This window comes from Mycobacterium aquaticum (genome assembly GCF_002086485.1).
GTDB lineage: Bacteria > Actinomycetota > Actinomycetes > Mycobacteriales > Mycobacteriaceae > Mycobacterium > Mycobacterium aquaticum.
In genome coordinates this window covers 1-54,084 of sequence record NZ_MVHF01000044.1, presented here as the reverse complement: position 1 = coordinate 54,084, position 54,084 = coordinate 1, and the positions used below count along the sequence as shown (strand labels likewise).

Below are 54,084 nucleotides of genomic sequence, written 5' to 3'. Positions count from 1 at the left end.
CCGGAGTTCGGCGGCGCCGTCGAGCCACAGCTGCATGGATGCCGGGGAATTGCAGATGGACAGCGAGGCCAGGCCTGCCGGTTCTCGCACGGCGATCTCGGCGCCGAGCATGCCGCCCCACGACTGTCCGAGCACGTGATAGCGGTCGACGCCCAAAGCCGTCCGCACCGTGTGGAACTCGTCGACGAAGAGCTCCGGCGTCCAGAAGTCGGTGGGTGCGTCCGGGAGGTGGGTGCTGTTGCCGCACCCGAGTTGGTCGTAGTGGATGACGGTGCGCCCGGTCTCGTCTGCGAGCGCGGCGATGTTGGAGACGTAGTTGTGCGCCATACCCGGCCCGCCGTGCAGGACGAACAAGGGCAGGGCGTCGGGGTGGGCGGTTTCGGGCGTAGTGACCTGAATCCAGGTCTCGTGTCCGCGGAACGGGATGGTGCGGGTCGTACATGGCATGGAGGCCAGCATGGGACATTAATGGTCTCGCAGCAAGACCATTAATCGTGTTTTAACAATTGGTGCCGATACTGTAGGGGCGGTTGGGAGAGGGGAGACGCGATGACGCAGCCAGCCGGCGCCGGAGTGCCTGGCTTGCTGGAATGCGAGCTCGAATCGCCGTCGCGGATCGACGAGATCACCGACCGGCTCGTCACCGCGATCGCGCTCGGTGAGTACCTGCCTGGCGCGCGATTGCCCGCCGAGCGGGAGCTGGCCGCCGCGCTGAAGGTCGGGCGCATGACGGTGCGCGCGGCATTGGCCAGACTCGTGGACCGTGGATTGGTGGAAACCCGGCGAGGCCGCGGCGGCGGGTCCTACGTACTGCAGCAATGGCCCGAGTCGTCGACGGAGTCGGTGTGTCGGACACTGACCATGCGTCTCGACGAGCTCCGGGATCGTTGCGACGCGATCTGCCGGCTGCACGGGGCAATCTGCCGGGCCGCCGCCGAGTCTCGGTCGGACCGTGACGTCGCGGTGCTGCGCGAGCGGCTCGAGGCATATCGGCGCGCCGAGAGCGGATTGTCAGCCCAGCAGGCCGACAGCGCATTGCACCTCGCGATCATCGATGCTGCCCACAACGACGTCCTCAAGCAAGTGCTGCTGGACCTTGAAGCATCGGTGAGCATCGGTGCGCCTGCGCACCTTTGGGGTGAGCCCGCGACCATGCATCAGATGGAGATGCGCGCGCTGGCCGAGCATGAACAGTTGATCGGTGCGATCGCCGACGGTCGCGGCGACGACGCGGACGCGCTCGCCCGCGCCCACGTCGCCATCGACTTCGAACTCATCTCCGCTGCGATGCGCCGGGCCGGGGCGCTCAGCGACTAATCATGAGCTCCCGTGCTCACCACCAAGCGGCCCGTGGTCTCCCGCGCGGCCATCCGCCGAAGTGCTTGCGGCAGTTGCTCCCAGGCCACGTTTTCGCCGACCACGGTCTGTAGCCGGCCGGTACGCATCAGCTCCAGAATCTTGACGTGCGCATCGAGGCCCTCGGAGCGGGCCGGCCAGTTGAACCCGAGCGTGCGGCGCACGGCGAGCGGATCGGTGACGTAGACCAGGCACACCCCGCACACGTCGAAGTTGCCGTAGGCGATCGGCCGCGGCGAGATGTAGTCGCCGTCCTCCAGAGCGATGTCCTCGGCGAACCCGGCCATCAGATGCCGGCCGTTGAATCCCATGCAGCGGAACGTATCTGTCGTGACGCTGCCGCCCACCGCGTCGAACGCGACGTCCACGCCGCGCCCGTAGGTGAGCTCCATGACCTCGTCAACCCAGCCGCTGTTGCGGTAGTTGACGGCATGGTCGGCGCCCAGCTTGCGGCAGAACTCCAGCTTCTCGTCACTGCCCGCAGTGGCGATCACTCTGGCGCCCAAGGCCTTTCCGAGCACCAGCGCGCCCGAGCCGGTGCCGCCCGCAGCAGCGTGCACCAGCAGCGTCTCACCGGGCTTCAGGCGGCCGCGTTCGCGCAGTGCGAACCAGCCCAGGTGAAACGGGTAATGCAGGGCGGCGCCGTCGATGTCGCTGACCCACTCCGGCAGATCGAGCACCGTCGCCGCGTCGACTATGGCGTAGGACGCGTAGCCGCCGAAGGCCATCACAGGGATTCCCACCACGCGTCGGCCGACCAGATGCTCGGCGCCCAAGCCCGCGCTCTCGACGATCCCGACCGCTTCCATACCTGGCACGAACGGGGGCTGCAGGGGCAGGGTGGTGTAGCGGCCCTTGATGATGTCGATGTCGTTGAAGTTCAGGCAGAACGCGCGGACCGCGACCCGGACTTCTCCTGCGCCCGGGGCCCGCACCTCCACCGTCTGCCGCTCCAGCACCTCTGTGGGCTCACCGAGCGCGGTCGCCACCCACGCGTCCGCCGAGATGGGCTGTGGTGCAGTCTGATTCATCTGTCCTCCGTCGTGGTGAGAAAGCGATCGCGGTAGTCGCGGAATCTCTCGGCGAGGGCCGCGACGTCGAGCTGCAGATCTGCCGGGTCGTAGATGACACCTCCGTACCGTCCGCGGGGGTGTTCGGTGAGGAAGTTGGCCATTGCTGTGCGCACGTCGTCGTCGAAGGGTTGGTCGGCGACGCGGTAGATGTCGCGCAAAGTGGCTTCTTCGTCGGCCATGAAGTCGTCGAATCGCACGTCGATCGCTTGCCCGGCGGGAAGCTTGTCGCGATCACGGATACAGCCGGTCAGCAGATCGTCGATGCGCTCCAGCCAATATCCGGTCAGCTTGCCGACATCCGGCCGGGCGACCGCCATTCGCGTCGCGTAGCAGATCATGGTCATCATCGAGAGCGTCACCTCGACCGGGTCGCGGTGCGTGACAATGAAAGTCCCGTCCGGGAAGGTCGCGGCAAGAGTGGGGAACTGCTCCAGATGCTGCGGTGACTTGAGCACCCAACGGGTTCCTCCCCGCAACCACTGCATGGCCTGCAGGCTGCGCTTGACGTAGCTGTACGACGCCGCCTGATCGTGCGCCTTGTAGTGAGCGGCGAAACTCGGCACGTAGTACATCGTTTCCCACAGCATGCCCGAGATGTCATTGGCGAGAAGCTGGATCTCCTCGTGCGCGTGCTCGACGGTCATGTCGTGCATGCGGCGAAACTCCGGCATCGAGGAGTTGATCAGCTCAAGGCCCGCCGCGCAGCGATCCCGCCGCGGTCCGGGTGTCTCGTCGCCTGCGGCGGGTACCGGTTCGAGGCTCTCCCAATACGGCAGATGGCGCAGGGCCGGGTCCGCCGCGAGCAGATTGTGCAGATGCGTTGTGCCGGTGCGGGGGAGACCGCAGATGACGATCGGCCGCTCGATCTCGATGTTCTCGATCTCGGGATGCTCGGTGATCAGGGCTTCCAACCGCAACCGATTGACCAGGTTGCCCACCAGTTGCTCGAACGTGATCGCCACGCCGGTGTCGGACAGGTCCGCCTCATCACGCAGCGCCATACACAGCACGTCGAGACGTTCCCGAAACGCCGGGTCGCCGAAATCGGTCAAACCGGACCGTTCGGTCGCTGCGGCCAGCAGGGTCGCCGGGCTCAACTCGAGAGTCGCGCCGTAGGCGGCCAGGCCATCGCGAATCGGTTGGGCTGCCGGGGGATACACCGGATTGGCAAGGTCGTCGAACCGGATCGGTGCCGGACGCTGCACGCCCGTGGTCACAGCGCGGCCACCTCGGCCAGGTCGACGACCCGGCACTGCGGGTGGGCCGGGGTCTGCTCGGGCAGGAACCACCGCAGCCAGATCAAGCCCTTGGGTCGGCCGGCCGTCGAGACCCAGTTCGGGTGTCCCGGGTCTTTCTCGCTGATGACGATCCGCCAGGAGCCGTCGGGTTCATAACTGACGTGCGCGCCGTTGATTGTGACCCGCTCGTGGGTGTAGTCGTAGGTGTGCAGGAACGGGTTCCACAGGCAGAGGTTCCAGAACACACAGTCTGGCGACGTGCCCTCGATGATCAGGGCTTGGTCCGGCTCGAGGTCATAGGCCCCCATCGAGTAAGCCGCGTCGGCGGCCGACCACCCGTAGGCGTTCTGTGGCACCGGGAACGGCGGGTGCAGCGCGTTGGCGGGTTCCACCTTGGTGGGCAGGAACGAAACCTGTTCGTGCAGCCAATTTTTGGCGTAACGGAAGCGGCGGGTCAGTTCGGCGGCGCTGTCGGTGCGCCGGGCAGGCGGGTCGAGTGATTCGATCCGCCAGACGGGCCGGCGCCCGGTGCCCGGATCGTTCAGATAGTCGCGGGTCAAGGCGAATTCGGTGTCCGGGTCGAGTTTGAGCCACGCGCCCGGATGCGGATCGGGGCTCATGATGAGCTCGAAGTTGCCGTCCTCGTCGAATTCCAGGCCGCGATCGTTCATGGTGCCGACGATGCGATCGCTGTAACGACCTTCGCCCGGCCCGCCGTAGACGGTCATCGAGAGATACACCGCGTCGCCGCGGTTGCCGGTCACGCGGTAGGTACGGGCCGGGTCCAGCGGGGCGAGTTGGTAGTAGGCGTCCGAATTGTCGCCTCCCCATTTGAGATACGGGCTGATGACGTCGACCAGGATCGGCTTGTCGCGGTCGCCCCAGACGTAGGCGTCGACGCCGACCCGCAGCAGGCTGAACGGCAGGCGGTACCCGTCGAGCAGGTCGGCCTCGCTCAGTGGAGGGTCTGCGGCGAGCAGCTTCTGCTCGATGCCACGCACCTCGTCGAGCAGGGCGTTGAACGCCTCGGACAGTTCTTCTCGGTCGGTCATGCGGTGTCCTTCTTTCGTGGTTGGGTGCGCCCTGCCCCGTGGATCAGCAACGAGCACAGTCGATCTGCGGCGTCTTCGGCGTTGACGTCCGGTTCCATGTGAGCGATGTAGAACGCGGTCCCGATCAAGGTCTGGTAGACCATGTCGACGTCGACATCCGGACGGACGCGGCCCTGCTCGACTCCGCTGTCGACCAGAGCGCGGAATGCCCCCCGGGTCCGTTCGTCGAGCAGCTGCTGGGTCCGGATGTGTAGTTCGGGGTCGCGGCGGCGTTCGGTGAGGATGCCCAGCGCGGCCGCTTCGACCACGGGGTCGCCCCAGAACGTGAGCACCGCGTGGGTGAAGGCGCGGAGGTCGGTCTCGAAATCGCCTGACAAGGAAAGGAGTTCGCCGTCCGGCCGCTGGCCGAATGCGGCGTCGAAGGCCAGGTGGGCCTTGGACGGCCAGCGCCGGTAGATGGTGGGCCGGCTGACACCGGCCTCACGGGCGACTGCCTCTATCGAAAGCTGGTCGTAGCCATCCCGCGCCAGCAGCCGACGGGTCGCACTCATGATGTCGTGCTGGGTTTGCGGATCACGCGGCCGTCCGGGGCCTGTGAGCGAGGACACATGATTACGTTACGACACGTAACGTAATCGGGGCAAGGGTTGGTCGTGCGGCAGCTACAACGGACTGCCTTGCGCCATGTGTCCTCAGGCCCTGGCAACACGAGCAACGAGAAACACCGATTGGTGCAAAGTCAAGCTTGCCGGGGCCCCATCGACGGGGACACCGCGACACCATTTGGGTGCAGCGACGCGGCGAGTATGTCCGCAGTCACAGATCGTGCCGCATCATCGCCGGATGAGCTCGTCGGTGGTAGCAACCAGATGTGCCAACATGCGGTTGGCCGCGTCGGCGGGTTCACGGGCGCGAATGGCGTCGGCGATCCCTTGGTGATCGGCCAACGAACGCATCGGCTGGCCCGGCCGGGTCAGGGACGTCTCCGACGTGCGGTCGAGTGCCCGGCCGAGGCCTTTGAGGAGTTTGATGAGGAGCGGGTTGTGCGCGGCAGTTGCGACACCGAGATGAAAACGGCGATCACCGTTGAGGCCGGGAAGGCCCGCTTCGATCTCGCCCCGCATCTCTGCCAACGCCGCGTCGAGTTCGGCGAGATCCTCGTCGGTGGCGTGCACGGCTGCCAACCTCGCACACTGGGCTTCCAGAGCCTGCCGGGTCTCCCAGATGTACGGATGGTCGACGTGGGTCTCCACTAGCTCGGCCGCCAGCGACGAGATGACATCTTCAGGGCGCTGCAACAGATAGATGCCGTCACCGTGGCGAACCTCGACGATGCCCTGCGCGCGCAACGCGGTGATGGCCTCCCGGATCGACGATCGCCCGACCTGAAGCTCTGTCGCAAGGTCGCGCACGTTGGACAGCTTGTCGCCAGGTTGCATGCCGCTCGTGTCGATGAACTCCCGAAGGCGCTCGCTGACCTGTTCGTAGAGCGGCCTGCGATCGACCTGCCCAATCCGACCTGCCATCGCGTCTCCCATCAACTGCTCACCTGGTCGTCTGATCTCTAGTCTGGCAGATGGTGCGCGTAGCGAGAGGCAGAGCAGCATCGACGGGCGGTCATGCGGCTGACGTGCGGTCTGGCCGGGGAAACGTAGAGAAAATCAGGTAGTGACGGACATCTGATCGGCTGCTACGGTTCAGGTGATCTGATCACCAGCACACCGGTCGGTACTCGCATAGAAGATCAGATCACCAGATCACCGAGAGGACGTTCGACATGGGTTCATCGTTTATCGCCGCTAACGGGTTGTGGTCACAGCGCCAAGCGGAGGCTGGTGCCAAGCTGGTCTCTCGGCTCAACGAGCTCGATCTGCGCCAGGTCCGCATCAGTTGGGGAGATCAGCACGGCATCCTGCGTGGCAAGACCTTGGAAGTCGATGCATTTCTGTCCGCTCTGGCCGACGGCAAAGATTTCCAGACCGCCACGCTGATTTTCGATACCACGAACAACCCCGCTGTCCCGCCGTTCGAGGCCCACGGGTTTGGCGACGACCGATTGACGGGGCTGCCGGACTGCGTCTTGGTCCCCGACCCGACCACATTTCGTGTGCTGCCTTGGACTAACAGGACCGGCTGGGTGTTGGCCGATATGTACTACCGCAACGGCGAGCGCGTCCCGTTCGACACCCGAGGCGTGCTGCAGGCACAACTGTCAAAGCTGGAGCAGGAAGGGTTCAGCTTCACCACTGGAGCCGAGCTTGAGTTCTACATCACCCGTCTCGTGGACCCGAAGCTGAGTTTCGCCGATTCCGGGTGGCCACCGGCCGCCCCGGAAGTGACGGCGCTGTCACACGGCTATCAGTATCTGACCGAAAATCGCGGCGATGAGGCCGACGCAATCCTGAGCATTCTTCGTGACGAGATCGTCGGTTTGGGTATGCCGCTGGCGACTGTCGAGGATGAATGGGGTCCGGGACAGGTCGAGATGTCTTTCGATCCGCTGCCCGGCATCGAAACGGCCGACAATGTGCTGCTTATCCGCAGCGCGATCAAGCAGATCTGTCGTCGGCACGGATATCACGCCACGTTCATGGCGCGACCGGCCTTCCCCAACATCGTCTCCAGCGGATGGCATCTTCACCAATCGCTCGGTAGCCCCGACAAGGCCAACATTTTTCCTGGCGAGAATGGAACCCTTCTCTCTGGCACAGCGGTGCATTACATGGGAGGTCTCCTCGAGCACGCGCGCGCCAGTTCGGTACTCACTACGCCGACCATCAACGGCTACAAGCGATACATCGCCAATTCGTTCGCGCCCGACAGGATCGCCTGGGCGGAAGAGAACCGCGGCGCGATGATCCGTATCTCCGGAGCACGCGGGGATGGTTCCACGCATCTGGAGAATCGGATCGGCGAACCGGCGGCCAACCCGTATTTGTATATGGCGTCACAGCTGATCAGCGGTCGCGACGGCATCGCCCGCAAACTCGATCCCGGACCGTCGGCGGACGAGGCCTATACCGCAGATGTGCCGTTGGTGCCGGCAACACTCGAGGAGGCGCTCGGCCATTTCGAGAGCAGCGCCTTGATGCGCCGCGAACTGGGTGACGCCTTCGTCAACTACTTGACCGTTGTGAAGAGGAAAGAGATTTCCCGCTTCAACGCGGCGGTCACCGACTGGGAACACCGTGAGTACTTCGAAGTCTTCTGACCTTTTCACGCCGGAACATCTGAAAGTCGAAACCGAATGACACTGAAAGTCATTGCCGAACACCGCGAGCCGAAGCTGGGGCCGAACGCCATCACCGTGGCGGCGGCACAGCTCGGCGGTCCCTGGCTCAAACCGTCGGCCCGCTTGGCTCAGATAGCCGACGCCGCGCATGTCGCGGCCACTTCCGGAGCCACGCTGATCGCCTACCCGGAGACCTATCTATCTGGATACCCATTCTGGCCATCGCGCACGGAAGGTGCGCTCTTCGACCACCCAGATCAAAAAGACTGCTACGCCTACTATCTCGACGCAGCCATTGAGGTCGACGGTCCTGAGCAACGCGAGATGGAAACGATCGCAGCTGATTTGGGGATCACGATGGTCGTCGGAGTCACCGAACGGGGCCGAGAACTGGGCCGGGGCACGGTCTGGTGCACCGTCCTCACCATCGATCATCGACGCGGCCTAGTGGGGCATCACCGAAAACTCGTTCCCACCTATGACGAACGAATGGTGTGGGGCCAAGGTGACGGTGCGGGATTGGTGACCCACCAAGTCGGGCGAGCCACGGTGGGAAGCCTGAACTGCTGGGAAAACTGGATGCCCCAAGCCCGCACCGCGCTGTACGCGCAAGGTGAAACCGTGCACGTCGGCGTGTGGCCCGGGTCGAGCGCATTGACTAGTGACATCACCCGTTTCGTCGCCGTAGAAGGTCGCGTCTACGCCATCGCGGCATCCGGCATCATCACCGCCGATTCGATTCCGAGCGACTTTCCACTCGCCGAGCGTCTCCGTGAGGCATCCGACACAGTCGTCTTCGATGGCGGCAGCGCCATTGCCGGTCCCGACGGCCGCTGGTTGGTCGCGCCAGTCGTAGCAGCAGAGGGGGTGATCATCGCCGACCTCGATCTCGACCACGTCACCCGCGAGCGGCTGAACTTCGATCCCACCGGCCATTACACCCGACCGGATGTCTTTCGCACCATCGTCAACCGGACACGCAACGAGTCGGTCCAATTCGCAGACCACACACTGGAACAGGAGCTCAGACCCTTCCCATGACCACAGACCCCAGCACGACGACTCTGATCCTGCAACATCAGGATGACGACGGTCCTGGCAACCTTCAGACGTGGTTGCACGACCGAGCGATGCCTTACGAGATTGTCGACGTCACCGCCGGAGCGCTGCCCGCATCGGGGCACTACCGCGCGCTGGCCATACTCGGAAGCAGTCGGTCGGCGTACGACACCGATGAGCCGTGGATCCAGGCCGAGCACGACTTCGTGCGCGCCTGCATCGCAGCCGGCACGCCGGTGCTCGGCATCTGCTTCGGCGCACAACTGCTCGCCATGGTCCTTGGTGGGCACGTCGGCCGAATGCCCAACCCTGAACTCGGGTGGTACGACATTGCCGGTGAGCAGCCTTACGGCGGAACGTGGTTCGTCTGGCATGGTGACGAGATAATCGCTCCCCCCGGTAGCACGGTCCTGGCGAGAACCGACAGGTGCACCCACGCGTTCGCGCACGGGCACCATCTCGGCGTCCAGTACCATCCCGAACTCACCTCTGCCCACATCGACTTCTGGTTGGCGACGCCGCGGCGCCGGCGGTCCATCACCGACTCCGGTGGCGATATCGACAATATCCGTTCTGCAACATCACAATTCGAACCCAACGCCGTCGCTAATGCAGCTCAGCTCTACGGCCAGTTCTTCTGCTGCCACGAGCCCAACGCACACCAAGGAGAATCGTCATGCCCGCCCGTATCGCTAGTACAGTAAGCATCGGACTGCTCGCGGGGCTGTCCTGTCTGCTCACCGGCTTCGCCGTGAAGGTCCCCATTTGGGCGGTTTTCATCGCCTGGGCTGCATTCTTCGCTGCCGGCGGTGGACTCGACGGAGCCAAGCGCTCGCTGGTAATGAATTTCCTGGGCGTCGCGAGCGCCACTGTCACGATGCTCGCAATCGATGCGCTCGGCGGAAGCACATGGGCTGTCGCGGGATGCGTCGTGGTGGGTGCCGGGATCCTTGTGCTGATCAGTAGCGACGGAATCCTCAGCTTCACCCCTGCAGGGTTTTTCGGGTTCGCCTCGCTGGTCGGAACGATCGCTGCGACCAAATCAACTATCACTGCGCCGGTCAACTTCTCCCATCCCGTCGCACTCGTGCTGGTCGCCATCGTGCTCGGCACAGCATTTGGCCTGGCCTCTGAACGGCTCGGGACTGCGTTGACCAACAAGGTATCCACCGCGGCCTCCTAGTGGCCCCTGGCGAATAGTCCGCAGCCCGGCCCTGCGCGTCCATCATGCGCAGGGCCGGGCTCACGCCGGCCCCGCGAGCCTGTGCCATGTGGGTCATCTCCTCAATCACGCTGTCGAAGCGCCTATTTCAGGACATGATCGCGCGGCCGCAACACCGCATGCACGTGCGGCAGCGACAACCCCAACGCCTGAGCAGCCTCACGCGCGGACACACTCGCATCAATCAGCCTTGCTAGCCGCTCATCCCACCGAGCACGGTCGTCTGAAAACGACACGATCGTCGCAACCTCTCATATCGCGAGCGTTGCGACGACCGCGTGAACCCGAGCGTGGATCAGCAACCTTTTCGTTGAATTGGACGGCTCAGATCATGCTCAGCGCCTCGAGATGGACCGCCGTCGAGGCGAACTCGTCGGCCGGAGTGGTGCGCTGGTGCCATTTTCCGTCTTGGCGCTTCTCCGTCTGGACGATCCGGCCGTCGACGTTGAACGTGATCTCCAACTCGAGTGGCTCGCCGGCTCCCTCCGGGCAGCGTTGCTCCCAGACGATGGTGCGCCAGTCGCCGTTCGGGCCACTGTCGAAGATCAGTTCCCAGTCCCGCTCGTTGGCGCGCTCACACACCAGATCCATGACGTGGTAGCTCATTTGGTTCCTCTCTGTCGATGCCAGTGCTCGATGGCGTCAAGCCTCGCGCATCAACAGCCCGGAGTCTGTCCGCCGATCGGACGGCTCCGAGATGAACCGGGCGTCCACCGATCGGGGGAGGAAGCTAGCCGGCCGCCCGCTCGTACTCCGCCGCGCCGAAGATCGCGACTGCGACGGCACCGATGATGGCCGCGGCGAAGGCCAGCGCGACGAGCCAGCCGTAGCCGGGTCGGGCGGAGTCGCCGAGCAGGACCACGCCCACGATGCCCGGCACCACGGTCTCGCCCACCACAAGGGCAGCGGCGACACCGTTGACCGAACCGACTTGCAGCGCAACGGTGAACAAGTAGAAGCCACCGAGACCGGCGACGACGATCGCCCACAAGGCGGGGTCGGCCAGCAGCACCCGGAGCTGGAAGGGCTCCAGCCCGTGGACCACCCGTACCGCGACGGCCATCGCGCCATAGAGCACACCGGCGATGAGGCCGGCGGGTACGGCCGCGTTGCGACCGAGCAGCCGGACCAGGACGGCTCCTGCGGCAAGGATGACGGCAGATACAGCGAGCACGCCCCAGTGCATGGCGACGCCCGGGTCGCCGTCGCCAAGGCGCCCGGCGGTCGCGCCCAGGATGCACAGGGCGACAAGCACTATGGCGATGGCGATCCAGTCGCGCCGGTGCAGCCGTACGTGTAGCACGAAGATGCTGAGTATCGCGGTGACGACGAGGTTGGCGCTGATGATGGTCTGCGACAAGAACAGTGGGATAAGCCGGGCCGAGACCAGGCTGCCGACGAAGCCCAGCAGATCTAGCGCCATTCCCGCGATGAAGATCGGCGCGAGCATGGCCGTGATGGTCGACCGCAGCGTGGGTCCGCCCTCCGGGGTCGCTGCGTGGCCTGATCCCGCGCTGCCCGCGGCATACGACTGCAGCACCGAGGCGGTCCCGTAACCCACGCAGGCCAGCAGTGCTGCCGCGACACCGATCAGCACGATCGGCGGTCTTGCTCGGTGAACTCGGCTCCAGGCATCCGCCAATTGTAGGAAGGGCTCACATGCCGGCCGCCACCGCGGCAAACGCCGCGTCGACCAACGCGATCAGGTCGCGATCCTCGTCGTGGGCCCAGGCAGTCAAGGCGGGTGCCACCGCGGCGAGAGCCGCGGAGGCCTGCACGACACACGGCAGGTCGGGTTCGGACAGGCCCGCCCGCCGAGCCAAGGCTCGGGCGAACAGCTCGCGGGTCTCGTCCTGCGCGATCAGATTTCGAGCGCGCAGCGCTGGATTGTCCAGGATCAGCCGTGTGCGGATCAGCAACGCGTCGTGGTCGGTGGCCAGTACGGTCTCCAGGCCGGCCCGCAGCGCCTGATGAATCGCGGCGATGGGCGACAGCTCGGCTGGTTGTTCGGCGATGAGCTGTTCGATCATCGGGTCGTACTCGTCGTACTCGACGACCTCCTCCTTGCGGGGGAAATACCGGAAGAAGGTCATGTGTGAGACCCCGGAGGCCGCCGCGATCTCCTCGACCGTGGTTGCGTCATAACCTTTTTCGACGAACAGCCGCAAGGCGTGCTCTTGGATGGACTGCCGGGTGGCAGCCTTCTTGCGGGCCCGCCAGTCGACGCTCACGCCGAGGGTTCCAAGGCTGGACGGCCCAGCGTGCTGTCCAACCAGGTGTGCAGGCTCGCCGCTGACGAGCCTTTCCATGCCAGGTGGCCGTCGGGGCGCACAAGCATCGAGTCGCCCGACCCGTGCAGCGCCATCACGTCGCCGAGGCGATCGCGCGCGATGGCGGCCAGCCCCGGCGACCCGATCACCGCCCACTGCGGTCCGAGCGCGTCGTAGAGCCGCGTCACCGTCTCATCGGCGCTCAACAGCTCGCGGTCGGGCACCCGGTCACCAGGCTGTAAACCGGGAAGCCAACGCTGGGCGAGCGAGTCGGAGCGGTAGGACACCTCGAGCTGGGAGGCCTTGTCGGTGATGCGGCGCTGCATCCACGGATTGTTCAGCATGGGGATGGCGAGCTTGTCACGGATCAGCCGGGAAGCCCGACCCTGCCCGACGAGGATCTGTGTCAGTCCGCTGGTGCTCTGCAGCACACCGCTTGCCACGGGCCGTCGTTCGCGTTCATAGCTGTCCAGCAGCCGGGTGTCGGCCCTCCCGGAGATCACCAGCGCCAGCTTGAACGCCACGTTCTCGGCGTCGCCCATGCCGGTGTTCATGCCCTGTCCGCCGAACGGGCTGTGGATGTGTGCAGCATCCCCGGCCAACAGCACGCGACCGCGTCGATAGGTGTCGGCAAGGCGGCGCTGGATGCGGAACACCGAGGTCCACACCACCGACTTGATGCTGCCGCCCGTGTCCTCGGCCAGCCTGCTGCCGAGATGGCCGACGATCTCATCTGGGCCGGGGTTGTCGGGAAGATCGTCCGGCGCGGGCGCCATCACTCGCCACAGATCGGCACCGGGCAGCGGAAACGCGGCCAGCAGCTTCCTGCCGCGCAGCCACGAGGTGGCACCCTCGCGGCTGTAGTCGAGCTCGGCGTGAACATCTGCAAGAAGGAACCGCTCGATCAGCGGTACGCCGGGGAAGCCGATGCCCATCGCCTTACGGATCGCGCTGTGCGCGCCGTCGGCGCCGATCACCCAACCGGTGCGGATCTGCTCGCCACCCGTTGTCACTGTCACGCCATCCGGGTCGGCTCCCACATCGGTGACCGGCTTGCCCCATTCGACCGATCCACCGAGCTCTGCCAGTCGCTTCCGCAGATTCCCCTCGATTTCGGCCTGTGAGATCAGCAGTGCGGCCGGACCGTGCAGCCTCGTCAGCTGACCGACCGGGAAGCTCGCCAGGGGCCGGCCGTCGACGTTGACGTCGACGCGTCGCACGGCTAGTCCACGTTGCGGCAGATCACCCAGCGCGCCCAGCCGGTCGAGCACCTCGACGCCGCGCGGCTGCAGGCCGAGCGCCCGCGACGTGACCGCGGGGCCGTCGGCCTTGTCGAGCACCCGGACGCTCACGCCGGCCGAACGCAGGCTGCACGCCGCCGTCAACCCCGTCGGTCCCGCGCCAACCACCACGACCTCTGGATCCATGGCTCCTCCTTCGATGTTAGCCACTAACATGTTAGCCACTAACATTTAGGTGGGCAATGCGCGAATCGTGGGTTCACGAGCGCGGTGAGTTGGCGACAGTAGGGTGATCGCGTGGCCGAAACCGCCCCGCTGCGCGTACAACTGATCGCCAAGACCGAGTTCCTGGCGCCGCCCGACGTGCCGTGGCAGACCGAAGCCGAGGGTGGTCAGGCGCTCACCGAGTTCGCCGGCCGGGCCTGCTATCAGAGCTGGTCGAAACCCAATCCGAAGACCGCTACCAATGAGGCCTACATCGGCCACATCATCGACGTCGGTCACTTCTCGGTGCTGGAGCATGCGTCGGTGTCCTTCTACATCACCGGGATCTCCCGATCCTGCACCCATGAGCTGGTCCGGCATCGGCACTTCTCCTACTCGCAGCTCTCGCAGCGGTACGTGCCCGAACATGACGCCGAGGTGGTGATCCCGCCCGGCGTGGAGGACGACCCGGAACTGATGGACATCTTCACGGCGGCCGCCGATGCCAGCCGGGCCGCGTACGCAGAACTGCTGAACCGGTTGGAAGCCAAGTTCGCCGACCAGCCCAACGCGGTCCTGCGTCGCAAGCAGGCCCGGCAGGCCGCGCGCGCGGTGCTGCCCAACGCCACCGAAACCCGCATCGTGGTCACCGGAAACTACCGGGCCTGGCGGCATTTCATCGCGATGCGGGCCAGCGAGCACGCCGATGTGGAGATCCGCCGACTGGCCATCGCCTGCCTGCGTGAACTCGTCGATGCGGCCCCCGCGGTGTTCGCCGATTTCGAGATCTCGACGCTCGCGGACGGCACGGAGGTGGCAACGTCCCCGCTCGCGACGGAAGCGTGAACCCGAGCGGGTAATCTTGGCGCGTGAGCACCAGCGGAGTTGACGTTACCGCCCAGATGGGCACCTTGCTGACCGCAATGGTGACGCCGTTCAAGCCCGACGGCTCGGTCGACTTCGATACCGCAACCAAGCTGGCCACGCACCTGGTAGACGCCGGATGCGACGGTCTGGTGCTGTCGGGCACCACCGGCGAATCGCCGACGACCACCGACGACGAGAAGCTGGCCCTGCTGCGTGCCGTGCTCGACGCCGTGGGCGACCGGGCCCGCATCATCGCGGGGGCAGGCAGCTATGACACCGCGCACTCCGTGCACCTGGCCAAGGCCAGCGCCGAAGCCGGCGCGCACGGACTGCTCGTCGTCACGCCGTACTACTCGCGGCCACCTCAGGCGGGGCTGGTCGCGCACTTCACGGCGGTCGCCGATGCCACCGATCTGCCGATCCTGCTCTACGACATTCCCCCGCGGTCATCGATTCCGATCGAGTGGGACACCATCCGCGAGCTCGCCGAACACCCCAACATCGTGGGCGTCAAAGACGCCAAGGGTGACCTGCCCGGCGGAGCACAGATCATCGCCGAGACGGGCCTGGCGTACTACTCGGGCGACGACGCGCTCAACCTCCCGTGGCTGGCCATGGGTGCGGTGGGCTTCGTCAGCGTCTGGGGTCATCTGGCCGCGGGGCAGTTGCGGGACATGTTGACCGCGTTCAATTCCGGTGACGTCGCCACGGCTCGCAAGATCAACGTCGCGCTGGGCCCGTTGGGCGCAGCGCAGGCCCGACTGGGAGGCGTGACGATGTCCAAAGCTGGGTTGCGACTGCAGGGCATCGACTGTGGTGAACCCCGGCTGCCGCAGATTCCGGCCGCGCCGGACGAGATCGAGGCGCTGGCCGCCGATATGCGCGCCGCAGCGGTGCTCAGGTAGGGCGGGCCGTTGAGCACCGATCTCGCGCCGCCCGAGCCGCTGGCCCCTGGAGGGCTGCGCGTCACCGCGCTGGGCGGCATCAGCGAAATCGGGCGCAACATGACTGTTTTCGAGCATCTGGGCCGGCTGCTCATCGTCGACTGCGGCGTGTTGTTCCCGGGGCATGACGAGCCGGGTGTCGACCTGATCCTGCCCGATCTGCGGCACATCGAGCATCGCCTCGACGATGTCGAGGCACTCGTCGTCACTCATGCGCACGAGGACCACATCGGCGCCATCCCGTTCCTGCTCAAGCTGCGGCCCGACATCCCGGTGGTGGGTTCGAAGTTCACCATCGCGTTGGTCCGCGAGAAATGCCGCGAACACCGGATCAAACCCGTGTTCGTGGAGGTTGCCGAACGGCAGAGCAGCACCCACGGCGTCTTCGAATGCGAGTACTTCGCCGTCAACCACTCGATTCCCGGGTGCCTGGCGGTCGCCATCCACACCGGTGCGGGCACGGTGCTGCACACCGGCGACATCAAGCTCGACCAGATGCCTCTCGACGGTCGTCCGACCGACCTGCCCGGAATGTCGCGCCTCGGGGACTCCGGTGTGGACCTGTTCCTCTGTGATTCCACGAATTCCGAACACCCCGGCGTCAGCCCGTCGGAAAGTGAAGTGGGCCCGACGCTGCACCGGCTGATCCGCGGCGCCGAGGGCCGCGTGATCGTGGCGTGCTTCGCGTCGAACGTCGATCGGGTGCAACAGATCATCGACGCCGCCGTGGCCCTGGGCCGCAAGGTGTCGTTCGTCGGGCGATCGATGGTGCGCAACATGGGCATCGCTCGGGAGCTCGGGTATCTGCGAGTCGAAGACTCCGACATCCTCGACATCGCCGCGGCCGAGATGATGCCTGCGCACAAGGTGGTGCTGATCACCACCGGGACCCAGGGTGAGCCGATGGCGGCGCTGTCGCGGATGTCGCGCGGTGAGCACCGCAGCATCACGTTGACCTCCGGCGACCTGATCATCCTGTCGTCGTCGCTGATCCCGGGCAATGAGGAGGCCGTCTACGGCGTGATCGACGCGCTGGCCAAGATCGGTGCCAGGGTGGTCACCAACGCCCAAGCGCGCGTTCACGTTTCCGGTCACGCCTACTCGGGCGAGTTGCTGTTCCTCTACAACGGTGTGCGGCCGCGTAACGTCATGCCGGTGCACGGCACCTGGCGGCATCTGCGTGCCAATGCAGCGCTGGCCGCGCGCACCGGGGTGCCACCGGAGAACATCGTGATCGCCGAGAACGGTGTCAGCGTGGATCTGGTAGCAGGCAGGGCATCGATATCCGGGGCCGTGACGGTCGGCAAGATGTTCGTCGACGGGTTGATCACCGGTGACGTCGGCGATGCCACGCTCGGTGAACGGCTCATTCTCTCATCGGGTTTCGTGGCGGTGACCGTTGTCGTGCACCGGGGGACCGGACGTCCCGCGGGGCCGGCGCATCTGCATTCCCGTGGCTTCTCGGAGGACCCCAAGGCGCTGGAATCAGTTGCGCAGAAGGTCGAGCGCGAACTGGAAAGCCTTGCCGCGGAGAACATCACCGATCCCACCAGGATTGCGCAGGCGGTGCGGCGCACGGTCGGCAAGTGGGTGGGCGAGACCTATCGTCGCCAGCCGATGATCGTGCCCACCGTGATCGAGATCTAGCCTGCCAGCAGCAGGATCCCGCCGGTGAGCAGGCCGACGATCTTGACGGCCTCCAACGCGACGTAGACGTAGTGCACGCGCGACCGCCCGATCGGCGTCTGACCCGGGTTGGCCGCCAGCACGGCATCGGAGCGCTGCGTCAGCTTGGGCCGCACGGCCAGCAACTGCACGCCCAGGGCGGCGATGGCGATCACGAACGCGGCAGTGGTCGCAGCCGACGGCCGACTGACCACGAGCGTGGCGACGACGATTGCCGCGAAAGCTGTTTCGGTGGCATTGAGGGCGCGGAACACCAGCCGACCGATGCCCAGCCCGATCTGCAGCGTGACGCCCGGCGCGCGAAACTTCAGCGGGGCCTCCAGGAACGAGATCGCCAGCACCATGCCGATCCAGCAGTAGGTGACGGCGACGGCCACGGCCGCGGCGGTGTTCATCGGGTATCTCCTTCGGTGGTGAGGTGCCGGCCAAGGCGGGCTGAGCGGGGCCGGTTACCGTCGCACCGCGTAGGCCGTCCACTCCACTTGGGACGCACCGAGTTTGCGGCCGGCCGGCGTGACGTAGTGTTCGATCAGATAATCAGGGCCGGCCTGCTCGATCAATTCCCATCCGTAGGGCTCGATGAACGACGCGATGTCGTCGGGGTTGAGCCCGAATTTCCAGATCCGATTGCGAACGCAGAATCTGCGGTACAACGATTCAGCGCCGTAGCGGTGGGTGCCGTCGATGAAGTCGGCACGGACATAGGTGAATACCAGCCGGCTGCCCGGTGCGGCCGTGCCCAGGTAGTCGAACGTGGCCCGCACACCGGCCTCGGTGAGGTACTGCGTCACGCCCTCCCAGACGAAGAACGTGCGGTCCGAGGTGCGGTGCCCGTGCCTGGCGAGTTCGGCTGCCAGGTCGTCGTGTTCGAAGTCGACGGGTATCAACCGAACCGAATCCGGAACCGCGCCGAGCGCCCGACGGACCACGGCACGTTTACGGTCGATGTTGACCGGCAGGTCCACCTCGAACACCGGGATGGCGCTGTGTCGCGCCAAGCGGTAGGCCCGGGTATCCATCCCGGCGCCGAGGATCACCACGGCGTCGATGTCGGGCAGTGCGGCGTCGAGCGCCTCGTCGATGAATCGCTTGCGGCAGGACAGGTTTGCCCACAGGCCCGGCTGTGACCGTTCCGCGGCGCGGATGGACCATTCGCGGGGTAAGCGCCAGCGCATCAGCCGGGTCATGGCGCGCAGGGAGGCAGGCAGAAAGGACTCCGCCAGGTCGTCGTCGACCAGCCGCCGCGGGCCCTCGTACTGCTCAGTGGCGGCCAACACCATTGGGCCGAAGGCAGTTTGAGCGACCGGGTCTGTGCGGCTCATCGCTTGTTGACGATACCTGCGTCCACCGGCAGTGTCACGCCTGTCACGTAGCGGGCCTGATCGGACACGAGCCACGCCACCGCGTTGGCGATGTCTTCGACCTGCACCACCTGAACCGGTAGGGCGTTGGCGAAATCGGTTGGTGCGTGCAGCTCCTCGGCGATGTGCTTGAGCCACCCGCGGGTGAACTCGTTGTTGATCATCGGGGTGTCCACGCCGGTGGGGTGCACGGAGTTGACGCGAATGCTGTGCGGAGCAAGGTAATTGGCGTACGCCCGCATCAGGCCGACGACCCCGTGTTTGGCTGCGGTGTAGCCGATCGAGCCGCGATCGCCGCCACCCACGCCGATCAGCCCCGCCGCCGAGCTGATCAGGACGATCGAACCGCCGTCGCCCTGCTCCACCATCGTCGGGAACGCCACCTCGACGGTGTTGTGTACTCCGGTCAGGTTGACGTCGATGACGTCGCGCCAGCCATCGGGACCGGACTGCATGGGCGCGATGCCGGCATTGGCGACGACGATGTCGAGGCGACCCAGTTCGGCAACCCCGGCCTGCAGCGCGGCGCGCAGCGCGTCTTCGTCGCGCACGTCCGCCTGCCGTGCGACGATGCGGGCGCCGGTCTCCTCGACGAGTTCGACCGTCGCGGCGAGATCATCGGGTGTGGCCATGGGGTAGGGGACCGATGCGATTTGATCGCACAGGTCGACGGCGATGATGTCGGCGCCGTCGGATGCCAGCCGCACCGCCTCGGCGCGGCCCTGGCCCCGCGCCGCGCCGGTGATGAACGCGACCTTTCGGGCCAGGGGACCGGTGGCCCGCATTATGGCCGCAGCTGGCCCTTGGCCGGGTCGCCGGCCACGACGGGTTGCAGCATCTTGATGTCGGGTGCGCCGTCGAGCAGTTCACCGATCGTGCCGAACAGGGTCCCGATCGCGGGCGCGGTGCTGTGTGTCTTCAGCGCGTCGGCGTCGGCCCACTGCTCGACGAAGACGAAGGTGCCGTCGGCCTCGTGCAGCGAGTACAGCTCACATCCCGGCTCGTCGTGCACCGCCTCGATGGCCTTCTTGCACGCGTCTCGCACCGTATCGACGGACTCGGGCTTGGCTTTCATGGTGGCGACGACGACAACTGGCATGGGTGCAGACTCCTCGGGTCAGTATGGCCGGACAGGTGTCCAGCGTACTCATATCGCGTCGACCCAGATCACGAAGGCGATGGTGAGCACGCTCAACACCGCCAATATGGTCGCGTCGACGGCGCTCAGCCGCGTCGTCTCGGATGGACCGACCCGCAATTGACGCGCGATCAGGAACAGCGGGAAGGTGACGCTGATGGCGACGAGGGCTCCACCGAGCAGGTAGGCCCACACGTACGGGATGGCGTGTTTGCGCCCCTCGAGGACCATGAAGATCGCGGCGGCGAGGAAGAACAGCACGATGTCGACGGTGATGGAGCGCGAGGCGGGATTGACCTTGGTGTCGCTCCAGAAGGTCAACAGGCCGGTCGGGCTGTGGAAGTAGGCGACGTTCTGGCTCCAGGTGGCGGCCAGGGCTACGGCCGCGATGACCGCGTAGACGATGCACAGAAGCCTGGTTTGGGTGGGGCGGGCGGTCGGATGACTCATGGCGGGACGGTAGACCGCCATTACGGCGGAAATGCAACCTTTCTGTGACCTGTGTGGCAGATGGTGAATATGAGGCCACTGCGACTAGGCTGACGGACATGGCTAACAAGACCGCTGCGCGATCTGGAGCCCGTTCGAGCAGGTCAAAGCCCAGCTCACGCTCCGGCCGACAGGCGCCTGCCCGCCCTGCGCCAGCCAGGCGCAAGCCGGCGCGCCGGTCCCAGGGCTCACCGGTGGCCGTCGCCGGACAGAAACTCGGCCGCGGCGCACGCGCGGGGTGGCTGATGCTGGCCAAGGGCGCGGGTTCGACGGCGCGCTCGGTCGGCCGGGCTCGCGAGATCGAACCGGGGCACCGCCGCGACGGGCTTGCGCTGGCACTCCTGGGTATCGCCGTGGTGGTCGCGGCCAGTTCCTGGTTCGACGCTGCCCGTCCGGTCGGCGCCTGGATAGACACCGCCTTGCGGACCGTCGTCGGTGGGCCAGTCGTGCTCGTTCCGATCGTGTTGGCCGTCGTCGCCATAGTGCTGATGCGTACCGAACCCGACCCGGATTCACGCCCGCGGATGATCCTCGGCGTCTCCATGGTCACGCTGCCCGCGCTGGGGCTGTGGCACCTGTGGGCGGGCTCGCCGGAGGATCCCGCCGGGCGCCGGCTGGCAGCCGGATTCGTCGGATTCGCCATCGGCGGACCGCTCTCCGACGGGCTGACCGCGTGGATCGCTGCGCCGTTGCTCTTCATCGGCGTGCTGTTCGGCGTGCTGCTGATCACCGGCACGACCATCCGTGAAGTGCCCGCGACATTGCGCGCGATGTTCCGTACCCGTGCGTTCGACGATGACGACGAGTACTACGACGACGACTATGACGACGAGTACGCCGACGCGGAACCCGCCGACGACTTCTCCGATGGCTACTACGACGACCCGGCGTACACACCGGACCAGGCCAAGAACTGGCCCACGGCTGCCATCGAGGCGCCCAAGGCGCTGACCGGCACGCCGATGGAGAACTACCCGCTGGCCGAAGATGCCGAAGCGCCAACGGTTCCCGAGCCGGCGGTCAAACCCCGCCGCAAGAAGGTCGCCGAGCCCAAGCCTGCCAAGAAAGCCGACGACACCATCGTCGTCGATCGGGTGGTCGAAGGCCCGTACACGCTGCCGGCCATGGATCTGCTCATCGCCGGTGACCCGCCGAAGCTGCGCACGGCGGCCAATGACCAGATGACCGACGCCATCTCGTCGGTGCTCGAACAGTTCAAGGTCGACGCGGCCGTGACCGGCTGCACCCGCGGCCCGACCGTCACCCGCTACGAGGTGGAACTCGGGCCGGGCGTCAAGGTCGAGAAAATCACTGCGCTGCACCGCAATATCGCCTACGCGGTCGCCACCGAGAGCGTCCGCATGCTCGCGCCCATCCCGGGCAAATCGGCCGTCGGCATCGAGGTGCCCAACACCGACCGCGAGATGGTGCGGCTCTCCGACGTGCTCACCGCACCGTCGACGCGACGCGATCACCACCCGTTGGTGATCGGTCTCGGCAAGGACATCGAGGGCGACTTCGTCTCGGCCAACCTGGCCAAGATGCCGCACCTGCTGGTGGCAGGCTCGACCGGTTCCGGTAAGTCCAGCTTCGTCAACTCGATGCTGGTCTCGCTGCTGGCACGGGCCACCCCCGACGAGGTCAGGATGATCCTGATCGACCCGAAGATGGTGGAACTCACGCCCTACGAAGGCATTCCGCATCTCATCACGCCGATCATCACCGAACCCAAGAAGGCCGCGGCGGCACTGGCCTGGCTGGTCGAGGAGATGGAACAGCGCTACCAGGACATGAAGGCGTCGCGGGTGCGGCACATCGACGTGTTCAACGAGAAGGTGCGCAGCGGCGAGATCAGCACACCGCTGGGTAGCGAGCGGGTCTACAAGCCCTACCCGTACATCCTCGCGATCGTCGACGAACTCGCCGACCTGATGATGACCGCCCCGCGGGACGTCGAGGACGCCATCGTGCGCATCACCCAGAAAGCCCGTGCTGCCGGTATTCATCTGGTGCTGGCCACGCAGCGACCGTCGGTGGACGTCGTCACCGGTCTGATCAAGACCAACGTGCCGTCCCGGCTGGCCTTCGCGACCTCGTCGCTGACCGACAGCCGCGTCATCCTCGACCAGCCCGGCGCCGAGAAGCTGATCGGTATGGGCGACGGCCTGTTCCTGCCGATGGGCGCCAACAAGCCGTTGCGTATGCAGGGCGCGTTCATCACCGACGAGGAGATCCACGCCGTCGTCGAGGCCACCAAGGCGCAGGCCGAACCGGAGTTCGTCGACGGCGTCACCGCGGTCAAGGCCGGTGAGAAGAAGGACGTCGACCCCGACATCGGCGACGACCTGGATGTCTTCCTGCAAGCCGTCGAGCTGGTGGTGTCCTCGCAGTTCGGGTCCACCTCGATGCTGCAGCGCAAGCTGCGCGTCGGCTTCGCCAAGGCGGGCCGCCTGATGGACCTCATGGAGACGCGTCAGATCGTCGGGCCGTCCGAGGGCTCCAAGGCCCGCGAGGTGCTGGTCAAGCCCGACGAGCTGGCAGGCACGCTGGCACTGATCCGCGGCGGTGCCGACGCCAACGGCGCCGACGCCGACGATGACGCCGACGAGTTCTGAGTCCGTGATTTGTCGTGTCTCACCCGTCAGCGAGTGCGGGTGAGACTCCACACATCGCTCAGAGGGTCAGCAGCATCCGGGTGTTACCGAGCGTGTTCGGTTTGACGTAGGAAAGGTCGAGGAACTCGGCCACACCGGTGTCGTATGAGCGGCACATCTCCTCATACACCTCGGCAGTCACCGGGGTGCCGTCGATTTCCTTGAAGCCGTGGCGGCCGAAGAAGTCGATCTCGAAGGTCAACACGAAGATCCGGCTCAGATGAAGGTCGCGGGCGGCCCGGAGCAACTGCTCGAGCAGAACGTGGCCCACGCCGGTACCCCGGACCTTGGGGTGTACCGCCACTGTGCGCACTTCGCCGAGGTCTGCCCACAGCACGTGCAGGGCGCCGCAGCCGACCACTTCGCCGTCGAGCTCGACCACCCAGAATTCCTGGACCGCCTCGTACAGCGTCACCAGGTTCTTCTCCAGCAGGATCTTGCCTGCATAGATGTCCACCAGCTCTTTGATCCGGGGGACATCGGAGGTGCGGGCCCGGCGCACCAAGGGGCTGGTCGCCGGTGGCGCGCTGCCTTCGTTCACAGCTGGAAGAGTATCGGTTTCGGCAACCGATATTCTGTTGCGGTGCCGGGCCAACCTTCTACTGATCCGTTGGTGCCGCATGCCTTCATCGCCAGCTTGCCCAACATTCTCACTGGAGTCCGGCTGGTGCTCGTACCGGTCTTCCTGGTGTTGCTGTTCGTCGGCGACGGCCATGAAACATTCTGGCGGATAGTCGCTTTCGCGGTGTTCTCGGTCGCGGTGATCACCGACCGGTTCGACGGCGCCCTGGCACGCAGCTACGGCGTGGTGTCGGAGTTCGGCGCACTGGCCGACCCGATTGCCGACAAGGCGCTCATCGGGTCGGCATTGATCGGCCTGTCCATGCTGGGGGACCTGCCCTGGTGGATCACCGGGGTGATTCTGCTGCGCGAGATCGGGATCACGATCCTGCGCTTCATGGTGTTGCGTCACGGCGTCATCCCGGCCAGCCGTGGCGGCAAACTCAAGACGCTGGTGCAAGCGGTGGCGATCGGCTTGTTCGTGCTGCCGCTGCACAACTGGCCGGGGATCTGGCTGACTGTGGCGTGGGTGATCATGTGGGCGGCCGTCGTGCTGACCATCGTCACCGGCGCCGACTATGTGGTTTCGGCGATCAGGAATTCACGTGGACGATCCGCTGGTAACTGACGATGCAAAGGCGCTGGTCGCCGATCTGACGGTGAACGGCCAGAGCGTGGCCACCGCAGAGTCGCTGACGGGAGGGCTGCTGGCGGCCACGCTGGCCGGTGTGCCCGGTGCCAGCGCCGTGTTGCACGGTGGGCTGGTCACCTACACCGAGGACACCAAGATCTGGCTGGCAGGCGTGGCGCCGCAGGTGCTCGACGCGGTCGGCCCGGTCGCGGCGCCCACGGCGCGGGCCTTGGCCGTCGGCGCGCGGCAGCGGTGTGCCGCCACCTGGGGCGTGAGCCTCACCGGGGTGGCCGGCCCTGAGCCGCACGGCGGGCATGCGCCGGGAACGGTGTTTCTCGGGCTGGCCGGACCGGTGGACACCGAGGTGGTCGAGCTGGCGCTGTCCGGTTCCCGCTGGGACATCCGGGTGGCCGCGGTCAATGAGGCGATCGCCCGGTTGCGTCGTCTGGTCGAGCAACAATGAGATTCTTGCCGTCGGGAACCATCGCGGTGGGTCACAGCGTTTGGCAAGTAACAACCGTCGAGTAGGTACCCGAAGGAGGGCACGATGACGGAATTGCTGCGTGAAGTGATCGGTGATGTGCTGCGCACCGCCCGCACCGAGCAGGGTCGCACCCTGCGTGAGGTGTCTGATGCCGCCAGGGTGAGCCTCGGGTATCTGTCGGAGGTGGAACGTGGTCGCAAAGAGGCGTCCAGCGAACTGCTCAGCTCCATCTGCGATGCCCTCGACGTGCGGCTCTCGCGCGTGCTGACCGATGCCGGAGAGCGGATGGCGCGCCGCGAGCAGGCCAACGTGGCCCACATCGACGCTGCGACCAAGGTGGTCATTCCGCAGCCGGTCTCCATGGCTGTCGCCTGAGGCGTACCCAGACCCGGCGAAACGCCCATCGGGGGCTGTGGCGGTCTGCCCGAACCCGATAAGTTGGCACTTGAGCACGACAACTTGACCGACCAGGCGACCATAGGCCCGATCACCGGGCCCAAATATCAGCGAAGGCGGAAACGTTCCCATGGCCAATCCGTTCACCAAGGCATGGAAGTACCTGATGGCGCTGTTCAGCTCCAAGGTCGATGAGTACGCCGACCCCAAGGTGCAGATCCAGCAGGCCATCGAGGACGCGCAGCGTCAGCACCAGGCGCTGACCCAGCAGGCCGCTCAGGTGATCGGCAACCAGCGTCAGCTGGAGATGCGGCTCAACCGCCAGCTCGCCGACATCGAGAAGCTCCAGGTCAACGTGCGCCAGGCCCTGACCCTCGCCGACCAGGCAAACGCCGCGGGCGACGTCGCCAAGGCCACCGAGTACAACAACGCCGCCGAGGCGTTCGCCGCCCAGCTGGTGACCGCCGAGCAGGGTGTCGAGGACCTCAAGACCCTGCACGACCAGGCTCTGCAGGCCGCCGGTCAGGCGAAGAAGGCCGTCGAGCAGAACGCGATGATGCTGCAGCAGAAGATCGCCGAGCGCACCAAGCTGCTGTCGCAGCTCGAGCAGGCCAAGATGCAGGAGCAGGTCAGTTCCTCGCTGCGGTCGATGACCGACCTTGCCGCACCGGGCAACACCCCAAGCCTCGACGAGGTCCGCGACAAGATCGAGCGGCGCTACGCCAACGCCATCGGCTCGGCGGAGCTCGCCCAGAATTCGGTGCAGGGTCGCATGCTCGAGGTGCAGCAGGCCAGCGTGCAGATGGCCGGGCACTCCCGGCTGGAGCAGATTCGCGCGTCGATGCGCGGCGACACGCTGCCCGCGGGTGGCAGCACCGCGACGCCTGCCGCGCCTGCCGCCAACCCGGCCCAGGCCCCCGAAAACCCGCTCGGCCAATAGTGTTTCGGTGATGTGATCATGGTTACCAAGACCGGTCGAGGAGAGGCCTGGCGGTCGGTGCTGCAGCGGAGCGTCGATACCGCCGCCGACCTGTCCGGCGCTCTGGCCGAAAAGCTCAGTGCCGCTGCCGATCCGCGCGCGAAGCTGCTCCGCAAGCGGCGGTGGGCTGCGCGTCTCGCGGTGTTCTTCACGCTCGCGTGCGGGTTCTGGGTGTTGGTGACGGCGGTGCTCGCATCATGGAGCACCCCGGTCTGGGCCCTGATCATCACCGGTGCCATCGCCGCGGGCGCCGCGTTCCCCGCGACGCTGCTGTGGCTGCGCTACCGCTGGCTGCGGTCCGAACCCTTGCCGGCCGAACGTCCCGTCGCCGGCCGCCGGCTTCCGCCGTGGGGTTCGGCCGCACGTCAGCCGATGTCGGCGCTGATCGCATCCGAGCGCGGCATGTTCTCGCTGCTCGGAGTCATGGAACGCGGCCACATGCTGCCCGCCGACGAACTGCGCGAGCTGACCGCGGTGGCCAACCAGACCGCGCGCACCATGGCCGCCACCGCGACCGAGGTGGTCTCGATGGAACGCGCGATCAGCAATGCGCCGCAGTCGCGGCAGTACCTGGTGCCCACCATCAATGCGTTCACCGCGCAGCTCGGCCAAGGTGTTCGCCAGTACAACGAAATGGTCACCGCCGCAGCGCAACTGGTGTCCGCCGCAAACAGCGGGCCGGTGTCGGCCGCCCCGCTGTCGCAGCAGCGCTACCGCAGCGAGTTGACCAACGCCACCGACCGGCTCAACGGCTGGGCCCAGGCATTCGACGAGCTCGGCCGGCTGCGTCAGGCCTGACCGATCAGACCGCGCTGCTGCTCGGCGGGCCCGACCGCGGGCCGTACTTGTCGATGTAGGCCTGATGGATGTGGGCGTTCTTCTCGCGGGCGATCTTGTCGACCAGGTTGGGATCGAGGCCGTGCACCCGCAGCATGTGCCGCCGCCAGATCTTGTTCAGCGCGTGCGAGAAATAGACGAACGGGATCAGGATCGGCACCGTCATGCTCAGGTGCACGTACAAGGTGGTGTCGATCAGCCAGAACGGGGCCAGGATCAGCACGGCGGGAACCAGGACCCGCAGCATCATCCGGCGGGTGGCGCCCTTGCCGGTGAGGTCTTCACGCACCCAGTCGAGCATCGAATCCGGCAGCCTGCGCCCGCAGCAGTAGCCCAGGAACTGAATCGGATTCGGCTTGGTGCGCACGCTGTTGCTCGTCATCGGTCAGCCGCTACAGCGACGCGCGCAGCGAGGGAATCACGATCCCGACCAGGCCGCGGATCGTCGCCTTGGTCATGTCGAGAAAGTCGAAGTAGTCCCGCCACAGCGTGATTCGCCCGTCGTGCACCTCGAACACCCCGCACACCCAGAACTGCAGCCGCAGCGGTCCGATGATGAGGGCATCGGTGCGTTCGGTCAGCACCGAGGCGCCGTCCGCGGCGATCCGGTGAATCTTCACCTCGAATCCGACCCGGCCCTGCATGGAACGGAACAGTTTCACGGTGCGGTTGCGCCCGTAGATGGTCGGCAACCCGACGTTCTGATACACCAGGTTCTGCGCCAGCGCGTTCTCGGCGGTTTCGAAGTCCTGGTCCTGAAGCGCATTGAGGAAGATCTCGACCGTACCCGCGGGACTGTTCACCTCGGTAGTTGATTGGTCAGCCATGGCCGAAGCCTAGTTCTCCTCGGCTGTGGCAGGGTAATCCGAATGCGCGTAGCGGTGGTTGCCGGACCCGATCCTGGGCATGCCTTCCCGGCTCTGGCGCTGTGTCTGAAATTCCTGGCGGCGGGGGACACACCGACCCTGTTGACCGGGGTGGAATGGCTGGAAACCGCCCGCGCCGCCGGGGTCGGCGCGGCCGAACTGGCCGGGCTGGATCCCACCGACGAGGACAACGACGCCGACGCTGGGGCGAAGATTCATCGACGGGCGGCCCGGATGGCTGTGCTCAACGTCCCGCAGCTCCGGGAAATGGATCCTGACCTGGTGGTCTCCGATGTGATCACGGCGTGCGGTGGGCTGGCGGCCGAGCTGCTCGGGGTGCCGTGGGTGGAACTCAACCCGCATCCGCTCTACCTGCCGTCGAAGGGACTGCCGCCGGTGGGCAGCGGTTTGGCGCCGGGTGTCGGGTTGCGCGGCCGGTTGCGCGACTCCGTGATGCGTGCCCTGACGGCGCGGTCCGTGCGGTCGGGTCTGGCACAGCGCGCCGAGGCCAGGGTCGGTATCGGCCTGCCGGCGACCGATCCCGGGCCGCTGCGCCGACTGATCGCGACCGTGCCCGCACTCGAAGTGCCGCGTCCGGATTGGCCGGCGGAGGCCGTCGTGGTGGGGCCGCTGCACTTCGAGCCGACGGACGCGGTGCTGCCCGTGCCGGCAGGCGCGGGCCCGGTCGTGGTGGTCGCGCCGTCGACTGCGACCACCGGGACCCAGGGCATGGCCGAGCTCGCGTTGGCGTCGCTGCGGCCCGGGGAGACGCTGCCGGAGGGGGCTCGCCTGGTGGTGTCGCGGTTGGGTGGAGCCGACGTCGAGGTCCCACCGTGGGCGGTGGTCGGGCTGGGACGCCAGGACGAACTGCTCACCCACGCCGATCTGGTGATCTGCGGGGGCGGCCACGGCATGGTGTCCAAGACGCTGCTGGCCGGCGTACCGATGGTGGTGGTTCCCGGCGGTGGGGATCAGTGGGAGATCGCCAATCGTCTGGTGCGACAAGGCAGTGCGCAGCTGGTGCGCCCGCTGACTGCCGCCGCGTTGACCACCGCTGTCGGTGAGGTGCTGGGCTCGCCGAAGTACCGACTGGCTGCACAGCAGGGCGGGGCATCGGTGGCCGACGTGGCAGATCCGGTACGGGTGTGCCATGACGCGTTGGCGCCCGCTCGGTAGGTTGGGCTCGTGCGCTTGACGGAATTCCACGAGCTGGTCGATGGCCGGTTCGGCTCGATGCGGGGCCGGTCCATGCTCGTCGACCATGTGCTGAGCAGCATGGGGCGGACCGCCGCGCAGGCCATCGAGGCAGGCGTGGAGCCGCGTGATGTGTGGCGGGCCCTGTGCGCTGATTTCGATGTCCCCCGCGAAGAGTGGTAGCCAGGTGTGACTTAGCTCACGGGGGCGCGTATACCGGAGTTATGCGACTAGGTGAGCATCCTCAACGGACGCCGCTATACGGTGTGTTGCTGGTCATCGCCGCGGTTCTGTTGTGCTGGCTGGTCGCGTCGACGTTGGGTGGATGGCAGTCCGCGGTCGGGTACTTCCTGGCCATTGCCGTCGGCGCGGTCGGGTTTGTCATGACACTGCGGGATCTCGACAACTTCCCGAACTGGCGTCGCTGAGTCATCGCTGAATCAGCAGCTGCGCGGTCTCGCGGTGCAGCCGGCCGAAGTTGTAGTACGCCGCGCATGCGCCCTCGGGGGACACCATGCAGGTGCCGATCGGCGTCTCGGGCGTACACGCGGTCCCGAACACCTTGCACTCCCATGGCTTGATGACGCCCTTGAGCACTTCACCGCACTGGCAGGCTTTCGGGTCGGCCACTCGCACACCCGGCATGTCGAACACCAGCTCGGCGTCGTACTCGGCGTAGTCGTGGTGAACTTTCAGGGCGCTCTGGGAGATGAACCCGAGGCCGCGCCATTCGAAATGGGGTCGCAGCTCGAATGTCTCGGCCATCAGCTTCAGGGCCTGGATGTTGCCCTCGGGTCGGACCACGCGGGTGTACTGATTCTCCACTTCGCAGCGGCCCTCGCGGATCTGCTGCAACAACATGTGCACCGACGCCAGGATGTCCAGCGGCTCGAACCCCGCGACCACCATGGGCTTGCCGTAGACGGCGGGGACAAAGCGGTACGGCCGCAGCCCCACCACGGTGGAAACGTGCCCGGGCCCAAGGAACCCGGACAGCCGCAGGTCGGGGGATTCGAGGATGGCCTTGATGGGCGGCACGATCGTGACGTGGTTGCAGAACACGCTGAAGTTGTGCACGCCCAGTGTGCGTGCTCGAACCAGGGTGACGGCCGTCGACGGTGCGGTGGTCTCGAAGCCGACCGCGAAGAACACGACATGCCGGTCGGGATTGTCGCGGGCGATCTTGAGTGCGTCCAGGGGGGAGTAGACGAAACGCACGTCGGCGCCTCTGGCCTTGGCCTCGATGAGGTTTCCGTGGGAGCCGGGCACCCGCATCATGTCGCCGAACGTGGTGAAGATGATGCCGCGCTGCTCGGCGAGCCACATCGCGTCGTCCACCCGGCCCATCGGGATCACACACACGGGGCAGCCCGGTCCGTGGACCAACTCGATGGAACTCGGCAGGAGGTGTTCGATGCCGTGTCGATAGATGGTGTGGGTGTGGCCGCCGCACACCTCCATGAATTTGAACTCGTCGTCGCCGGCCAGTTCGGTGATCGATTTGACCAGGGCCCGGGCGGCGGCCGGATCGCGGAATTCGTCGACGAACTTCATGTCAAGCCTCTCAAGCGATTTCGGAGTCGTTGAACGCGTCGATCTCCTGCTGATAGTTCTCGCCCATCTTCTGCACCTGATCCAGGGTCAGAGCGGCTTCGCGTTCGTCGATCTTGGCCATCGCGAACCCGACGTGGACCAGCACCCAGTCGCCGACCTGAAGATCGTCTTCGGCGAGCAGCCGGACACTGATGGTCCGGCGTACCCCATTGACGTCGACCTTGGCCAGATGGGCTTCAGCGTCGACGAAATCGACCACCTGGCCGGGGATTCCGAGACACATTGCGGTTTTCCTCTCAGCAGATCCGGGGCAGCGGGTCGCCGACGAGCATGTCGACGATGCGGGTACCGCCGAATGATGTTCGGAGCACGACGATCCCGTGCGGCTCGGGGATGATCTCGCCGACGACTGCGGCACGGGCGCCCTGAGGGTGGGTCCGCAGGGCCGCGACGGCGGCATCGGCCTCCTCGGGTGGGACGACCGCGAGAAACTTGCCCTCGTTGGCGACGTAGAGCGGGTCGATGCCGAGCAGATCACAGGCACCCAGCACCTGGGGTTCCACCGGCAGCCGCGCCTCGTCGAGGACCACCGCGAACGGGCGGTCCCTGACCAGTTCGTTGCACACGGTTCCGACACCACCACGGGTCGCGTCCCGCATCCACCGCGTCGACGGTGCGACAGCCAACAGGGCCTCGACGAGTGCGTGCACGGGAGCGGTATCCGATGCGATGTCGGCGTCGATGGCCAGATCGCCGCGGGCCAGCATCACCGCCATGCCGTGATCGCCGATGGTGCCGGACAACACGACCTTGTCGCCGGGTTGCACGAGTTCGCGTGCCAGGCGCCGGCCTTCGGGAATCACGCCGACGCCGGCGGTGCAGATGTACACGCCGTCGGCCGCATCCTTTCCCACCACCTTGGTGTCGCCCGTGACGATCAGCACCCCGGCGTGCGCAGCGGCTTCGGCCATGTCGGCCACGATTTCGCGCAACTCACCGATGGGGAACCCCTCCTCGATCACGAATCCCGCCGACATCCAGCGCGGTCGGGCGCCCGAGACAGCGAGGTCATTGATGGTCCCGTGCACGGCGACGTGGCCGATGGACCCGCCGGGGAACCGATGCGGCGCAACGACATACGAATCGGTGGAGAACGCCAGCCGGTCTCCGGTCGGGGTGGTCACGACTGCAGCGTCACCGAGCTGCTCGAGTTCGGGGTTGCGGAAGGCTTCCACGAACACCGCATCGACCAGTGCCGCCGACGATTTCCCGCCCGCCCCGTGGGCCAGGGTCACCACATCGTCGAGCAGCCGCGGACGCCGCTGCCGGAACTTGTCGATCCGTTCGAGTGCGCGGTCCTCGCGCTGTGCCGCCGTGGTGGCGGTCATGATGCGTGCTCCCGGGTGCGGGCCAGGTGTTCCTGGGCCACCGACCACAGCCGGTAGCCGAGCATGGCGTGGCTTTCCTGAATCCGGTGAATGCTCTGGCTGTGCACGGTGAAACAGAAGTCCAGGTCCTCGGCGGTCCCCATGCGCCCGCCGTCGTGACCGGCGAATCCGATGGTGAGCAGTCCGCGCTGCTTGGCCTCGGTGATCGCCGTCATGAGGTCCTCGGAGTTGCCGGACGTCGACAGCGCGATGGCGACGTCGCGATCGCGGGCATGGGCGATGATCTGGCGTTTGAAGATCAGCTCGAACCCCACGTCATTGCCCAGGGCGGTGACGACGGCTTCGTCGGCGGCCAGCGACCAGGCGGCCACGGGTCGGCCCCGCGCCGGGCGGCTGAACAGGGTGGCCAGGGTGGCCGCATCGGTGGAACTGCCGCCGTTGCCCAGCGTGTAGAGCCTGCCGCCGCGAGCGAATCGCTTGGCCATGGCCTGGCCCGCCTGGATCAGTCCGGGATCGTATTCGCGGAGTGACTCCTGTTGTAACCGGGCGCTTTCCGAGGCTTTCCCGCGTGCCGAGGACGCCAGGTCGTCGAGCAGGGACCGGGCGTCGGTCTCCTCGGATTCGATGAACGGATAGAGAAATCCGGTGCTGTCGGATTGGTTGGTGGTCATGAGGCCGTCTCCGTGTCCAGCAGGGCGATCCCGGTGCCGGCATGCACGAGGATCAGATCATTGGGTGACACTGCGCCGAGCACCGCGACATCGACCCATTGCTCGCCGTTGCGGGTCCGGACGAGCGCCTGGCCGGTCGACTCACTCTCGGCCAGCACAACTTCTGCGAGCTGCCCCTCGTCGCTGCAGGTCACACACACCTCTTCGGTGCCTTCGGCCGCGGCGGATTTGAGCAGTCCCGGATGCTCGAAGCACACGTGCGTGAGTTCCCAGAGCAGGTGGTACATCAACACGAAGCGGCCCGTGGCAGGCACCATCGGATCGTCCGAGTCGACCCACAGGATGTGATGGGCGGCGCCGGCCGGGGGACGTGGGCCCGAGCCGATCCACACCGTCGTGACGCCCCACGCGGGTGCCCGGCGCATGGCATCGACGACCGCGGGCTCGTCCGCCGATGCCACGGCCAGCAGCAGATCACCGGGCTGGCTGGCCACCCTGGCCTGAGCGACGGGGTCGGGTTCGACCAGCGCGACGGACGGCAGGGCCCGTTTGCCCATGATGACCGGGTGAACGAATTCGACGGCGACATGATGCGCGTGCGGTTCCCATTGCGGAGCAATGACCCACAGGGTGGCACCGTCGTGGAACTTGCGGGCGACGTCAAGTGCGGCCGCCGCGAGGTCGGCCGACAACTGGGTGTCGACGAACGGTTGTGCGGTGACGGTCATGGGAGACCTCCTCTTCCTCGTCGGACGGCGTTCACCATGTCGATCGTTGTCGTGGTGGCCTCGCACAAGGCTGCGCACTCGTCGCCGCTGAGGGTGTCGCACACCCAGTCCCAGTGGGCTGATACGAGCGTGCCGGGTGCCGGTTCGGTGACGAACGAGGCGCCGTCGCGGCTCCAGCGCACCCGCTCGGGGCGCTGCGGCCCCAGTCGCAGCTTCCCGTCCTCGACGACGAGGGGCTGCGTGTCGATGACGGCGTGTTCGCCGTCGATGGCGGTGACGGTGCCCCACCGGATCCGGCAACTCTGCAATACCTTGAGTGCCGTGGTGGGCTCCCGATCGAGGAACCGCACCCAGGGATAGACCACGAAGACGTGAAAACTGTGGTGCGCCAAGACAGCCGGCGCGGATTCGACATCGTCGAGCAAGCCGGTCACCTGGCCGGAAAACGCTGCCCGCAACGTCTTGAGCAGCACGGCAGGGTCGACGCACCGCAGCGGCGGGCCGCCCACCCAGTACCCGCGGACCACATCGACATCCAGCGAGGCCGATCCGGTGGCGCGGGCGATGGTGCTCAGATACGGCCAGGCCCCGTCGAATTCCCTGGCGTGGCTTGCCAGCTCGGCCGCGTCGTCCCCCCGCAGCAGCACGCCGGAGTCTCCCGGCCCGCAGTAGCCGAGCTCGTTGGGCGGATATGCGTAACGCGCGAACAGTGCGGATCCGGCTGGGAGGGTGTGCAATCCGAGGTTGGTCATGGCTCACCCGGCATTCCCGACGAGGAGCTGGCCCAACGCGATGCCGCCGTCGTTGGGTGGCACCTGGCGATGGGTGAATACCTGGAATCCTTTGGCGCGCAGCGCGGTCAGCGTCAGGTGCAGCAGCAGCGCGTTTTGGAACACCCCGCCGGAGAGCGCGACGGGCTGGCCCGGCACGGTCCCGGTTTCGGCCAGCGCGACGACCAGATCGGCCACCGCCCGATGGAACCGGGCCCCGATCACCCCGGCAGGTACGTCGCCGCGCATATCGTCGATCACCGCGGCGAGCACCGGCGCCGGGTCGAACACCGCCGGGTACCGGTCGGCGTCGACACTGAACGCATACCCGCCGGCACCGGTGTCGACGTCGCGCGACAGCCCTTCCAGCTCGATGGCCGCCTGTGCCTCGTAGTCGACCACCTGACGCACCCCGATCAAGGCGGATACGGCGTCGAAGAGCCTGCCCATGCTGGAGGTGGGTGTGCACCCGGTACCGGTGCTCAGCTGATGTTCGAGTACGCGAAGCTCGTCGGACGGACAGGCACGCACCGGCGGCAGGTCGGCATCCCATTGCAGCCCGGCGCCCCAAAGATGCGCCAAGGCCATTCGGTAGGGCCGCCGCACGCTGATGTCGCCGCCGGGCATCGGCACATAGCGCAGGTGCGCGAGCCGCTGGTAGCCCTTGTAGTCCGCTTCGAGCAACTCTGCACCCCACACCGCACCGTCGGGGCCGTATCCCGTTCCGTCGAAGGCGAATCCCAGCACGGGACAGTTCAGGCCGTGTTCGGCCATCACCGCGGCGATATGAGCGTGGTGGTGCTGCACGGTCCGCAGCGGTCGGCCGTCGGCGTGGCGCTGTGCCCAGCCGCTCGACCGATAAGCGGGATGGGCATCGGCGGCAAGGACTTCGGGCGTGACGCTGGTGAGTGCCTCGAGGTGCTCGACCGCACGGCCGAACGCGGCGAGCGTGGCAAGCCCATCCATATCGCCGATATGTGCGCTCAGCCAGGCGTAGCGCTGTTCGGCCACGGCGAGAGTGTTCTTGACATCGGCACCCACGGCGAGCGTGGGCGGTACGGCCACGGGAAGGGCAACCGGCAGTGGGGCGTAGCCCCGCGAGCGGCGGATCGGCACTTCGGCGCCATCGACCACGCGGAGCACGGAGTCGTCACAGGGCACCAGGATTGCCCTGTCGTGGGTCAGCCAGCCGTCGGCCAGGTACGAGAGCCGTTCCGACGCATCGTCGTCGGTGTAGCAGATCGGTTCGCCGCTGAGATTGGCCGACGTCATGACGAGCACCCGGGGGCCTGGGCAGTCGCCCGGCAACCCGAACAGCAAGGTGTGCAGCGGACTGTAGGCGAGCATCACCCCGAGGTCCGGGTTGTGTGGGGCCACCGAGTGTGCGACTGCAGCACCCGGGCGGCGTGGCAGCAGGACGATCGGGCGTGCCGGGCTGTCCAACAAGCGGGCCGCCGGAGCAGCGATGACAGCGATGTCGTGTGCTTCGGCGAGATCGGGCACCATCACGGCAAAGGGCTTGTCGCCGCGGCGTTTACGTCGGCGCAGTTCGGTGACGGCTCGATGGTCGCCCGCATCGCAGGCCAAGTGGTAGCCGCCGATTCCCTTGACACCGACGATGCCGCCATCGCGTAGCAATTGCCGGGCAGCCTGAACACCGGATTCGGCTGTGGCAGTGGTCTGGCCGTGGAAGGTCACGGTGGGGCCGCAGTGGGGGCAGCACACCGGCTGGGCGTGGAACCGCCGGTCGGCAGGGTCGGCGTACTCACGGGCGCAGTCAGCGCACATGGCGAACGGCGCCATCGCCGTGGCTGCCCGGTCGTAGGGCAGTGCCGCGATGATGGTGAAGCGGGGGCCGCAGTTGGTGCAGTTGATGAAGGCGTGCCGGTAGCGGCGATCAGCCGGATCGCGCTGTTCGGCCGCGCATTCGGCGCACATCGCGACATCGGGTGACGCCAGCGTCCGGCCGCCGTCGGCCCTCGTCGTGTCGGCGATGACAAATCCGGTGCCGCCGGCCACCGGGATACGCGTCGTCTCGATCGACTCGACGACTGCCAGCGGCGGGGGACTGTCGCGCAACCGATCCAGGAATTCCTCGATGGCGGTGCGTTCACCCTCGATCTCGATGACCGCGCCCGAACTGTCGTTGCGCACACACCCCGTCAGACCCAGCGCCGCCGCGGTGGTGTACACGAACGGCCGGAAGCCCACGCCCTGCACCACGCCGTGCACGCCGACCCGAAGCCGTTGCCGCACAATCATGGTGGATCCTCAGGGTTGCGACCGCGTCCCAACAGCTCCAGTCCGCGCATGGCCGCGTCGGCGCCGGCCGCATCTGTCTTCTCGACGGCGAAGCCCATGTGGATGATCACCCAGTCGCCGGGCCGCAATGTCTCATCCGCCAGCATGCCGACGTTGACCTTGCGCTGCTCACCGGCCACGTCCACCAGGGCCAGCTGCCCGCCGTAGCCCTCCAGCATGCGTACCACCTGCCCCGGGATGCCCAGACACATGGTCAGACCTCCCGGTTCGCCAAACGTGCGGTCGCAGCCTCGACCGCCGCGACCGCACCGGGGATCGCTGCCGTGACACTGCCGGACAGCCCGATGCCGTCGGCTACTGACTCGACTTCGCAGCCGATCACCACCGTGTAGGGCGGCTCGCCGCCGAGCGCGGCGAGACTGGCGAACACCGCTGCGGGATCCATCGCGTGGGCATCCAGACCGGCCGGGCCGGACAGGCCGGCGACGTCGGCCTCGAACACATGCAGTGTTCCCGGTGACCCCCGGCACGGCAGTGCGTCGACCAGGATCAGGGCATCCCAGTCGTCGAGCAGGTCGTACGCCAGATGCATGCCACCGATGCCATAGTCGCGCATGCGGATTCGCGTGTCCTCTCCACGCCGGGGGACATGCTTGATCACCTCGGGGCCGAATCCGTCGTCTCCGAGGAAGATGTTGCCGATACCGGCTATCAGTACTCCGGACGTGATGTCACCGGCTACATGCGGCGCATCTTCAGGTAACGCTGGGCATCGGGAATCGACCTCAGGCCGAGTACTGCACCGACGACCACGACCGCCGCCACGATCACGACGGCGACCCAACCCACGACTTCCATTGCGACTCCTCTCATTGCACCAGCGGTTCGACTTCATCGGGCGAGAAGTACAGGTAGCGCCCGTAGGATTCGTGTAGGTCGGCGGCCGGGTCGTCGTCGAGCACAACGCCCAAATGCCGGTCGCCGTCGACGTCCTCGTGAACCGATGCCACGCGCGCGATCTTGTCGACGAAGAACAGGTCCTGCGCGTCGGCGCGGCGCGAAGGGTGCAGCCGGACGCGACTGCCGCGACTCACCCGCACCCCGTTGACCAGCACAGCGTCGACGGCGGGGTCGACCGCGCCGTCGACCGACGGATCCCACCACTGGATTCCGTCGGGCAACTCCGGGATGAGTCCCGGCTCGCCTGCTGCATGCGGATTGCGCAGCACGCCATGCAGATTGAGCATCGCCTCGGGTGACATCGAGTCACATCGGTCGATGATCTCCGCCGCCCGCGGGTCGGTGGCGCGGGCGTGCGCCTTCTCCTCGTCGGTCATCGTCATGATCCGCAGCGTGAGGATCTCGTCGATCTCGGTCGAGTCGTAGAGCGCACCCCCGCTCTGTGCGGCGATCTCGGGATGGTCGTAGAGGATGATCGGCGACACCAGAACGAGCCGGTTTTCCTCGGGTGGGCCCGCAAGGACGGGGAAGCAACGGTGATGCCGGCACCTGGAAGCCGCGGCGCTCGCATCCGCGGGCGGGTCCAGCAGAGAGATGAATTCGCCGCCGCAAACGGATGCCACGACGTGGGTCCCGATCAACGACACTGCGATGGCGTCGTCCTTGCTCGACGCGGGTGCCGCCGTGTTCGTGACGGACACGCTCAGCCGAAGCAGCCCGTCGTCGGGCTCGGACGCGACGGTCAGCTCACCGTGTAGTCGGCGCCGCGATCTTACCAACCTGCCGCCTTCGAGGTATTCGATGTCGGTGCCCGGCCGTACGGACAGGCGGCGGGTCTGTCCGGCACCCAGCTCTGCCAGATCGAAAGGACCGAACTGGATTTCGTGCTCGATCGCCTCATCCCAGCTGAGCCATGACCCGCGCGCGGTGACCAGTTCGTCGACGGCTTTGAACCGGTGCCCGGTGCAGCGGCGCTCGGCTGTGCGGCGTTGCAGCTGGAGGAACCGAACGACGATCGAAAGCGTGGGTCGGTCCTGTGCGCGGACGAGCACCTGGGCCGACAGCACGCTGTCCTCACCGATGCCGGTCAGTGCCGCACCGGTGGGGCCGAGCACGCCGAATTGCCAGCGGGACTGGTTCTTCTGCGAGTCGGCCCGATAGGGATACAACAGGTAGCCCTCGTAGAGGACCGCGTCGGCGACCGCGCGAACCTGTTCCCAATTGGTGCTCATGGTATTTCCTGCCGGGACAACAGCGAAGTGATCGTCTCGTCGAAGGACAGCAGGCCACGCCGGGACTTGTAGGCGGCCAGGTCCGCGAGCGTGTCGTGGCGCAGACGCAGCCATCCCGTGTTGGGGAAGTGGTGGGCGATGAGGTTCTGCCACACCGCGACCGGCATGTCGAATCGGTCCTCACGGTCCCATGGCACCTGGGTGACGGTGAATCCCCCCGAACCCCGGGCGAACACGGTGCCGCTGAACAGGAACTGCAGTGGGATCACGCCGTCGTGCAGGGCGTGCAGGTACTTCGCGGCGGCCACTTCGAAGTCGTAGGTGCATTCCAGTGTGAGCCCGACCTGGGTGGTGCCGGTGAACCCGGGCACCATGGCCGTGGCGTGCTGCCACAGGAAGGTGCGCTGAGTACTGGGCCAGCGTTCGCGTGGGCCGAAAAGGTCGAGCAATCCCGTGGCCTCATCGTCGGTGTAGCCGCGGCGCATGGGATCGATGCGCACCTGACACCGCAGTACCAGCGCGTGGACGGGGTCGTCACCGATCGCCGCCACGCCGACGCGCGCGGTCAGGATCGGTGTCACTGCATAGGGTTCAGGGCTGATGTCGAGGACGGCGAATGTCAGCTCCGTCGTGGGGGCGGTCACGGCGGCACCACCCGGCTGCGTTGCGCGAGTGTGCCGAAGTACTCGCCGATGTAGCGACGAACGTCCTGCCCACCGTCGAATCCGCGCCACAGCAACCGCATTCGGCCGACGAACTCGTAGCAGGAGTCGATGGGCAGCACATAGCACTCGGGGGCGAGGGAGTCGTCGTCAGGCAGCCGTACCAGCAACGCCTCGGTGTCGGCGGCAGGCAGACCCATCCTCGGGTCGGCCTCGACGATCGCCTTCCACGCGTCCAGGTCGAGTTCGGATTCGGTGGCTCCCGCCGGACCGGGGTAGAACGCGACGGTCCGGTCGAGGGTGGAGTTGCGGAAGAAGAACGCCAGGCCCACCGGGATCTGCAACGCTTCCCAGTCCGCCCTGCTGACGGCGCAATCGGGAAGCGCCAGATAGCGGTCGGGGACGGCGCGGTACCGCAGTTGGGCCGCGCTGTCGGTGAACAGCAGGTAGCAGCCGCGGCAAACGCACATCAATTGGCGGCCTTCGACATTGACGACGTGCCGGTGTTCGTCGGCGATGGGCTCCGAACACATCTCACAGCGCTCACCGGGTTGCTCCGGTGCTCCGCGGCCCGCACGGATCCGGGCCAGTACGTCCAGCGGGCTGCTCACGTCATGGCTTCCTGCGCGATCGCCATCGACGGCACGCCGTCACGCCTCAGCACAGGGATGGGCTCGAGGTGCTGAGCGCTGTCGTCGTCCTCGGCACGGCCGGCGTGAACCACGTCGAAACCGGATCCGCACTGCGGACAGCTCAACACCGTGCCGGCCACCGTCGCTCCCGCCATCCCACGCGTGCAGACCGGACAGCGATCGCGGTAGCCGAGGAGTTCGTCGCCGAGCCGGCACACGAGCACCGAGGTGCCGGCGACTGCGAAACCGCCCACCTCCCCGGGCCTCAGGTCGTCGAGTGCGGGCACGGGATGCCACGTGGTGTGCCGGTGACCGTTGCTGTGCACGTGGGCCAGCAGTGACTGCGCGGATATCAGCGGTCGACCGGCGTCGTCGGGCACGACCTCGATCGAGGTGACCTCCGGCGCGGCGTTCTTGACCGCGTCTTCGATCGCCAGCTCGAGTGTGGCCGCCGAGGACGGGCAGCTCTTGCAGCTTCCGCGCAACCGCAGCCGGACCACCGACCCGTCGACCTCGAGCAGGTCGACGTCGCCGCCGTGCGATCCGAGATACGGGCGAACTCGGTCGAGGGCGTCGGCGATGCGCCGCTCGACCGGATGCGGATGCAGGCCGTGCACGAGCAGCAGACTGGCCAGGAGATCGTCGCCTGCCACTGCCTCGACGATCGCCGGATCGGCCGAGGCGATCGACAAGATCCGTTGCAGCCCAGCGCCGTAGAGGTCGGTCACCTCGCGTACCAGCCGTTCGGCACGGTCCAGTGCCGCAGCACCGCCGGCGGCGCTGGCCTCGAGAAGGTTCTGTATTCGGTCGCCTGCCGAGCGCCAGTGCGCTGCGTCATCGGGTTCGCGGACCGGCGTCACGGCGGGCGTCATGTGTCAGTCCACGGTGGCTGACTGGGTGGGGGAGTGCGTGAGTTCCAAGGACTTTCCGTCTCCGAGGTACATGTGCACACCGCAGGGCAGGCACGGATCGAAGCTGCGCACCGTGCGCATCACATCGATGCCCTTGAAGTGCTCGCGGTCGTTCTCCTCGAAGATGGGTTGGCCCTGTACCGCATCCTCGTAGGGCCCGGGCGTGCCGTAGCTGTCACGCGGATTGGCGTTCCACGGTGTCGGCGGATACGGGTGGTAGTTGGCGATCTTGCCGTCCCGGATCACCATGTGGTGGCTCAGCACGCCGCGCACCGCCTCGGTGAAGCCGCAGCCGATGGCCTCGTCGGGGACGTCGAAGCGCTCCCAGGTCTTGGTGCGGCCGGCCCGGATCTCGGCCAGCGCCTTCTCCGCGAAGTGCAGTGCGCACGCCGCGGCGTAGGCCTGGAAGTAGGTGCGGGCGCGGTTGCGTTCGATGGTGTTGCTGCCCTTGTCGGGAATCTTCCACTCGAACTCGACGGGACCCTTCAGCGCGGTCTTCGGCAGGTTGATCTGGACGCTGCGGCCGGTGGCCTTGACGTAGCCGATGTCGACCAGACCGGCGAGCGCCGTCGACCACAGCCGGGCCAGCGGGCCGCCTCCGGTGTCCAGGGCCAGGTGGTTGGTGCCGTCGTACCAGCGCGGCGACATCACCCAGCTGTAGGCCTCGTCGAAGTCACGCTTCTGCGGCTTGGGGTTGGTGTGCTGGTTCCACGGGTGGCGCCGGTCGATCGGGTTGCCGAGCGGGTCGGTCTTGACGAACATCTCCTGATCGGACCAGTCGTCGTAGTAGCTGTGCCCCAACAGGATTCGGATGCCCAGATTGATGTCGACCAATGAGTGGGTGAGGAGTTTGCCGTCGACCACCACGCCCGGCGTGACGAACATGGCGTCGCCCCACCGTTCCATGTCCTTGTAGGCGAAGTTGCAGACCTCGGGATCCTGGAAGGACCCCCAGCAGCCGAGCAGGGTGCGGCGCAGGCCGACCTGGTCGTAGCCGGGCAGCGCCTCGTAGAAGAAGTCGAACAGATCGTCGTGCATCGGCACGACTTTCTTCATGAACTCGACGTAGCGCATCAGCCGGGTCATGTAGTCGGTCATCAACTGCACGGTGGCGGTCGTGCCGATGCCGCCCGGATACAGCGTCGACGGGTGCACGTGGCGGCCTTCCATGAGGCAGAACATCTCTCGCGTCCACCTGCTGACCTGCAGGGCTTCCCGGTAGAACTCACCTGTGAACGGGTTGAGCGCCCGCATGATGTCGGCGATGGTGCGGTGCCCGTGCGCCTGCGCGTGCGGCGCGGCGGTGTTCTCGGCCTTGGCCAGCACGCTGGGATTGGTCTCGGACACCATCTTCTCGCAATAGTCCACGCCCACCAGGTTTTCCTGGAAGATGTTGTGGTCGAACATGTATTCCGCGGCTTCGCCGAGGTTCACCAGCCACTCGCCGAGATGCGGCGGCTTGACGCCGTAGGCCATGTTCTGGCAGTAGCACGAGCACGTGGCGTGGTTGTCGCCGCAGATTCCGCAGATGCGACTGGTGATGAAGTGCGCGTCGCGCGGGTCCTTGCCTTTCATGAAGATGGAGTAGCCGCGGAATATCGATGAGGTGCTGTGGCATTCGACGACTTCGCGGTTCTCGAAGTCGATCTTGGTGTAGATGCCGAGGCTGCCGACGATGCGGGTGATCGGGTCCCACGCCATCTCCACCAGTTGGCCCGGTTCGCGCTTGAGGTGTGACGGCTCGGGAATGATGGTTGTCATCGGACTTCTCTTTCAACTGGGTGATGCCAGGAATGCCAACGGTTCCGGTGTTCCGGCGGGCGATCGACGGGCCGAGGCCGGGTAGCCCCGGCCCGCGTGGCTACCAGGTGCGAGTCGCCCCGGTGTCCAGCGTCGTACCGCGATGGCGCCACTTGGGCTCCTTGTCGACGGTGCGGCCGGTGACATGGCGCAGGCTGCGGATCACCGACCCGTAGAGCCCGGATGCTGCCGTGGACACCTTGCCGCCCGGTGGTTCATCCATGAACGGCATGAACTTGTCCGGGAACCCAGGCATGGTGCACCCGATGCAGATGCCGCCGACGTTGGGGCAGCCGCCGATCCCGTTGATCCAACCGCGCTTGGGTACGTTGCACTTGACCACTGGGCCCCAACACCCAAGTTTGACAATGCATTTCGGTGATCCATACTCGGTCGCGAAGTCGCCTTGCTCGTAATAGCCTGCGCGGTCGCAGCCTTCGTGGACGGTGTTGCCGAACAGCCACGTGGGCCGCAGCGCATCATCCAACGGGATCATCGGTGCCTGGTCGGTGGCCATGTACAGCAGGTAGGTCAGGGTCTCGGCGAGGTTGTCCGGCTGGATCGGACAACCCGGCACACAGACGATGGGGATGCCTGCCTTGCTCTTCCAGTCCCAGCCGAGATAGTCGGGAACCCCCATGGCGCCGGTCGGGTTGCCCGCCATCGCATGGATGCCGCCGTAGGTGGCGCAGGTTCCGACCGCGACGACGGCCGTGGCCTTGGGGGTCAGCCGATCCAGCCATTCGCTGGTGGTCATCGGCTGGTTGGTCGCCGGGTCGTTGCCGAACCCGCACCAGTAACCCTCGCTCTTGATCTGCTCGTTGGGAATGGAGCCCTCGACGACGAGGACGAACGGATCGAGTTCCCCTCTGTCGGCTTTGAAGAACCACGCGAGGAAATCATCGGCACCGCCTGCCGGGCCACATTCGAAGTCGATCAAGGGCCAGTGGACGGCGATTTTCGGTAGACCAGGAAGGGCTCCGAGGGCAATTTCTTCGATGCTCGGTTGAGTGGCGGCAGTCAACGCCACCGAGTCACCATCACAACTCAATCCGGCATTGATCCACAGCACATGGATCAGTGCCTCTTCCGCTTTGACCGCTGCCTCTGTTGGCATACGTCACGGCTTCCTTGGGGCCCGGGCTGGGAGTCCCAAACTCTGATCTAGACGCTCACCGGTTTCTTCAGGGCGCCTGAAATCTGGGTCTACTCCTGGGAGTTCATGTTGTCAACGGCCGACGCCGACATCACGGTTTTTGCGCAGGTGTCAATCCAGGAGTACCACTGCTCGAGGCCGTCTCCGCGCGCTGCCGACACCGTCAGGATGTCTACCCCTGGATTGACCGATCGTGCACGGCTGCAACAGGTTTCGACGTCGAAATCGACGTAGGGGATGAGGTCGATCTTGTTGATGACGACCAGGTCGGCGACCGCGAACATGTGTGGGTACTTCAGCGGTTTGTCCGCCCCCTCGGTTACCGAGACAACGACGACCTTGTTGCGTTCGCCAAGGTCGAACAGCGCCGGGCAGACCAGGTTTCCGACGTTCTCGATGAACAGCACCGAATCGGGCTCGGGGTCGAGCGCGTCGAGGGCGCCACGGACCATGTTCGCGTCCAGGTGACAGCCGGCCCCGGTGTTGACCTGGACCGAGCGCGCGCCCGCGGATCTGATCCGGTCGGCGTCGAGCAGGGTCTCCTGATCTCCTTCGATCACCGCGATGGGCCGCCGGGTTCCGTACTCGCGGATGGTGCGTTCGAGGAGGGTGGTCTTGCCCGCCCCCGGTGAACTCGTCACGTTGAGGGCCAGGATGCCGCGGCGGGCGAGCCACCGGCGATTCTCGTCGGCGACGAGGTCGTTCTTGGCGAGCACCTTCTGTTCGAGCGTGATGGTCTCGGTGTGCTCGTCATGGTCATGAGGGTGGTCGTGCCGATGGGGATGGTGATGGTGGTCCTGGCCGGGGAGGGTGATCACCGGGCCGTCGTGGCCATCGTCGCCGCAACCGCAGGTGGCACACATGTCAGCTCACTTCCATCGAGAGGATGCGCAGGTCCCGACCGGCGGTCACCTCGACATCGGCGCTGCCGCACCGGCACAGCAGGATCAGGTCGGGGAGTTCGAAATCGGTCCCACAGCCCCGGCAGTGCGCTGTGCCGGGGTGTATGTCCAGGTCGAGTCGGGGACCGTCGGCGACGGTGCCCTTGGTTACCAGGTCGAAGCAGAACAACATGGAGTCCGGGACGACTGCGCACAACGCTCCGACCTCGAGGCGCACACTGCGTACCCGACGACCGGCGGCGTGTTCGCACACCGCGTCGACAACGCTCTGGGTTATCGCCAACTCGTGCATCGCTGCCCCGTTCGGGCCGGATCTCCTCACGATATGCCTGAATCGCGGGAAGCACGGCGTGTCCACTTGAGATCGAACATTTGTTCGTTACTGTGGGGTGCAGTTGGACCGAGCTGACTTGTCGGTGGCCTGCTCTAGCGTCACGGCCAACCGATCGGAACACCGGTCAACACGACTACTTGGAGAGGCACCACCATGGCGCAGCAAGCCCCTGATCGCGAAAAAGCCCTCGAACTGGCGATGGCGCAGATCGACAAGAATTTCGGCAAAGGCTCGGTGATGCGCCTCGGCGAGGAGGTTCGTCAGCCGATCTCGGTGATCCCCACCGGATCGATCTCGCTGGACGTGGCGCTCGGCATCGGCGGCCTGCCGCGTGGCAGGGTCGTCGAGATCTACGGCCCGGAATCCTCGGGTAAGACCACGGTGGCGCTGCACGCGGTGGCCAACGCCCAGGCCGCAGGCGGTATCGCGGCGTTCATCGACGCCGAGCACGCGCTGGATCCCGAGTACGCCAAGAAGCTCGGGGTGGACACCGACTCGCTGCTGGTGTCTCAGCCCGACACCGGTGAACAGGCCCTGGAGATCGCCGACATGCTGGTTCGCTCCGGTGCGCTGGACATTCTGGTGATCGACTCGGTGGCCGCCCTGGTGCCCCGCGCCGAGATCGAGGGCGAGATGGGTGACAGTCACGTCGGCCTGCAGGCCCGCCTGATGAGCCAGGCGTTGCGGAAGATGACCGGCGCGCTGAACAACTCGGGCACCACCGCGATCTTCATCAACCAGCTCCGCGAGAAGATCGGCGTGATGTTCGGCTCGCCCGAAACCACCACGGGTGGTAAGGCATTGAAGTTCTACGCCTCGGTCCGGCTGGATGTCCGCCGCATCGAGACCCTCAAGGACGGCACCGACGCGGTCGGTAACCGCACCCGCGTCAAGGTCGTCAAGAACAAGGTCTCGCCGCCGTTCAAGCAGGCCGAGTTCGACATCCTCTACGGCCACGGCATCAGCCGGGAAGGCTCACTCATCGACATGGGTGTCGAGCACGGCTTCATCCGGAAGTCCGGGTCCTGGTTCACCTACGACGGTGAGCAGCTGGGGCAGGGCAAGGAGAATGCGCGAAAGTTCTTGCTGGAGAACGTCAATGTCGCCAACGAGATCGAGAAGAAGATCAAAGAGAAGCTCGGTATCGGCGCCGATGTGACTGTGGACGATGAAGCACTTCCCGCCCCGGTCGACTTCTGAGTCGACCGACGACACCCACAAAGAGCAGACGCAGGATCCCCCCAAGCGCGAGGAGCAGGCGCGTGACGTGTGTCTGCGTCTGCTCACCGTGCGGGCACGCACCCGCGCGGAGCTGGAGGGCCAGCTCGCCAAGCGTGGCTATCCCGACGATGTGAGTGGCAAAGTCCTCGACCGGCTCGCCGAAGTCGGGTTGGTCGATGACGAGGATTTCGCCGAACAGTGGGTCCGGACGCGGCACGCCAACTCTGGAAAAGGCAAGCGCGCCTTGGCCGTCGAGCTTCGCAAGAAAGGCATCGACGGCGAGGTCATCTCGGCTGCGCTGGCCGACCTCGACCCGGCGGCCGAACGCCAACGTGCCGAGCAGCTGGTACGCGACAAGCTTCGCCGGGAACGGTTGGGCGATGACGACGACGTGAAGGTGACACGCCGGTTGGTCGGCATGCTGGCGCGTCGCGGCTACAGCCAGTCGATGGCCTTCGACGTGGTCAGCCTCGAGTTGGCCAGTGAGCGGGAGCGCCGCCGGGTGTAAAACCGGATGCGAGAAGGCTTGTACTGCCTCTACGTTCGTCATCGTGAACGGAGATGTGGTCATCCTCACCGGTCCGCCGGCGAGCGGGAAGACGACGGCCGCCGAGCTCATCGCCGGCTCGGCGGGCAAGTCGACTGTGCACGTCACCACCGACCAGTTCTTTCGCGCGATTCGTTCGGGTTACATACCCCCGCATATGCCTGAGGCGCAGGCTCAGAACGAGATCGTTGTCGATGCGATCGTGGCAGCGGTCGCGGTGTACGCGCAGGGCGGATTCGACGTGATCGTCGACGGCATCGTCGGCCCGTGGTTTCTGGCGCCGTACCGAACTGTCGCGGCGCGAACGGGTCTCGCGTTGTCGTACATCGTGTTGAGACCCGCTCTCGGCACCGTGCTGCAGCGGGCGCGGGGACGCAGCGGACCGGATCTGAAGGACCCCGACGCGATCACCGGATTGCATGAGGCGTTCGCCGATCTGGGCGACCTCGAACGCCATGTCATCGACAACACGGACCTCGACGCTTCCGGCACCGCAGAGGTGGTTCGGCAGGCGATCGCCTCGGGCCGCTACCGCCTGCGCTGAGTTGAGCCGACCGGCTCGGCTAATCCCGCTGGTCCTGCAACACCACGGCTCCGGGAGCGCCCTCCTGTTCGACGGCCTCGGCGTGCAGCGGAGCGGGGCCGCGGCTGGACCGCCGCAGGCGGCGTTCCAGCCGGGTCGCCAATGCCGAGAGTGCGAAGTTCACGCTGATCATCAGCACCGCGATCACGATCAGGGCGGGGATGTAGTTGCCGTACGCCGAACCGACGACGGTGCCCTGGCGCACCATCTCCACGAACGTGATCTGGTAGCCGATCGCGGTGTCCTTGAGCACCACCACCATCTGCGACACCAGCACCGGCAGCATCGATGTGATGGCCTGGGGCAGCAGGATCGACCGCATGGTCTGGCCCCACGTGAGACCCAGCGCAGACGCTGCCTCGGCCTGACCACGCGGCAACGCGTGCACGCCCGCCCGGACGATCTCGGCGATCACCGCGCCGTTGTAGAGCGTCAGGCCCGTGACCACGCCCGCCAGCGCCAACTGCTTGGACGGGAACACGTCGTACATCGCGTACAGGGCGTAGCTGAACAGCATCATGATCAGCACCGGCACCGCGCGGAAGAACTCGACGATCACCGCGCACACCCAGCGCAGCGGACCGATCGGCGACAGTCGACCGACCCCGAGCACACATCCGAGCACGAGCGCCAGCACGATCGACAACACCGCCGCGGTCAGCGTGCCCTGCACACCCGGCAGCACATATGTCGTCCACAGGCCACCGGTGAGGAACGGCTTCCATTTCTCAGCGGTGAGCTGGCCGGCATCGCCGAACCGCCACACCACCGCGACAGCCGCGAGCAGTACGACGGCCACCGTCAGGACGGCGGTCACGCGATTACGCGCCCGTGCCCGCGGGCCCGGGGCGTCGTAGAGAACCGATGACTCGGCCATCAGTGTTCTCCGTTCTTCGCGCGAGCGCTCATCAGTGTTCTCCGTTCTTCGCGCGAGCGCTCATCACCGAACCACCGCCCAGCGTTTCCCGAGCCAACCGAACAACAATCCCAATGGCAGCGTCAGCACCAGGAATCCGGCGGCGAAGATGCTGCCCACCGCCAGCAGGGCCGCGGTGTTCTCGATCATTTCCTTCATCAGCAGCGCCGCCTCGGCCACACCGATCGCCGAGGCGATGGTGGTGTTCTTGACCAGGGCGATCAGCACCGAACCCAGTGGGATGATCACCGCGCGGAAAGCCTGCGGCAACAGGATGATTCGGAGGTTCTGACCGAAACTGAGCCCGAGCGAGCGGGCTGCCTCGGCCTGGCCGATGGGCACGGTGTTCACCCCGGACCGCAGCGTCTCGCACACGAACGACGCGGTGTAGACGGTCAGACCGAGAACCGCCAGCCGGAACCCGCTGTCGGCGATGGACGTCGGGGAGTTCGGATCGGTCAGCGTGATGTGCAACGTCGTGCCGATACCGAGCGAGCAGAAGATGAGGATCAGCGTCAGCGGCGTATTGCGCACCACGTTGACGTAGGCCGCGCCCAACCACCGCATCACTGGCACCGGGGACAGCCGCATCGCGGCCAGCAGGGTGCCCAGCAGCAGCGCACCGATCGCCGAGTACACAGTCAGCTTGATCGTGGTCCAGAACGCCGAGACCATCTGCCCGCTGTACTTGCCGAGGTTCAGGCCGCTCTCACCGGCTTCAGTGCTGGTCGAGGTGTCCAGTGGTGGCGGGGCGGGGGTGGCGATACCCGCAGGCCCGAGGTTCCGCTCGAACGCGGCCTGCCAGGCCCCTTCCTGCTGCATCTTGGTGATGGCCTTGTTGATCTTGGTCTGCAGCGTTGTGTCGCCCTTGCGCAGGCCGATGCCGTACTTCTCCACCGAGAACGGCTTGCCGACGACCTTGAAGGCTCCCGGGAACTGCGCGGCGAAGCCGGCCAGGATCACCTCGTCGGTGCTCAGGGCGTCGATGGCGCCGGTGCGCAGGGCCTCGACACAGGCCGAATAGGTGTCGTACTGCTGCAGCTGCACACCCGGGTACTTGTCCTTGATGCGCTGAGCGGGTGTCGAACCGGTCACCGAGCACAGCTTCTTGCCGTTCTGCAGCGACTCGACGCCGGTGATGTCGTTGTCGTCGGCCCGCACCAGCAGGCCCTGACCGGTGATCAGGTACGGCCCGGCGAAGCTGACCTTCTTCTTGCGGGCGTCGGTGATCGAGTAGGTGGCGACGATGTAGTCGACCTGGCCGTTCTCGATCAGCGTCTCCCGCTGACCTGACGGTGCCTCTTTCCACTCGATCTGGTCGGGCTTGTAACCCAGCTCGCCGGCGACGTAGGTGGCGACGTCGACGTCGAACCCGGCCATCGAGCCGTCGGGTTTCTTGACCGCAAGGCCGGGCTGGTCGAACTTCGTGCCGATGACGAGCTTGTTGCTGTCGCTGCCGCAGCCGGAGGCGATGAACGGCAACGCGGCGGCCAGTAGGGCGAGGATGATCAGGCGTAGCGGCCGGGTGCGGCGCGTGCGTGTGGGCATCTGGTCGCCGCCCCTCAGTGGTCGAGGATCTTGCCGAGGAAGTCCTTGGCCCGGTCGGACTTCGGATTGGTGAAGAACTCCTCGGGTGCCGCGTCCTCGACGACTGCGCCGTCGGCCATGAACACCACCCGGTGTGACGCGCGCCGGGCGAAGCCCATCTCGTGGGTGACCACCACCATGGTCATGCCTTCGCCGGCCAGATCGGTCATCACCGCCAGCACTTCGTTGATCATCTCCGGATCGAGCGCGCTGGTCGGCTCGTCGAACAACATCACCTTGGGATGCATGGCCAGCGAGCGGGCGATCGCGACGCGCTGCTGCTGGCCGCCGGACAGCTGGGCCGGATATTTGTCGGCCTGGCTGGCGACGCCGACCCGCTCCAGCAGAGCCATCGCCTCCTTACGGGTCTTCTCCTTGTCGGCCTTGCGCACCTTGATGGGCGCGAGCGTGACGTTCTCGAGGATCGTCTTGTGCGCGAACAAGTTGAACGACTGGAACACCATGCCGACGTCGGAGCGCAACTGAGCCAGCTTGCGGCCCTCGGCGGGGAGCGGGTCGCCGTCGATGGTGATGGTTCCGGTGTCGATGGGTTCGAGCCGGTTGATGGTGCGACAGAGCGTCGACTTGCCGGAGCCCGAAGGCCCCAGCACGACGACGACTTGTCCGCGCTGTACTTCGAGGTTGATGTCCTTGAGAACGTGGAGGGCGCCGAAATGTTTGTTGACGCCCTGGATCGAGATCATCGGGACCGAGGTCGCGGTGGCCATGGGTGCAGACCCTACCCAGGGAACGCTCAGCTTGGGGCGTATCTGCGTCCCCGTAACATGTTCGTCGTGACTTCCACGGTGGCGCGCGGCGCTCAGGCACCCCATGAGGGGCAGGCCGACGTGCGTACCTACCAGGTCCGTACGTACGGCTGCCAGATGAATGTGCACGATTCGGAACGACTGTCAGGTCTGCTCGAATCGGCTGGTTACCGGCGTGCCGCGGACGGCGCCGACGCCGACATCGTCGTGTTCAACACGTGCGCGGTGCGGGAGAACGCCGACAACAAGCTGTACGGAAACCTCAGCCACCTGGCTCCGCGCAAGCAGTCGGATCCGAACATGCAGATCGCAGTCGGTGGCTGCCTGGCGCAGAAGGACCGCGATGCGGTGCTGAAGAAGGCGCCCTGGGTCGACGTGGTCTTCGGTACCCACAACATCGGTTCGCTGCCGACACTGCTGGAACGCGCCCGGCATAACCGCGAAGCCCAGGTCGAGATCGTCGAAGCGCTCCAGGAATTCCCGTCGACCTTGCCTGCCGCCCGCGAATCCTCTTATGCGGCATGGGTTTCCATCTCGGTGGGCTGCAACAACACGTGCACCTTCTGCATCGTGCCCGCGTTGCGGGGCAAGGAGGTGGACCGCAGGCCCGGCGACATCCTGGCCGAGGTGCAGTCGCTCGTCGACCAGGGTGTGCTCGAAATCACGCTACTGGGCCAGAACGTCAACGCCTACGGCGTGTCGTTTTCGGACGAGCGCTTGCGAGAGGACCAGACCGCGCCGCCCCAGCTCCCGCGCGATCGCACCGCGTTCTCGAAACTGCTGCGGGCTTGCGGAAACATCGACGGCCTTGAGCGGGTCCGGTTCACCTCGCCACACCCGGCCGAGTTCACCGACGACGTCATCGAGGCGATGGCCGAGACGCCGAACGTGTGCCCGACGCTGCACATGCCGTTGCAGTCGGGTTCGGACCGCATCCTGAAGGCGATGCGCCGCTCCTACCGGGCCGAGCGTTATCTCGGCATCATCGACAAGGTGCGCGCCGCGATCCCGCACGCAGCCATCACCACCGACATCATCGTCGGGTTCCCGGGTGAAACCGAGGAAGACTTCCAGGCCACCCTCGATGTCGTCGAGCGGGCCCGGTTCGCAAGCGCTTTCACCTTCCAGTACTCGATCCGGCCCGGCACCCCTGCCGCCACGATGGCCGACCAACTCCCCAAAGATGTTGTGACCGAGCGTTATCAGCGCCTGATCGAACTGCAGGAGCGAATCTCCCTGCAGGACAACCAAGCTCAGGTAGGGCGCACCGTGGAGCTGTTGGTCGCCACCGGTGAGGGCCGCAAAGACGCCGCGACCGCGCGGATGTCGGGACGGGCCAGGGACGGCCGGCTTGTGCACTTCACACCCGGCGGCATCGCGCCCGCCGAGATCCGGCCCGGCGACATCGTCACCACCACGGTCACCGCGGCCGCCCCGCATCATCTGATCGCCGACGCACCCGTGAGGCAACACCGGCGCACCCGCGCAGGGGACGCCCATGCCGCCGGGCAGCGGCCGCGCACCGGCGTCGGCCTCGGACTGCCCCGCGTCGGCGCCCCGCCTGTCCAACCCCCATCGGGAGGATGCAGCTGTTGACCGACGAGCACTTCGACGAGTTCAAGGGCGACCTCGACGCCGTCGAACGCAAGATGGCCCGGGAATTCGACCCGGGCAGCCGCGCGGTGGTGGTGGCGATCCTGGTGTTCGTCGTGCTGCTGTCCTTCGTGCTGCCCCACACCGGCTCGAGCAAGGGTTTCGATGTGCTGGTCGGTGACGCCACGGCAGTTGCCGACGGCATCTCCCTGCCGTCACGGGTGTTCACCTGGATGGCGCTGGTCTTCGCAGTGGGTTTCTCGACGCTGGCCCTGTTGACGCGGCGGTGGGCCCTGGCCTGGATCGCGCTCGCCGGGACCGCGGTGGCCAGCGCCACCGGCATGCTCGCGGTGTGGTCGCGGCAGACCGCCGTGCACCATGCCGGCCCCGGAATCGGGCTGATCATCGCGTGGATCGCGGTGATCGTGCTGACCTTCCACTGGGCGCGGGTGGTGTGGTCGCGCACGGCGGTTCAGTTGGCCGCCGAGGAACAGCGCCGTCGGGCCGCTGCTGAGCAGCACCGACGCGGGCTGCTCGACGACATCAAGGACGTCAAGCCCACCGATCCCGACAACCCGGACGCCTGACCGCGTAACCGGGTCGGGGACTTTCCTGTCCTAGCGGCGCTTGCCCAGCGACTCCGCGGCGGCGTCGGCCCACTGGCGCCACTGCTCGGCGCTGGCGCGGGCCGCCTCGGCTTCCTTGGTCCGGCCCGCGGCCTCGGCCTTCTGTGCCTGCTTCTCGAACTGCTCGACACGGCTACGGAACTGGTCGGCGCGGGCCTGGGCCTCCGGATCGACGCCGCCGGTGGGTGCATCGCGGATCTTCTTCTCGATCACCCGCAACCGCCGTTCCAGCTCGGCGCTGCGTTCGCGGGGCACCTTGCCGATCGCGTCCCACTTGTCGCCGATGGTGCGCAGCGCGGCCCGGGCGGCGTCCAGATCGGTAATGTCGATCTTCTCGGCCTCGGCCAGCAGCGCTTCCTTGGCCACGGCGTTGGCCTCCAGCTCGGCGTCACGCTCGGCATGGGCCGCGTTGCGCGCGGAGAAGAACACGTCCTGGGCGGCCTTGAACCGCTGCCACAACGCGTCGTCGACGTCCTTGGCCGCGCGGCCGACCGCCTTCCACTGATTGAGCAAGTCGCGGAACGCCGCGCCGGTGGCACCCCAGTCGGTGGAGTCGGCCAACTGCTCGGCCTTCTCGCACAGCTCTTCCTTGGCCTGCCGGGCGCTGGCCCGGCCGCGGTCGAGCTCGGCGAAATGCGAACCGCGTCGCCGGTTGAACGTCTCGCGGGCCGCCGAATAGCGCTTCCACAGCGCGTCGTCGACCTTGCGGTCCAGCCCGGTGATCGAGCGCCACTCGTCGAGAATCTCGCGGAGCCGATCGCCTGCGGCCTTCCACTGGGTGGCGTTGGCAGCCAGGTCCTCGGCCTCGGCGGCCAGCGCCTCCTTGCGGGCGGTTTGCGCGGCGCGGTGCTCGTCACGCTGCGCGCGTTCGGTTGCCGCGGCAGAGTCGGCCTGGTCGAGGATGGCCGTCAGCCGGGCGCTCAACGCATCGACGTCGCCGAGAACCGCTGCGGTGGGCAAGGTTTCGGCCAGCGAAGCGGCGGCGGACTTGATCTTGCGGGCGTCGCCGGTGCCGGAGGACAGCCGGTGCTCCAGCAGCGCCACCTCGGTGTGCAGATCGTCGAAGCGGCGGCCGAAATGCGCGAAGGCCGACTCGTTGTCGCCTGCCTGCCAAGACCCGATGACGCGTTCGCCGGACCCGGTGATCAGCCAGACCGTGCCGTCGTCATCCACACGGCCGAACCGGTGCGGATCACTCGACGGTGCGACGGGAACGACCGGTGCGGTGGCGGTGGTCGGGTGGGGGAC

62 protein-coding genes and 1 pseudogene (1 of these 63 only partly in view) are annotated in these 54,084 nt (G+C 66.5%); 22 read left to right on the top strand and 41 right to left on the bottom strand.

Features of this window, described 5'->3' with window-relative positions; all coding sequences use genetic code 11:
* Positions 1 to 447 carry the 5' end (the start) of a proline iminopeptidase-family hydrolase gene (locus BST13_RS30210; RefSeq protein WP_245839863.1) on the bottom strand. The gene continues 471 nt to the left of window position 1, outside the view, so the window shows 447 of its 918 coding nt (coding positions 1-447); its start codon is at positions 445 to 447; its stop codon lies off the left edge, out of view.
* A 102-nt stretch (positions 448 to 549) separates the two neighbouring features.
* On the opposite strand from BST13_RS30210, the gene BST13_RS30205 reads away from it, so the two are divergent.
* Positions 550 to 1,317 carry a FadR/GntR family transcriptional regulator gene (locus BST13_RS30205; protein ID WP_083168752.1) on the top strand — a complete coding sequence of 256 codons (768 nt, stop codon included), beginning with the start codon at positions 550 to 552 and terminating at the stop codon, positions 1,315 to 1,317.
* On the opposite strand, the gene BST13_RS30200 is transcribed toward BST13_RS30205, so the two are convergent.
* From BST13_RS30200 to BST13_RS30180, 5 genes are all read right to left on the bottom strand, one after another.
* Positions 1,314 to 2,387 carry a zinc-binding dehydrogenase gene (locus BST13_RS30200; protein ID WP_083168751.1) on the bottom strand — a complete coding sequence of 358 codons (1,074 nt, stop codon included), beginning with the start codon at positions 2,385 to 2,387 and terminating at the stop codon, positions 1,314 to 1,316. The two genes, BST13_RS30205 and BST13_RS30200, sit on opposite strands and share 4 nt — an antisense overlap.
* Positions 2,384 to 3,646, bottom strand: a complete 1,263-nt coding sequence (locus tag BST13_RS30195) for a sulfotransferase family protein (protein WP_083168749.1) — start codon at positions 3,644 to 3,646, stop codon at positions 2,384 to 2,386. Before BST13_RS30195 ends, BST13_RS30200 begins: the two co-directional genes overlap by 4 nt.
* Positions 3,643 to 4,719, bottom strand: a complete 1,077-nt coding sequence (locus BST13_RS30190; RefSeq protein ID WP_083168748.1) for a DUF1214 domain-containing protein — start codon at positions 4,717 to 4,719, stop codon at positions 3,643 to 3,645. The genes BST13_RS30195 and BST13_RS30190 overlap by 4 nt, the downstream gene beginning before the upstream one ends.
* Positions 4,716 to 5,327: a TetR/AcrR family transcriptional regulator gene (locus tag BST13_RS30185; protein WP_245839862.1), complete on the bottom strand. Its 612-nt coding sequence runs from the start codon at positions 5,325 to 5,327 to the stop codon at positions 4,716 to 4,718. The genes BST13_RS30190 and BST13_RS30185 overlap by 4 nt, the downstream gene beginning before the upstream one ends.
* A 225-nt stretch (positions 5,328 to 5,552) precedes the next feature.
* Positions 5,553 to 6,245: a FadR/GntR family transcriptional regulator gene (locus BST13_RS30180; protein ID WP_083168746.1), complete on the bottom strand. Its 693-nt coding sequence runs from the start codon at positions 6,243 to 6,245 to the stop codon at positions 5,553 to 5,555.
* Positions 6,246 to 6,496: 251 nt separating this feature from the next.
* Between BST13_RS30180 and BST13_RS30175 the strand changes: the two genes are divergently transcribed.
* From BST13_RS30175 to BST13_RS30160, 4 genes are all read left to right on the top strand, one after another.
* Positions 6,497 to 7,930, top strand: a complete 1,434-nt coding sequence (locus BST13_RS30175) for a glutamine synthetase family protein (protein WP_083168745.1) — start codon at positions 6,497 to 6,499, stop codon at positions 7,928 to 7,930.
* 96 nt (positions 7,931 to 8,026) lie between these two features.
* Positions 8,027 to 8,992 carry a carbon-nitrogen hydrolase family protein gene (locus BST13_RS30170; protein ID WP_245839861.1) on the top strand — a complete coding sequence of 322 codons (966 nt, stop codon included), beginning with the start codon at positions 8,027 to 8,029 and terminating at the stop codon, positions 8,990 to 8,992.
* Positions 8,989 to 9,714 (top strand): type 1 glutamine amidotransferase, encoded by a 726-nt coding sequence (locus BST13_RS30165; protein WP_083168742.1) that lies wholly within the window; start codon positions 8,989 to 8,991, stop codon positions 9,712 to 9,714. Before BST13_RS30170 ends, BST13_RS30165 begins: the two co-directional genes overlap by 4 nt.
* A complete protein-coding gene (locus BST13_RS30160; protein WP_083168740.1) occupies positions 9,687 to 10,193 on the top strand; it encodes a DUF1097 domain-containing protein in 507 nt (168 codons plus the stop codon). The genes BST13_RS30165 and BST13_RS30160 overlap by 28 nt, the downstream gene beginning before the upstream one ends.
* 363 nt (positions 10,194 to 10,556) lie before the next feature.
* Here the strand turns inward: BST13_RS30160 and BST13_RS30155 are convergent, their stop codons facing one another.
* The 4 genes from BST13_RS30155 to BST13_RS30140 all read right to left on the bottom strand — a co-directional run bounded on the left by BST13_RS30155 (position 10,557) and on the right by BST13_RS30140 (position 13,929).
* Positions 10,557 to 10,838 carry a hypothetical protein gene (locus BST13_RS30155; RefSeq protein ID WP_083168739.1) on the bottom strand — a complete coding sequence of 94 codons (282 nt, stop codon included), beginning with the start codon at positions 10,836 to 10,838 and terminating at the stop codon, positions 10,557 to 10,559.
* A gap of 124 nt (positions 10,839 to 10,962) precedes the next feature.
* Positions 10,963 to 11,829 (bottom strand): DMT family protein, encoded by an 867-nt coding sequence (locus tag BST13_RS30150; RefSeq protein WP_083168737.1) that lies wholly within the window; start codon positions 11,827 to 11,829, stop codon positions 10,963 to 10,965.
* Positions 11,830 to 11,887: 58 nt separating this feature from the next.
* Positions 11,888 to 12,463: a TetR family transcriptional regulator gene (locus BST13_RS30145; protein WP_211296217.1), complete on the bottom strand. Its 576-nt coding sequence runs from the start codon at positions 12,461 to 12,463 to the stop codon at positions 11,888 to 11,890.
* Complete coding sequence (locus BST13_RS30140) at positions 12,460 to 13,929, bottom strand: FAD-dependent monooxygenase (RefSeq protein ID WP_083168734.1); 1,470 nt, start codon at positions 13,927 to 13,929, stop codon at positions 12,460 to 12,462. The genes BST13_RS30145 and BST13_RS30140 overlap by 4 nt, the downstream gene beginning before the upstream one ends.
* Positions 13,930 to 14,040: 111 nt before the next feature.
* Between BST13_RS30140 and thyX the strand changes: the two genes are divergently transcribed.
* From thyX to BST13_RS30125, 3 genes are read left to right on the top strand one after another with little or no spacing between them, the layout of a single operon-like run.
* Entirely contained in the window at positions 14,041 to 14,793 is a 753-nt protein-coding gene (gene thyX, locus BST13_RS30135) for an FAD-dependent thymidylate synthase (protein ID WP_083168732.1), read from the top strand.
* 23 nt (positions 14,794 to 14,816) lie between these two features.
* Entirely contained in the window at positions 14,817 to 15,719 is a 903-nt protein-coding gene (dapA, locus tag BST13_RS30130) for a 4-hydroxy-tetrahydrodipicolinate synthase (protein WP_083168731.1), read from the top strand.
* A 9-nt stretch (positions 15,720 to 15,728) separates the two neighbouring features.
* A complete protein-coding gene (locus tag BST13_RS30125) occupies positions 15,729 to 17,405 on the top strand; it encodes a ribonuclease J (protein WP_083168729.1) in 1,677 nt (558 codons plus the stop codon).
* On the opposite strand, the gene BST13_RS30120 is transcribed toward BST13_RS30125, so the two are convergent.
* Genes BST13_RS30120 through BST13_RS30100 form a run of 5 tightly spaced genes read right to left on the bottom strand, consistent with a single transcriptional unit; the run spans position 17,402 to position 20,393 of the window.
* Positions 17,402 to 17,839 carry a hypothetical protein gene (locus tag BST13_RS30120; RefSeq protein WP_083168728.1) on the bottom strand — a complete coding sequence of 146 codons (438 nt, stop codon included), beginning with the start codon at positions 17,837 to 17,839 and terminating at the stop codon, positions 17,402 to 17,404. The two genes, BST13_RS30125 and BST13_RS30120, sit on opposite strands and share 4 nt — an antisense overlap.
* A 54-nt stretch (positions 17,840 to 17,893) precedes the next feature.
* Entirely contained in the window at positions 17,894 to 18,766 is an 873-nt protein-coding gene (locus BST13_RS30115) for an SAM-dependent methyltransferase (protein ID WP_083168726.1), read from the bottom strand.
* On the bottom strand, positions 18,763 to 19,590 hold the full coding sequence (locus tag BST13_RS30110) for a mycofactocin-coupled SDR family oxidoreductase (protein WP_083168725.1): 828 nt from the start codon (positions 19,588 to 19,590) through the stop codon (positions 18,763 to 18,765). Before BST13_RS30110 ends, BST13_RS30115 begins: the two co-directional genes overlap by 4 nt.
* A complete protein-coding gene (locus BST13_RS30105; RefSeq protein ID WP_083168723.1) occupies positions 19,590 to 19,904 on the bottom strand; it encodes a putative quinol monooxygenase in 315 nt (104 codons plus the stop codon). Before BST13_RS30105 ends, BST13_RS30110 begins: the two co-directional genes overlap by 1 nt.
* Positions 19,905 to 19,952: 48 nt before the next feature.
* The gene (locus tag BST13_RS30100) at positions 19,953 to 20,393 is read right to left on the bottom strand and encodes a DUF2834 domain-containing protein (RefSeq protein ID WP_083168773.1); all 441 of its coding nucleotides are present in this window, start codon (positions 20,391 to 20,393) and stop codon (positions 19,953 to 19,955) included.
* 98 nt (positions 20,394 to 20,491) lie between these two features.
* Here BST13_RS30100 and BST13_RS30095 point away from each other — a divergent pair, with 98 nt between their 5' ends.
* A complete protein-coding gene (locus BST13_RS30095; protein WP_211296216.1) occupies positions 20,492 to 23,047 on the top strand; it encodes a DNA translocase FtsK in 2,556 nt (851 codons plus the stop codon).
* A gap of 58 nt (positions 23,048 to 23,105) precedes the next feature.
* On the opposite strand, the gene BST13_RS30090 is transcribed toward BST13_RS30095, so the two are convergent.
* Entirely contained in the window at positions 23,106 to 23,588 is a 483-nt protein-coding gene (locus BST13_RS30090; protein ID WP_083168772.1) for an amino-acid N-acetyltransferase, read from the bottom strand.
* 81 nt (positions 23,589 to 23,669) lie between these two features.
* Between BST13_RS30090 and pgsA the strand changes: the two genes are divergently transcribed.
* The 5 genes from pgsA to pspM all read left to right on the top strand — a co-directional run bounded on the left by pgsA (position 23,670) and on the right by pspM (position 26,935).
* Complete coding sequence (gene pgsA / locus BST13_RS30085) at positions 23,670 to 24,275, top strand: CDP-diacylglycerol--glycerol-3-phosphate 3-phosphatidyltransferase (protein ID WP_095533766.1); 606 nt, start codon at positions 23,670 to 23,672, stop codon at positions 24,273 to 24,275.
* Positions 24,253 to 24,741: a CinA family protein gene (locus BST13_RS30080; protein ID WP_029370225.1), complete on the top strand. Its 489-nt coding sequence runs from the start codon at positions 24,253 to 24,255 to the stop codon at positions 24,739 to 24,741. Before pgsA ends, BST13_RS30080 begins: the two co-directional genes overlap by 23 nt.
* Before the next feature lie 84 nt (positions 24,742 to 24,825).
* Entirely contained in the window at positions 24,826 to 25,137 is a 312-nt protein-coding gene (gene clgR, locus BST13_RS30075) for a transcriptional regulator ClgR (RefSeq protein WP_029370106.1), read from the top strand.
* A 151-nt stretch (positions 25,138 to 25,288) separates the two neighbouring features.
* Entirely contained in the window at positions 25,289 to 26,098 is an 810-nt protein-coding gene (gene pspA / locus BST13_RS30070) for a phage shock protein PspA (RefSeq protein WP_083168719.1), read from the top strand.
* Positions 26,099 to 26,116: 18 nt separating this feature from the next.
* The gene (gene pspM / locus BST13_RS30065) at positions 26,117 to 26,935 is read left to right on the top strand and encodes a phage shock envelope stress response protein PspM (RefSeq protein ID WP_083168770.1); all 819 of its coding nucleotides are present in this window, start codon (positions 26,117 to 26,119) and stop codon (positions 26,933 to 26,935) included.
* A 4-nt stretch (positions 26,936 to 26,939) separates the two neighbouring features.
* Here pspM and BST13_RS30060 read toward each other — a convergent pair whose 3' ends face one another.
* Both BST13_RS30060 and BST13_RS30055 read right to left on the bottom strand, forming a co-directional pair.
* The gene (locus tag BST13_RS30060) at positions 26,940 to 27,356 is read right to left on the bottom strand and encodes a DUF5313 domain-containing protein (protein ID WP_083168717.1); all 417 of its coding nucleotides are present in this window, start codon (positions 27,354 to 27,356) and stop codon (positions 26,940 to 26,942) included.
* 10 nt (positions 27,357 to 27,366) lie between these two features.
* A complete protein-coding gene (locus tag BST13_RS30055) occupies positions 27,367 to 27,801 on the bottom strand; it encodes a limonene-1,2-epoxide hydrolase family protein (RefSeq protein WP_083168716.1) in 435 nt (144 codons plus the stop codon).
* 42 nt (positions 27,802 to 27,843) lie between these two features.
* On the opposite strand from BST13_RS30055, the gene BST13_RS30050 reads away from it, so the two are divergent.
* Genes BST13_RS30050 through BST13_RS30040 form a run of 3 tightly spaced genes read left to right on the top strand, consistent with a single transcriptional unit; the run spans position 27,844 to position 29,462 of the window.
* Positions 27,844 to 29,016: a glycosyltransferase gene (locus BST13_RS30050; protein ID WP_083168715.1), complete on the top strand. Its 1,173-nt coding sequence runs from the start codon at positions 27,844 to 27,846 to the stop codon at positions 29,014 to 29,016.
* A gap of 9 nt (positions 29,017 to 29,025) precedes the next feature.
* Positions 29,026 to 29,217 carry a DUF3046 domain-containing protein gene (locus tag BST13_RS30045; RefSeq protein ID WP_083168714.1) on the top strand — a complete coding sequence of 64 codons (192 nt, stop codon included), beginning with the start codon at positions 29,026 to 29,028 and terminating at the stop codon, positions 29,215 to 29,217.
* Positions 29,218 to 29,258: 41 nt separating this feature from the next.
* The gene (locus BST13_RS30040; RefSeq protein WP_083168713.1) at positions 29,259 to 29,462 is read left to right on the top strand and encodes a hypothetical protein; all 204 of its coding nucleotides are present in this window, start codon (positions 29,259 to 29,261) and stop codon (positions 29,460 to 29,462) included.
* Position 29,463: 1 nt separating this feature from the next.
* On the opposite strand, the gene hypD is transcribed toward BST13_RS30040, so the two are convergent.
* The 18 genes from hypD to BST13_RS29955 all read right to left on the bottom strand — a co-directional run bounded on the left by hypD (position 29,464) and on the right by BST13_RS29955 (position 44,954).
* The gene (gene hypD, locus BST13_RS30035) at positions 29,464 to 30,588 is read right to left on the bottom strand and encodes a hydrogenase formation protein HypD (protein WP_083168711.1); all 1,125 of its coding nucleotides are present in this window, start codon (positions 30,586 to 30,588) and stop codon (positions 29,464 to 29,466) included.
* A gap of 10 nt (positions 30,589 to 30,598) precedes the next feature.
* On the bottom strand, positions 30,599 to 30,871 hold the full coding sequence (locus BST13_RS30030; protein ID WP_083168709.1) for a HypC/HybG/HupF family hydrogenase formation chaperone: 273 nt from the start codon (positions 30,869 to 30,871) through the stop codon (positions 30,599 to 30,601).
* Positions 30,872 to 30,884: 13 nt separating this feature from the next.
* Positions 30,885 to 31,976, bottom strand: coding sequence for a hydrogenase expression/formation protein HypE (hypE, locus tag BST13_RS30025; protein WP_083168708.1), 1,092 nt, complete (start codon positions 31,974 to 31,976; stop codon positions 30,885 to 30,887).
* A complete protein-coding gene (locus tag BST13_RS30020; protein WP_083168706.1) occupies positions 31,973 to 32,647 on the bottom strand; it encodes a D-sedoheptulose-7-phosphate isomerase in 675 nt (224 codons plus the stop codon). Before BST13_RS30020 ends, hypE begins: the two co-directional genes overlap by 4 nt.
* Complete coding sequence (locus BST13_RS30015; RefSeq protein WP_083168705.1) at positions 32,644 to 33,375, bottom strand: hydrogenase assembly protein HupF; 732 nt, start codon at positions 33,373 to 33,375, stop codon at positions 32,644 to 32,646. The genes BST13_RS30020 and BST13_RS30015 overlap by 4 nt, the downstream gene beginning before the upstream one ends.
* Positions 33,372 to 34,127 (bottom strand): DUF6390 family protein, encoded by a 756-nt coding sequence (locus BST13_RS30010; protein ID WP_083168703.1) that lies wholly within the window; start codon positions 34,125 to 34,127, stop codon positions 33,372 to 33,374. Before BST13_RS30010 ends, BST13_RS30015 begins: the two co-directional genes overlap by 4 nt.
* A 3-nt stretch (positions 34,128 to 34,130) precedes the next feature.
* A complete protein-coding gene (gene hypF / locus BST13_RS30005; RefSeq protein ID WP_083168702.1) occupies positions 34,131 to 36,407 on the bottom strand; it encodes a carbamoyltransferase HypF in 2,277 nt (758 codons plus the stop codon).
* Positions 36,404 to 36,658 carry a HypC/HybG/HupF family hydrogenase formation chaperone gene (locus tag BST13_RS30000; protein WP_083168700.1) on the bottom strand — a complete coding sequence of 85 codons (255 nt, stop codon included), beginning with the start codon at positions 36,656 to 36,658 and terminating at the stop codon, positions 36,404 to 36,406. The genes hypF and BST13_RS30000 overlap by 4 nt, the downstream gene beginning before the upstream one ends.
* Positions 36,659 to 36,660: 2 nt before the next feature.
* Positions 36,661 to 37,137: a hydrogenase maturation protease gene (locus BST13_RS29995; RefSeq protein ID WP_083168769.1), complete on the bottom strand. Its 477-nt coding sequence runs from the start codon at positions 37,135 to 37,137 to the stop codon at positions 36,661 to 36,663.
* Between the two features lie 8 nt (positions 37,138 to 37,145).
* Positions 37,146 to 37,265, bottom strand: a complete 120-nt coding sequence (locus tag BST13_RS40475; RefSeq protein ID WP_095533764.1) for a DUF6893 family small protein — start codon at positions 37,263 to 37,265, stop codon at positions 37,146 to 37,148.
* A gap of 11 nt (positions 37,266 to 37,276) precedes the next feature.
* Positions 37,277 to 38,599: a hypothetical protein gene (locus tag BST13_RS29990; protein ID WP_083168699.1), complete on the bottom strand. Its 1,323-nt coding sequence runs from the start codon at positions 38,597 to 38,599 to the stop codon at positions 37,277 to 37,279.
* Positions 38,596 to 39,243 (bottom strand): DUF6084 family protein, encoded by a 648-nt coding sequence (locus BST13_RS29985; protein WP_083168697.1) that lies wholly within the window; start codon positions 39,241 to 39,243, stop codon positions 38,596 to 38,598. Before BST13_RS29985 ends, BST13_RS29990 begins: the two co-directional genes overlap by 4 nt.
* A complete protein-coding gene (locus tag BST13_RS29980) occupies positions 39,240 to 39,872 on the bottom strand; it encodes a DUF5947 family protein (RefSeq protein ID WP_083168696.1) in 633 nt (210 codons plus the stop codon). Before BST13_RS29980 ends, BST13_RS29985 begins: the two co-directional genes overlap by 4 nt.
* Positions 39,869 to 40,765 carry a NifU family protein gene (locus BST13_RS29975; RefSeq protein ID WP_083168694.1) on the bottom strand — a complete coding sequence of 299 codons (897 nt, stop codon included), beginning with the start codon at positions 40,763 to 40,765 and terminating at the stop codon, positions 39,869 to 39,871. Before BST13_RS29975 ends, BST13_RS29980 begins: the two co-directional genes overlap by 4 nt.
* Before the next feature lie 3 nt (positions 40,766 to 40,768).
* Positions 40,769 to 42,565: a nickel-dependent hydrogenase large subunit gene (locus BST13_RS29970; protein WP_083168693.1), complete on the bottom strand. Its 1,797-nt coding sequence runs from the start codon at positions 42,563 to 42,565 to the stop codon at positions 40,769 to 40,771.
* 100 nt (positions 42,566 to 42,665) lie between these two features.
* On the bottom strand, positions 42,666 to 43,721 hold the full coding sequence (locus BST13_RS29965; protein WP_083168691.1) for an NADH-quinone oxidoreductase subunit B family protein: 1,056 nt from the start codon (positions 43,719 to 43,721) through the stop codon (positions 42,666 to 42,668).
* A gap of 89 nt (positions 43,722 to 43,810) precedes the next feature.
* A complete protein-coding gene (hypB, locus tag BST13_RS29960; protein ID WP_083168690.1) occupies positions 43,811 to 44,623 on the bottom strand; it encodes a hydrogenase nickel incorporation protein HypB in 813 nt (270 codons plus the stop codon).
* A 1-nt stretch (position 44,624) separates the two neighbouring features.
* On the bottom strand, positions 44,625 to 44,954 hold the full coding sequence (locus tag BST13_RS29955) for a hydrogenase maturation nickel metallochaperone HypA/HybF (protein WP_083168688.1): 330 nt from the start codon (positions 44,952 to 44,954) through the stop codon (positions 44,625 to 44,627).
* Positions 44,955 to 45,149: 195 nt separating this feature from the next.
* On the opposite strand from BST13_RS29955, the gene recA reads away from it, so the two are divergent.
* Genes recA through BST13_RS29940 form a run of 3 tightly spaced genes read left to right on the top strand, consistent with a single transcriptional unit; the run spans position 45,150 to position 47,308 of the window.
* Entirely contained in the window at positions 45,150 to 46,196 is a 1,047-nt protein-coding gene (recA, locus tag BST13_RS29950; RefSeq protein ID WP_083168687.1) for a recombinase RecA, read from the top strand.
* Positions 46,165 to 46,725 (top strand): recombination regulator RecX, encoded by a 561-nt coding sequence (recX, locus tag BST13_RS29945; RefSeq protein WP_083168685.1) that lies wholly within the window; start codon positions 46,165 to 46,167, stop codon positions 46,723 to 46,725. Before recA ends, recX begins: the two co-directional genes overlap by 32 nt.
* 43 nt (positions 46,726 to 46,768) lie before the next feature.
* Positions 46,769 to 47,308 carry an AAA family ATPase gene (locus BST13_RS29940; RefSeq protein WP_158087215.1) on the top strand — a complete coding sequence of 180 codons (540 nt, stop codon included), beginning with the start codon at positions 46,769 to 46,771 and terminating at the stop codon, positions 47,306 to 47,308.
* A gap of 19 nt (positions 47,309 to 47,327) precedes the next feature.
* On the opposite strand, the gene BST13_RS29935 is transcribed toward BST13_RS29940, so the two are convergent.
* The 4 genes and pseudogenes from BST13_RS29935 to BST13_RS29925 all read right to left on the bottom strand — a co-directional run bounded on the left by BST13_RS29935 (position 47,328) and on the right by BST13_RS29925 (position 50,554).
* Complete coding sequence (locus tag BST13_RS29935; RefSeq protein ID WP_083168682.1) at positions 47,328 to 48,224, bottom strand: amino acid ABC transporter permease; 897 nt, start codon at positions 48,222 to 48,224, stop codon at positions 47,328 to 47,330.
* A 63-nt stretch (positions 48,225 to 48,287) separates the two neighbouring features.
* A complete protein-coding gene (locus BST13_RS39905; protein WP_234792252.1) occupies positions 48,288 to 48,938 on the bottom strand; it encodes an amino acid ABC transporter permease in 651 nt (216 codons plus the stop codon).
* Positions 48,939 to 48,998: 60 nt separating this feature from the next.
* Positions 48,999 to 49,811: pseudogene (locus BST13_RS39900) on the bottom strand (glutamate ABC transporter substrate-binding protein); the annotation flags it as partial.
* 14 nt (positions 49,812 to 49,825) lie between these two features.
* Positions 49,826 to 50,554, bottom strand: a complete 729-nt coding sequence (locus BST13_RS29925; protein WP_170064358.1) for an amino acid ABC transporter ATP-binding protein — start codon at positions 50,552 to 50,554, stop codon at positions 49,826 to 49,828.
* Between the two features lie 81 nt (positions 50,555 to 50,635).
* Here BST13_RS29925 and miaB point away from each other — a divergent pair, with 81 nt between their 5' ends.
* A complete protein-coding gene (gene miaB, locus BST13_RS29920; protein WP_083168677.1) occupies positions 50,636 to 52,213 on the top strand; it encodes a tRNA (N6-isopentenyl adenosine(37)-C2)-methylthiotransferase MiaB in 1,578 nt (525 codons plus the stop codon).
* Positions 52,201 to 52,797, top strand: coding sequence for an Rv2732c family membrane protein (locus BST13_RS29915; RefSeq protein WP_083168676.1), 597 nt, complete (start codon positions 52,201 to 52,203; stop codon positions 52,795 to 52,797). Before miaB ends, BST13_RS29915 begins: the two co-directional genes overlap by 13 nt.
* Positions 52,798 to 52,827: 30 nt before the next feature.
* Here the strand turns inward: BST13_RS29915 and BST13_RS29910 are convergent.
* A partial coding sequence (locus BST13_RS29910; RefSeq protein ID WP_245839860.1) for a DUF349 domain-containing protein occupies positions 52,828 to 54,084 on the bottom strand: 1,257 nt, incomplete at its 5' end.

What these genes read in the sequence shown, in the direction of transcription:
- hypF (WP_083168702.1), bottom strand. Translation starts at nt 36,407, where the DNA reads ATGATTGTGCGGCAACGGCTTCGGGTCGGCGTGCACGGCGTGGTGCAG.
- BST13_RS30175 (WP_083168745.1), top strand. Translation starts at nt 6,497, where the DNA reads ATGGGTTCATCGTTTATCGCCGCTAACGGGTTGTGGTCACAGCGCCAA.
- BST13_RS30050 (WP_083168715.1), top strand. Translation starts at nt 27,844, where the DNA reads ATGCGCGTAGCGGTGGTTGCCGGACCCGATCCTGGGCATGCCTTCCCG.
- hypB (WP_083168690.1), bottom strand. Translation starts at nt 44,623, where the DNA reads ATGTGTGCCACCTGCGGTTGCGGCGACGATGGCCACGACGGCCCGGTG.
- BST13_RS30110 (WP_083168725.1), bottom strand. Translation starts at nt 19,590, where the DNA reads ATGCGGGCCACCGGTCCCCTGGCCCGAAAGGTCGCGTTCATCACCGGC.
- hypE (WP_083168708.1), bottom strand. Translation starts at nt 31,976, where the DNA reads ATGACCGCCACCACGGCGGCACAGCGCGAGGACCGCGCACTCGAACGG.
- BST13_RS29915 (WP_083168676.1), top strand. Translation starts at nt 52,201, where the DNA reads ATGCAGCTGTTGACCGACGAGCACTTCGACGAGTTCAAGGGCGACCTC.
- BST13_RS29955 (WP_083168688.1), bottom strand. Translation starts at nt 44,954, where the DNA reads ATGCACGAGTTGGCGATAACCCAGAGCGTTGTCGACGCGGTGTGCGAA.
- BST13_RS30095 (WP_211296216.1), top strand. Translation starts at nt 20,492, where the DNA reads ATGGCTAACAAGACCGCTGCGCGATCTGGAGCCCGTTCGAGCAGGTCA.
- BST13_RS29925 (WP_170064358.1), bottom strand. Translation starts at nt 50,554, where the DNA reads ATGATCTCGATCCAGGGCGTCAACAAACATTTCGGCGCCCTCCACGTT.
- BST13_RS30020 (WP_083168706.1), bottom strand. Translation starts at nt 32,647, where the DNA reads ATGACCACCAACCAATCCGACAGCACCGGATTTCTCTATCCGTTCATC.
- BST13_RS30040 (WP_083168713.1), top strand. Translation starts at nt 29,259, where the DNA reads ATGCGACTAGGTGAGCATCCTCAACGGACGCCGCTATACGGTGTGTTG.
- pspM (WP_083168770.1), top strand. Translation starts at nt 26,117, where the DNA reads ATGGTTACCAAGACCGGTCGAGGAGAGGCCTGGCGGTCGGTGCTGCAG.
- BST13_RS30055 (WP_083168716.1), bottom strand. Translation starts at nt 27,801, where the DNA reads ATGGCTGACCAATCAACTACCGAGGTGAACAGTCCCGCGGGTACGGTC.
- BST13_RS30205 (WP_083168752.1), top strand. Translation starts at nt 550, where the DNA reads ATGACGCAGCCAGCCGGCGCCGGAGTGCCTGGCTTGCTGGAATGCGAG.
- recA (WP_083168687.1), top strand. Translation starts at nt 45,150, where the DNA reads ATGGCGCAGCAAGCCCCTGATCGCGAAAAAGCCCTCGAACTGGCGATG.
- BST13_RS30165 (WP_083168742.1), top strand. Translation starts at nt 8,989, where the DNA reads ATGACCACAGACCCCAGCACGACGACTCTGATCCTGCAACATCAGGAT.
- BST13_RS30100 (WP_083168773.1), bottom strand. Translation starts at nt 20,393, where the DNA reads ATGAGTCATCCGACCGCCCGCCCCACCCAAACCAGGCTTCTGTGCATC.
- BST13_RS30160 (WP_083168740.1), top strand. Translation starts at nt 9,687, where the DNA reads ATGCCCGCCCGTATCGCTAGTACAGTAAGCATCGGACTGCTCGCGGGG.
- BST13_RS30180 (WP_083168746.1), bottom strand. Translation starts at nt 6,245, where the DNA reads ATGGCAGGTCGGATTGGGCAGGTCGATCGCAGGCCGCTCTACGAACAG.
- BST13_RS30140 (WP_083168734.1), bottom strand. Translation starts at nt 13,929, where the DNA reads ATGGATCCAGAGGTCGTGGTGGTTGGCGCGGGACCGACGGGGTTGACG.
- BST13_RS30030 (WP_083168709.1), bottom strand. Translation starts at nt 30,871, where the DNA reads ATGTGTCTCGGAATCCCCGGCCAGGTGGTCGATTTCGTCGACGCTGAA.
- hypD (WP_083168711.1), bottom strand. Translation starts at nt 30,588, where the DNA reads ATGAAGTTCGTCGACGAATTCCGCGATCCGGCCGCCGCCCGGGCCCTG.
- BST13_RS30190 (WP_083168748.1), bottom strand. Translation starts at nt 4,719, where the DNA reads ATGACCGACCGAGAAGAACTGTCCGAGGCGTTCAACGCCCTGCTCGAC.
- BST13_RS30000 (WP_083168700.1), bottom strand. Translation starts at nt 36,658, where the DNA reads ATGTGTCTGGGCATCCCGGGGCAGGTGGTACGCATGCTGGAGGGCTAC.
- BST13_RS39905 (WP_234792252.1), bottom strand. Translation starts at nt 48,938, where the DNA reads ATGGTCTCGGCGTTCTGGACCACGATCAAGCTGACTGTGTACTCGGCG.
- BST13_RS30155 (WP_083168739.1), bottom strand. Translation starts at nt 10,838, where the DNA reads ATGAGCTACCACGTCATGGATCTGGTGTGTGAGCGCGCCAACGAGCGG.
- pspA (WP_083168719.1), top strand. Translation starts at nt 25,289, where the DNA reads ATGGCCAATCCGTTCACCAAGGCATGGAAGTACCTGATGGCGCTGTTC.
- BST13_RS29965 (WP_083168691.1), bottom strand. Translation starts at nt 43,721, where the DNA reads ATGCCAACAGAGGCAGCGGTCAAAGCGGAAGAGGCACTGATCCATGTG.
- BST13_RS30115 (WP_083168726.1), bottom strand. Translation starts at nt 18,766, where the DNA reads ATGAGCCGCACAGACCCGGTCGCTCAAACTGCCTTCGGCCCAATGGTG.
- BST13_RS30010 (WP_083168703.1), bottom strand. Translation starts at nt 34,127, where the DNA reads ATGACCAACCTCGGATTGCACACCCTCCCAGCCGGATCCGCACTGTTC.
- BST13_RS40475 (WP_095533764.1), bottom strand. Translation starts at nt 37,265, where the DNA reads ATGGAAGTCGTGGGTTGGGTCGCCGTCGTGATCGTGGCGGCGGTCGTG.
- BST13_RS30060 (WP_083168717.1), bottom strand. Translation starts at nt 27,356, where the DNA reads ATGACGAGCAACAGCGTGCGCACCAAGCCGAATCCGATTCAGTTCCTG.
- BST13_RS30015 (WP_083168705.1), bottom strand. Translation starts at nt 33,375, where the DNA reads ATGACCGTCACCGCACAACCGTTCGTCGACACCCAGTTGTCGGCCGAC.
- BST13_RS29935 (WP_083168682.1), bottom strand. Translation starts at nt 48,224, where the DNA reads ATGGCCGAGTCATCGGTTCTCTACGACGCCCCGGGCCCGCGGGCACGG.
- BST13_RS30120 (WP_083168728.1), bottom strand. Translation starts at nt 17,839, where the DNA reads ATGAACACCGCCGCGGCCGTGGCCGTCGCCGTCACCTACTGCTGGATC.
- BST13_RS30200 (WP_083168751.1), bottom strand. Translation starts at nt 2,387, where the DNA reads ATGAATCAGACTGCACCACAGCCCATCTCGGCGGACGCGTGGGTGGCG.
- clgR (WP_029370106.1), top strand. Translation starts at nt 24,826, where the DNA reads ATGACGGAATTGCTGCGTGAAGTGATCGGTGATGTGCTGCGCACCGCC.
- recX (WP_083168685.1), top strand. Translation starts at nt 46,165, where the DNA reads ATGAAGCACTTCCCGCCCCGGTCGACTTCTGAGTCGACCGACGACACC.
- BST13_RS29970 (WP_083168693.1), bottom strand. Translation starts at nt 42,565, where the DNA reads ATGACAACCATCATTCCCGAGCCGTCACACCTCAAGCGCGAACCGGGC.
- BST13_RS29975 (WP_083168694.1), bottom strand. Translation starts at nt 40,765, where the DNA reads ATGACGCCCGCCGTGACGCCGGTCCGCGAACCCGATGACGCAGCGCAC.
- BST13_RS29990 (WP_083168699.1), bottom strand. Translation starts at nt 38,599, where the DNA reads ATGAGCACCAATTGGGAACAGGTTCGCGCGGTCGCCGACGCGGTCCTC.
- miaB (WP_083168677.1), top strand. Translation starts at nt 50,636, where the DNA reads ATGTTCGTCGTGACTTCCACGGTGGCGCGCGGCGCTCAGGCACCCCAT.
- BST13_RS30105 (WP_083168723.1), bottom strand. Translation starts at nt 19,904, where the DNA reads ATGCCAGTTGTCGTCGTCGCCACCATGAAAGCCAAGCCCGAGTCCGTC.